The 55,682-nt window shown below is 43.1% G+C and carries 67 protein-coding genes and 5 pseudogenes; 12 read left to right on the plus strand and 60 right to left on the minus strand.

Going from position 1 to position 55,682, the window contains the following annotated elements; all coding sequences use genetic code 11:
• Positions 1–74: 74 nt before the first annotated feature.
• Positions 75–377 (minus strand): annotated as a pseudogene (locus WR49_RS11895) (DUF2913 family protein); the annotation flags it as partial.
• A gap of 64 nt (positions 378–441) precedes the next feature.
• Positions 442–1,868: pseudogene (tnpC, locus tag WR49_RS11900) on the minus strand (IS66 family transposase).
• Positions 1,869–2,345: 477 nt separating this feature from the next.
• Here tnpC and WR49_RS11910 point away from each other — a divergent pair.
• The gene (locus WR49_RS11910; RefSeq protein ID WP_156155670.1) at positions 2,346–3,296 is read left to right on the plus strand and encodes a DNA-binding protein; all 951 of its coding nucleotides are present in this window, start codon (positions 2,346–2,348) and stop codon (positions 3,294–3,296) included.
• A gap of 2 nt (positions 3,297–3,298) precedes the next feature.
• Positions 3,299–3,787, plus strand: coding sequence for a hypothetical protein (locus tag WR49_RS11915; RefSeq protein WP_046224160.1), 489 nt, complete (start codon positions 3,299–3,301; stop codon positions 3,785–3,787).
• On the opposite strand, the gene WR49_RS20810 is transcribed toward WR49_RS11915, so the two are convergent.
• From WR49_RS20810 to WR49_RS11935, 4 genes are all read right to left on the minus strand, one after another.
• Complete coding sequence (locus WR49_RS20810) at positions 3,784–4,572, minus strand: hypothetical protein (RefSeq protein WP_052715026.1); 789 nt, start codon at positions 4,570–4,572, stop codon at positions 3,784–3,786. The genes WR49_RS11915 and WR49_RS20810 overlap by 4 nt on opposite strands.
• Before the next feature lies 1 nt (position 4,573).
• The gene (locus WR49_RS11925) at positions 4,574–5,542 is read right to left on the minus strand and encodes a tyrosine-type recombinase/integrase (RefSeq protein WP_089204968.1); all 969 of its coding nucleotides are present in this window, start codon (positions 5,540–5,542) and stop codon (positions 4,574–4,576) included.
• A gap of 58 nt (positions 5,543–5,600) precedes the next feature.
• Positions 5,601–6,149 (minus strand): dual specificity protein phosphatase family protein, encoded by a 549-nt coding sequence (locus WR49_RS11930; protein ID WP_014386789.1) that lies wholly within the window; start codon positions 6,147–6,149, stop codon positions 5,601–5,603.
• A gap of 141 nt (positions 6,150–6,290) precedes the next feature.
• Complete coding sequence (locus WR49_RS11935) at positions 6,291–6,581, minus strand: hypothetical protein (protein WP_046224161.1); 291 nt, start codon at positions 6,579–6,581, stop codon at positions 6,291–6,293.
• A 571-nt stretch (positions 6,582–7,152) separates the two neighbouring features.
• On the opposite strand from WR49_RS11935, the gene WR49_RS21795 reads away from it, so the two are divergent.
• Positions 7,153–7,398: a helix-turn-helix domain-containing protein gene (locus tag WR49_RS21795; protein WP_443083164.1), complete on the plus strand. Its 246-nt coding sequence runs from the start codon at positions 7,153–7,155 to the stop codon at positions 7,396–7,398.
• 2 nt (positions 7,399–7,400) lie between these two features.
• Here the strand turns inward: WR49_RS21795 and WR49_RS11945 are convergent, their stop codons facing one another.
• Complete coding sequence (locus tag WR49_RS11945; RefSeq protein WP_046224163.1) at positions 7,401–8,855, minus strand: LPD1 domain-containing protein; 1,455 nt, start codon at positions 8,853–8,855, stop codon at positions 7,401–7,403.
• A 140-nt stretch (positions 8,856–8,995) separates the two neighbouring features.
• Here WR49_RS11945 and WR49_RS11950 point away from each other — a divergent pair, with 140 nt between their 5' ends.
• The gene (locus WR49_RS11950) at positions 8,996–10,099 is read left to right on the plus strand and encodes an ISAs1 family transposase (protein ID WP_046224164.1); all 1,104 of its coding nucleotides are present in this window, start codon (positions 8,996–8,998) and stop codon (positions 10,097–10,099) included.
• 160 nt (positions 10,100–10,259) lie between these two features.
• Here WR49_RS11950 and WR49_RS21710 read toward each other — a convergent pair whose 3' ends face one another.
• The 23 genes from WR49_RS21710 to WR49_RS12065 all read right to left on the minus strand — a co-directional run bounded on the left by WR49_RS21710 (position 10,260) and on the right by WR49_RS12065 (position 27,121).
• Positions 10,260–10,385 carry a hypothetical protein gene (locus WR49_RS21710; RefSeq protein WP_017086067.1) on the minus strand — a complete coding sequence of 42 codons (126 nt, stop codon included), beginning with the start codon at positions 10,383–10,385 and terminating at the stop codon, positions 10,260–10,262.
• A 10-nt stretch (positions 10,386–10,395) separates the two neighbouring features.
• Entirely contained in the window at positions 10,396–10,608 is a 213-nt protein-coding gene (locus WR49_RS11955; protein WP_046224165.1) for a hypothetical protein, read from the minus strand.
• An 81-nt stretch (positions 10,609–10,689) separates the two neighbouring features.
• Positions 10,690–10,902 (minus strand): hypothetical protein, encoded by a 213-nt coding sequence (locus WR49_RS11960; protein WP_046224166.1) that lies wholly within the window; start codon positions 10,900–10,902, stop codon positions 10,690–10,692.
• Positions 10,903–10,915: 13 nt separating this feature from the next.
• Positions 10,916–11,329: a hypothetical protein gene (locus tag WR49_RS11965; RefSeq protein ID WP_046224167.1), complete on the minus strand. Its 414-nt coding sequence runs from the start codon at positions 11,327–11,329 to the stop codon at positions 10,916–10,918.
• Between the two features lie 88 nt (positions 11,330–11,417).
• Positions 11,418–11,801, minus strand: a complete 384-nt coding sequence (locus tag WR49_RS11970; RefSeq protein WP_046224168.1) for a hypothetical protein — start codon at positions 11,799–11,801, stop codon at positions 11,418–11,420.
• Between the two features lie 189 nt (positions 11,802–11,990).
• Positions 11,991–12,431, minus strand: coding sequence for a hypothetical protein (locus tag WR49_RS11975; RefSeq protein WP_046224169.1), 441 nt, complete (start codon positions 12,429–12,431; stop codon positions 11,991–11,993).
• Between the two features lie 77 nt (positions 12,432–12,508).
• Positions 12,509–13,060 (minus strand): hypothetical protein, encoded by a 552-nt coding sequence (locus WR49_RS11980; protein WP_046224170.1) that lies wholly within the window; start codon positions 13,058–13,060, stop codon positions 12,509–12,511.
• A 312-nt stretch (positions 13,061–13,372) separates the two neighbouring features.
• Positions 13,373–15,151: a DUF7146 domain-containing protein gene (locus tag WR49_RS11990; RefSeq protein WP_041154738.1), complete on the minus strand. Its 1,779-nt coding sequence runs from the start codon at positions 15,149–15,151 to the stop codon at positions 13,373–13,375.
• A 148-nt stretch (positions 15,152–15,299) separates the two neighbouring features.
• A complete protein-coding gene (locus WR49_RS11995; RefSeq protein ID WP_014386773.1) occupies positions 15,300–15,860 on the minus strand; it encodes a hypothetical protein in 561 nt (186 codons plus the stop codon).
• Between the two features lie 219 nt (positions 15,861–16,079).
• A complete protein-coding gene (locus WR49_RS12000) occupies positions 16,080–16,637 on the minus strand; it encodes a hypothetical protein (protein ID WP_014386772.1) in 558 nt (185 codons plus the stop codon).
• Positions 16,638–16,719: 82 nt separating this feature from the next.
• Positions 16,720–17,625 carry a hypothetical protein gene (locus WR49_RS12005; RefSeq protein ID WP_052715027.1) on the minus strand — a complete coding sequence of 302 codons (906 nt, stop codon included), beginning with the start codon at positions 17,623–17,625 and terminating at the stop codon, positions 16,720–16,722.
• A gap of 85 nt (positions 17,626–17,710) precedes the next feature.
• Positions 17,711–18,097, minus strand: a complete 387-nt coding sequence (locus WR49_RS12010; protein ID WP_014386770.1) for a DUF3846 domain-containing protein — start codon at positions 18,095–18,097, stop codon at positions 17,711–17,713.
• A gap of 83 nt (positions 18,098–18,180) precedes the next feature.
• The gene (locus WR49_RS12015) at positions 18,181–18,414 is read right to left on the minus strand and encodes a hypothetical protein (protein WP_014386769.1); all 234 of its coding nucleotides are present in this window, start codon (positions 18,412–18,414) and stop codon (positions 18,181–18,183) included.
• Positions 18,411–19,250 carry a 5'-deoxynucleotidase gene (gene yfbR, locus WR49_RS12020; protein ID WP_082082767.1) on the minus strand — a complete coding sequence of 280 codons (840 nt, stop codon included), beginning with the start codon at positions 19,248–19,250 and terminating at the stop codon, positions 18,411–18,413. The genes WR49_RS12015 and yfbR overlap by 4 nt, the downstream gene beginning before the upstream one ends.
• Before the next feature lie 329 nt (positions 19,251–19,579).
• Complete coding sequence (locus tag WR49_RS12025; RefSeq protein WP_046224172.1) at positions 19,580–22,072, minus strand: phosphoadenosine phosphosulfate reductase; 2,493 nt, start codon at positions 22,070–22,072, stop codon at positions 19,580–19,582.
• Positions 22,073–22,148: 76 nt separating this feature from the next.
• On the minus strand, positions 22,149–22,397 hold the full coding sequence (locus WR49_RS12030; RefSeq protein ID WP_014386766.1) for a hypothetical protein: 249 nt from the start codon (positions 22,395–22,397) through the stop codon (positions 22,149–22,151).
• 67 nt (positions 22,398–22,464) lie between these two features.
• A complete protein-coding gene (locus WR49_RS12035) occupies positions 22,465–22,896 on the minus strand; it encodes a hypothetical protein (protein ID WP_014386765.1) in 432 nt (143 codons plus the stop codon).
• 189 nt (positions 22,897–23,085) lie between these two features.
• Positions 23,086–23,547: a hypothetical protein gene (locus WR49_RS12040; RefSeq protein WP_046224173.1), complete on the minus strand. Its 462-nt coding sequence runs from the start codon at positions 23,545–23,547 to the stop codon at positions 23,086–23,088.
• 78 nt (positions 23,548–23,625) lie between these two features.
• On the minus strand, positions 23,626–24,039 hold the full coding sequence (locus WR49_RS12045) for a hypothetical protein (RefSeq protein WP_014386763.1): 414 nt from the start codon (positions 24,037–24,039) through the stop codon (positions 23,626–23,628).
• Between the two features lie 11 nt (positions 24,040–24,050).
• Positions 24,051–24,251, minus strand: a complete 201-nt coding sequence (locus WR49_RS12050) for a hypothetical protein (protein WP_046224174.1) — start codon at positions 24,249–24,251, stop codon at positions 24,051–24,053.
• A gap of 76 nt (positions 24,252–24,327) precedes the next feature.
• Positions 24,328–24,621, minus strand: a complete 294-nt coding sequence (locus WR49_RS12055) for a hypothetical protein (protein ID WP_014386761.1) — start codon at positions 24,619–24,621, stop codon at positions 24,328–24,330.
• Between the two features lie 226 nt (positions 24,622–24,847).
• Positions 24,848–25,765: a hypothetical protein gene (locus WR49_RS21485; protein ID WP_197078531.1), complete on the minus strand. Its 918-nt coding sequence runs from the start codon at positions 25,763–25,765 to the stop codon at positions 24,848–24,850.
• Between the two features lie 60 nt (positions 25,766–25,825).
• Positions 25,826–27,121 carry a DNA cytosine methyltransferase gene (locus WR49_RS12065; protein ID WP_231574703.1) on the minus strand — a complete coding sequence of 432 codons (1,296 nt, stop codon included), beginning with the start codon at positions 27,119–27,121 and terminating at the stop codon, positions 25,826–25,828.
• On the opposite strand from WR49_RS12065, the gene WR49_RS21610 reads away from it, so the two are divergent.
• A complete protein-coding gene (locus WR49_RS21610) occupies positions 27,038–27,343 on the plus strand; it encodes a hypothetical protein (protein WP_231574707.1) in 306 nt (101 codons plus the stop codon). The genes WR49_RS12065 and WR49_RS21610 overlap by 84 nt on opposite strands.
• 178 nt (positions 27,344–27,521) lie before the next feature.
• Here WR49_RS21610 and WR49_RS12070 read toward each other — a convergent pair whose 3' ends face one another.
• The 26 genes and pseudogenes from WR49_RS12070 to WR49_RS12185 all read right to left on the minus strand — a co-directional run bounded on the left by WR49_RS12070 (position 27,522) and on the right by WR49_RS12185 (position 46,489).
• Positions 27,522–27,860, minus strand: a complete 339-nt coding sequence (locus WR49_RS12070; protein WP_046224176.1) for a hypothetical protein — start codon at positions 27,858–27,860, stop codon at positions 27,522–27,524.
• A 195-nt stretch (positions 27,861–28,055) separates the two neighbouring features.
• Positions 28,056–28,235, minus strand: coding sequence for a hypothetical protein (locus tag WR49_RS12075; protein ID WP_046224177.1), 180 nt, complete (start codon positions 28,233–28,235; stop codon positions 28,056–28,058).
• Positions 28,236–28,700: 465 nt separating this feature from the next.
• Positions 28,701–28,931, minus strand: coding sequence for a sulfurtransferase TusA (gene tusA, locus WR49_RS12085; protein WP_014386756.1), 231 nt, complete (start codon positions 28,929–28,931; stop codon positions 28,701–28,703).
• 30 nt (positions 28,932–28,961) lie between these two features.
• Entirely contained in the window at positions 28,962–29,348 is a 387-nt protein-coding gene (locus WR49_RS12090) for a hypothetical protein (protein ID WP_017085262.1), read from the minus strand.
• 213 nt (positions 29,349–29,561) lie between these two features.
• Positions 29,562–30,197 carry a hypothetical protein gene (locus tag WR49_RS12095; protein ID WP_014386754.1) on the minus strand — a complete coding sequence of 212 codons (636 nt, stop codon included), beginning with the start codon at positions 30,195–30,197 and terminating at the stop codon, positions 29,562–29,564.
• Positions 30,198–30,252: 55 nt separating this feature from the next.
• Complete coding sequence (locus WR49_RS12100; protein ID WP_052715028.1) at positions 30,253–30,663, minus strand: hypothetical protein; 411 nt, start codon at positions 30,661–30,663, stop codon at positions 30,253–30,255.
• Positions 30,664–30,746: 83 nt separating this feature from the next.
• Positions 30,747–30,938: a hypothetical protein gene (locus WR49_RS12105; RefSeq protein WP_046224178.1), complete on the minus strand. Its 192-nt coding sequence runs from the start codon at positions 30,936–30,938 to the stop codon at positions 30,747–30,749.
• Positions 30,939–30,976: 38 nt separating this feature from the next.
• On the minus strand, positions 30,977–31,243 hold the full coding sequence (locus tag WR49_RS12110) for a hypothetical protein (RefSeq protein ID WP_052715029.1): 267 nt from the start codon (positions 31,241–31,243) through the stop codon (positions 30,977–30,979).
• Entirely contained in the window at positions 31,230–31,847 is a 618-nt protein-coding gene (locus tag WR49_RS21615; protein ID WP_225471976.1) for a hypothetical protein, read from the minus strand. Before WR49_RS21615 ends, WR49_RS12110 begins: the two co-directional genes overlap by 14 nt.
• 61 nt (positions 31,848–31,908) lie before the next feature.
• Positions 31,909–32,382, minus strand: a complete 474-nt coding sequence (gene yfaE, locus WR49_RS21800) for a class I ribonucleotide reductase maintenance protein YfaE (protein WP_337959091.1) — start codon at positions 32,380–32,382, stop codon at positions 31,909–31,911.
• Positions 32,383–32,438: 56 nt separating this feature from the next.
• Positions 32,439–32,981 carry a hypothetical protein gene (locus WR49_RS21620; RefSeq protein ID WP_231574700.1) on the minus strand — a complete coding sequence of 181 codons (543 nt, stop codon included), beginning with the start codon at positions 32,979–32,981 and terminating at the stop codon, positions 32,439–32,441.
• Between the two features lie 44 nt (positions 32,982–33,025).
• Positions 33,026–33,328: a site-specific DNA-methyltransferase gene (locus tag WR49_RS21625; protein WP_231574701.1), complete on the minus strand. Its 303-nt coding sequence runs from the start codon at positions 33,326–33,328 to the stop codon at positions 33,026–33,028.
• Between the two features lie 66 nt (positions 33,329–33,394).
• Complete coding sequence (locus tag WR49_RS12125) at positions 33,395–33,892, minus strand: hypothetical protein (protein ID WP_046224179.1); 498 nt, start codon at positions 33,890–33,892, stop codon at positions 33,395–33,397.
• A 58-nt stretch (positions 33,893–33,950) separates the two neighbouring features.
• Positions 33,951–34,430: a DUF3085 domain-containing protein gene (locus tag WR49_RS12130; RefSeq protein WP_014386746.1), complete on the minus strand. Its 480-nt coding sequence runs from the start codon at positions 34,428–34,430 to the stop codon at positions 33,951–33,953.
• 76 nt (positions 34,431–34,506) lie between these two features.
• Positions 34,507–34,860 (minus strand): hypothetical protein, encoded by a 354-nt coding sequence (locus WR49_RS12135; protein ID WP_046224180.1) that lies wholly within the window; start codon positions 34,858–34,860, stop codon positions 34,507–34,509.
• A 71-nt stretch (positions 34,861–34,931) separates the two neighbouring features.
• Entirely contained in the window at positions 34,932–36,092 is a 1,161-nt protein-coding gene (locus WR49_RS12140) for a hypothetical protein (protein WP_046224181.1), read from the minus strand.
• Between the two features lie 280 nt (positions 36,093–36,372).
• The gene (locus WR49_RS12145) at positions 36,373–36,867 is read right to left on the minus strand and encodes a DUF5983 family protein (protein WP_046224182.1); all 495 of its coding nucleotides are present in this window, start codon (positions 36,865–36,867) and stop codon (positions 36,373–36,375) included.
• Positions 36,868–36,975: 108 nt separating this feature from the next.
• A complete protein-coding gene (locus WR49_RS12150; RefSeq protein WP_046224183.1) occupies positions 36,976–38,736 on the minus strand; it encodes a VWA domain-containing protein in 1,761 nt (586 codons plus the stop codon).
• A gap of 68 nt (positions 38,737–38,804) precedes the next feature.
• Positions 38,805–40,109, minus strand: coding sequence for a DUF3150 domain-containing protein (locus WR49_RS12155; RefSeq protein WP_014386741.1), 1,305 nt, complete (start codon positions 40,107–40,109; stop codon positions 38,805–38,807).
• Positions 40,110–40,554: 445 nt separating this feature from the next.
• Entirely contained in the window at positions 40,555–40,698 is a 144-nt protein-coding gene (locus tag WR49_RS21490) for a hypothetical protein (RefSeq protein ID WP_164496844.1), read from the minus strand.
• Positions 40,699–40,783: 85 nt separating this feature from the next.
• The gene (locus WR49_RS12160; RefSeq protein ID WP_046224184.1) at positions 40,784–41,794 is read right to left on the minus strand and encodes a YqaJ viral recombinase family nuclease; all 1,011 of its coding nucleotides are present in this window, start codon (positions 41,792–41,794) and stop codon (positions 40,784–40,786) included.
• 240 nt (positions 41,795–42,034) lie between these two features.
• Positions 42,035–42,859, minus strand: a pseudogene (gene bet / locus WR49_RS12165) (phage recombination protein Bet); the annotation flags it as partial.
• Between the two features lie 65 nt (positions 42,860–42,924).
• Entirely contained in the window at positions 42,925–43,806 is an 882-nt protein-coding gene (locus tag WR49_RS12170) for a hypothetical protein (protein ID WP_046224186.1), read from the minus strand.
• A gap of 9 nt (positions 43,807–43,815) precedes the next feature.
• A complete protein-coding gene (locus WR49_RS12175) occupies positions 43,816–44,787 on the minus strand; it encodes an AAA family ATPase (protein WP_046224187.1) in 972 nt (323 codons plus the stop codon).
• A gap of 991 nt (positions 44,788–45,778) precedes the next feature.
• Positions 45,779–46,000, minus strand: coding sequence for a hypothetical protein (locus WR49_RS12180; RefSeq protein ID WP_014386733.1), 222 nt, complete (start codon positions 45,998–46,000; stop codon positions 45,779–45,781).
• Positions 46,001–46,165: 165 nt separating this feature from the next.
• Positions 46,166–46,489 (minus strand): hypothetical protein, encoded by a 324-nt coding sequence (locus WR49_RS12185; RefSeq protein ID WP_014386732.1) that lies wholly within the window; start codon positions 46,487–46,489, stop codon positions 46,166–46,168.
• A 296-nt stretch (positions 46,490–46,785) separates the two neighbouring features.
• Here WR49_RS12185 and WR49_RS12190 point away from each other — a divergent pair, with 296 nt between their 5' ends.
• Positions 46,786–47,460 carry a DUF1845 domain-containing protein gene (locus tag WR49_RS12190; RefSeq protein ID WP_014386731.1) on the plus strand — a complete coding sequence of 225 codons (675 nt, stop codon included), beginning with the start codon at positions 46,786–46,788 and terminating at the stop codon, positions 47,458–47,460.
• Between the two features lie 259 nt (positions 47,461–47,719).
• Here the strand turns inward: WR49_RS12190 and WR49_RS12195 are convergent, their stop codons facing one another.
• Complete coding sequence (locus WR49_RS12195; RefSeq protein WP_046224188.1) at positions 47,720–48,187, minus strand: hypothetical protein; 468 nt, start codon at positions 48,185–48,187, stop codon at positions 47,720–47,722.
• 1,193 nt (positions 48,188–49,380) lie between these two features.
• Between WR49_RS12195 and WR49_RS12200 the strand changes: the two genes are divergently transcribed.
• From WR49_RS12200 to WR49_RS12210, 3 genes are all read left to right on the plus strand, one after another.
• A complete protein-coding gene (locus WR49_RS12200; protein ID WP_046224189.1) occupies positions 49,381–50,385 on the plus strand; it encodes a retron St85 family effector protein in 1,005 nt (334 codons plus the stop codon).
• On the plus strand, positions 50,378–51,319 hold the full coding sequence (locus tag WR49_RS12205) for a retron St85 family RNA-directed DNA polymerase (protein ID WP_046224190.1): 942 nt from the start codon (positions 50,378–50,380) through the stop codon (positions 51,317–51,319). The genes WR49_RS12200 and WR49_RS12205 overlap by 8 nt, the downstream gene beginning before the upstream one ends.
• Positions 51,320–51,450: 131 nt before the next feature.
• The gene (locus WR49_RS12210) at positions 51,451–51,927 is read left to right on the plus strand and encodes a hypothetical protein (protein ID WP_046224191.1); all 477 of its coding nucleotides are present in this window, start codon (positions 51,451–51,453) and stop codon (positions 51,925–51,927) included.
• Here the strand turns inward: WR49_RS12210 and WR49_RS12215 are convergent.
• Positions 51,870–52,631 (minus strand): IS5 family transposase, encoded by a 762-nt coding sequence (locus WR49_RS12215; RefSeq protein ID WP_046224192.1) that lies wholly within the window; start codon positions 52,629–52,631, stop codon positions 51,870–51,872. The two genes, WR49_RS12210 and WR49_RS12215, sit on opposite strands and share 58 nt — an antisense overlap.
• Positions 52,632–53,065: 434 nt before the next feature.
• Here WR49_RS12215 and WR49_RS12220 point away from each other — a divergent pair, with 434 nt between their 5' ends.
• Positions 53,066–53,752, plus strand: a complete 687-nt coding sequence (locus WR49_RS12220) for an EAL domain-containing protein (RefSeq protein WP_231574704.1) — start codon at positions 53,066–53,068, stop codon at positions 53,750–53,752.
• A 9-nt stretch (positions 53,753–53,761) separates the two neighbouring features.
• Here WR49_RS12220 and WR49_RS21050 read toward each other — a convergent pair.
• Both WR49_RS21050 and WR49_RS12225 read right to left on the minus strand, forming a co-directional pair.
• Positions 53,762–54,007, minus strand: a pseudogene (locus WR49_RS21050) (helix-turn-helix domain-containing protein); the annotation flags it as partial.
• 32 nt (positions 54,008–54,039) lie between these two features.
• A complete protein-coding gene (locus WR49_RS12225) occupies positions 54,040–54,537 on the minus strand; it encodes an IS66 family transposase (protein WP_331428882.1) in 498 nt (165 codons plus the stop codon).
• A gap of 63 nt (positions 54,538–54,600) precedes the next feature.
• Here WR49_RS12225 and WR49_RS12230 point away from each other — a divergent pair, with 63 nt between their 5' ends.
• Together WR49_RS12230 and WR49_RS21320 are read left to right on the plus strand one after the other, a co-directional pair.
• The gene (locus tag WR49_RS12230; RefSeq protein WP_046224194.1) at positions 54,601–55,521 is read left to right on the plus strand and encodes an IS5 family transposase; all 921 of its coding nucleotides are present in this window, start codon (positions 54,601–54,603) and stop codon (positions 55,519–55,521) included.
• A gap of 62 nt (positions 55,522–55,583) precedes the next feature.
• Positions 55,584–55,682: pseudogene (locus WR49_RS21320) on the plus strand (IS30 family transposase); the annotation flags it as partial.

A 55,682-nucleotide genomic window follows, 5' to 3' on the forward strand; every position in this document is an offset into this window, starting at 1 on the left:
CAGAAGGTTAGCTACAGTTACATGTAACGAACTATTTATAATTATTGTAAAAGTGGCGAACTTTATCGTCAGAGTTACAAACTTTGTTGTCCACCGACATCAGCTAACAAATAAACTCTATTCGAAACGACAGCAGTATTTTCTTTAAATAACTCACTGTAAATAGCTAACGAACTCTCAATTAAGTTGAGGAATCCGTAAAACTTTTCAACATCATTGCCATAATTATTAACAAGAGATTTGAGCCTCCACAATTGCTCTTCCAACTTGTCACCTTTCTGCCCAGCGTAAATAAGAGCTTTAATATCTTTTCTTGTCTCCTTGTATGCTGCTTTTTTGAGTAAGGATTTCAGATAACGCATAACAATCGCATTTCGCTGATGGAGAGTAAGCGTTCACCGAGGTATCTTGACTTACCAGATCTGAAGAAACATATGCAGTTTATAGATCAAAAACGTTTGGGTACGGTCTCTTCGTCACAACAGCCGTGATGATTTCACTCAACACTGACATTGCCGATAAGCCACGCTTTTTACAGGTTTCGATGAGGGTATGTATCCTACTTCGGAATTTATCACCTGCATCCGAGGTCGTTCCGAAGCTAATTTTCCTTTGAATGACAAAACCTCTAATACATCGCTCAGCTTCATTATTGGTTAAGGAGATTGACGTTTTCTTGAGGAAAACCCACAAGCTCTCTCTATGTTTGAGTAGTAACTTGCATCGCCCTCTATACCGCTTGACCATCACACCTGTCCCTTTGCTCAACCAATGATCGAACGATTTTTGTAGCCTGTGCATTCGCCGCAAGTACCGTGAATAATCCAATTCACCTTGCTCATAACGGTGCCGAGTATGGAAAATGGCGTTCGTCAGCAAACAAAGGTGTTTGCCAATATAAGCGGTGTGGCCACCGCCACTATAATCCGCCATTTACTGAAGATTGCGCTTCACATGTGCCCAACATAACTGATGACGATCTGCGGCTATCCAGTTATAGCTTGGGCATTGGTCGCTAACCACAATGCCTGCATAGTCTTCATCGATGACTTTTTTTGCTGAGGAGGTTGAACGTGAATAGAGTATTTGTTCATAGACAAGGTCATCACTGGCCACTAACCAACACCAACGAAGGCTCGTTTCATCATTTCGGTGATGAGAGGTTTCGTCAGCATGAATCAAAGTCGCTTTCTTTAACGCTTGTTTTATCGCCTGATGCAATGGCGTTAGCATTGAAGCGACCTTCGTTTGCGCTTCGCTAATCGCGCCGACCGAAAAGGTTGTGCCAAGCTGTTCTTTAAGTAGAGATTGGATTTTCCGAACACTGAGGTGATATTGCCCGGCAAGAACTCCAATGTAACTTAATAAGTGCGGCCCTATAATCCCTTGCGATGCATCGTCAGGCTTTTGAGCCTTGACGGTTTCTTTACAGTGCCGACATTGACCTGAAAATAAACGGTATTCGGTGATATCGACAGTGGGTTTTGGAATATCGAAGACCTGATGGCGGTAGTAAGGGCCACCTTGAACATCGATATCAGACTGGGCACAGCAAGGGCACACTTCAGGAAAACAATCGATAACTATATCCGTTGCTTTCAGTCGTGAGAGTTTTCGTTGATGCCCTGTGTGGCCTTCTTTAGCTCCTCTCGAATTGCAACCACCAGAGCTTTGATCTTTTTTCGCTCATGCTTGTCCTTAGGGTTATCAGACGAAGGTGGTTTCGATGAATTTTTGGAGTTAGTAGCTTGTTTATCGGTAAGGTGGCGCAACTGTTTCCACAACTCTTCAATCAGTGCGTTTGCTTCGTTAAGGTCAGAGGCTACGGGCGGTTTCTCTTGATATTTAGGGGTTTTCTTTCTGCTCATAACAAACAGGATGAAGCACTGGAATGATCACTCAATAGCCAAGAATGGATCAAGTGCTGAATGTCACACTTTTTCTGTCAATAGGGGCTTGGTGAACACTTACGATGGAGAGGCACAAACCGACGTGTATCGCTACATTCCATATAAAGGTGTAACAATGTATTGATTACTAAGTCATTTACCAATTGTGGATAATCACCACTTTTTCTTCTCATTTATCACAACACCTCGCACTTAAAGAGTTGGTTTAGAACTGGTGTACCGAAAGTACAGTAATCGGTACACCTTACAACCTGTTCATTCTCGATTTAAATCATAGTAATATCCTTAAATATCAGTATGTTATGATTATTTATCTGGATGCAAAACAATCAAACTGTACTGCCATTCAATTCTAACATGTTAAAGGTACACTTGTTTGTAACTGTACCGTATTTGGCATACTATTGACGGTATACTTGATTTTTTTGAAGAGAAATGATTATGGAAAAGCGGCAACAAAGTCCTGCATTGACTTATTCAGACGTAAAAGGGGTCTGTGACCGTCTACATGCTTCCGGAGAAAAGATAAGCGGCAATCGAGTGATCGCAGAACTTGGCAGAGGTTCCAAAGGAACGGCTCTAGGCTTTGTTAGGCAGTGGCGTGAAGAGCTCGAAGCATCCCAGGCTCATTTAATGGAATCAATGGGATTCAGTGATGCATTTGCTGACTCATTTATGAAAGAGATGGGCAGGTTTCAAACTGCTATTGAATCTCGCTTTGAAGAAACGCTACGTGCTGCTAAAAGTTCCGAAGCAGAGGCTCTTTCTGCCTTAGCTGATGCTGAAAGCAAAATAGAGCGCCTTCAATTTGAAGTTCAAAAGAAAGAACAGTTGGCACAGGAACATAGCGAACAACATGCAGCGGCCAAATCATCTTGGACTACTACTGAACAGACACTGCGTGATCAACTAGAAGAAAAGAGTAGGGTGATTGTTGAACATCGAACTCAGATTGACCGATTAACCACAGACTTAGCCAAAGCGGAGATGCGTCTTGAGGACAGCAGTAAGCTGGTAGAAGAGGCTCAATCTAACCGTGAACAACTACGCTCTGAGTTAAAAGATATCCGCGAAAAACTCACCCAAGCAGAAACACAAAACGCGACTATAAGTGCTCAAAATGAAGCACTCCGTGAATCTTTAAAAGCAGAGAAAGAATCGTATCAAACAACTCAGGATAGAATTAACCATCTTCAAGAGCGGCTTATGCAATCAGAGAAAGGGTTGGGGCGACTGGAGACAATTAGCGAAGCTCTCGATACCGAAAAAGCAGCTCACGCGGCCACTTCAAAAGCAAAAAGCAAACTTGAATCTGATTTGAATTCCGAACGCAAAGCTCATATCAGTACAAAGAAAAAATTGTCGCAACTTGAGGTGAAAGATTAGTTATGAGCGAAACTAAATTGTTTGGTGAAGCTTTTAAAATCTATAACAAACACCAGCGTGTTGTAGTTCAGTTCCAGTATACAGAGACCCAAAAGGATGAATATCCTTCGGTCACAATCGAGATTGCGCCACTTCTTGGCACTGATGCAAACTGGCAGGAAAAAATTTCCGTCCAGTTGACAAGGTATGAGCTTACCAGCTTTACTCAGGTACTGTTCGGCCTTGCTCGTTTATCTGAGGGGGCTTATCACGGTTCTAAGCGTAACAAAGGTTTCAAATTACAACATAATGGACCCGAAGGGGTTTCACTATCCTTATCAGAAGCAGGGCAGGTTAAACAGTGTTTGTTTAATCCGCAAGAACGTACTGAATTAGGTTCATTTATCATTCGACGTCTTGCTATGGGATGGAAAATGACGGTTGCTGATGTGTTGGCAATACTCCGCCAAAGTGCTTTGCTTGAGAGAACAGCTAAAAAAACAGAGAGCTAGCGTTTTGAAACCATAGCGATCATCAGCAATATTACCCACCAAGGCATAGAAAATACAATTGTGGCAGACATAATAGATACACTGTAAAGCCAATAACCAACCACCATTTCGGTTAGTGGATAATAAGCCTCGAAAATGAAGACAATCCCCGTTAATAACACTCCTACGGCTATCGCTCCCTTCCATGCGCTCTGCATATCAGCTTTGCTTGGTGTCGAGTGAAACGCCACAACGCTGCTGATCAGCATCCAGAGCCAGAACTGAGGCTCCGAGCTCACGGAAAGAATCGCAATACCAGCACCAGAAATGCCGTACTGCACAGCATAGAAAGCATCTTTGACTGGATCGCCCGTTACTCCCATAGGAATTTCTACTATGCGCCAAGCCAGCGTATCCAATAAGCCTGGAAGCATTAGCTTTGTAGTTAAGTATATGACTGCACCAGCTCCTATCAAAGGAGCAATACCAATAAAGAAAAGCCCGACATTTTGCAACGGTGACAACACGTTCCATTGATGCTCGACGTATCCCAAGCGGCCATGCCCAGCTGTGTATTCAAAAAACTTTATTTTGGTTATTCGGTGCCGAAAAAGGAACGCCGCAATAGCATGACTGAGTTCATGAATAGGCACTCCAATAGCTGCTGTAGCTAAGTACACCCCCCGGCTGGCTTTATTGCGAAGTGCAATAGGGGTTAACAACTTTCCAATAAGGTTTTGAATAATGACCACCAGCACAATGGGCAGCAAACCAACTAAAAACCATGTCAGAAATGATACGAGCATGTTAAATTACCAACCTCTTACTTGCATTTCGCATTTGCTCATCTTTGATGCGAATATACCTTTGAGTGGTAGTAACGCTAGCATGTCCCATCATATCCTTTAAGGTCATGATATCAACGCCAGTTTCCAATAAGTCGTTCGCGTAAGTCCGACGCAAGTCATGAGGAGAGCAATGCTCTAACCCAGCTTCCATTCGTCTAGTTCTCAAGATTTCGTAGATTGCCTGATCTGTCATTCGACTGTCTTGTACATCATCATGTCGTCGAATTCTTGGAAAAAGAGGCCCAGGCTGTTCACCTCGAACATCATTAACCCACAATTTTAATCTTCGAAGCGTTCCGTCGGGCATAAAGGCCAATCGTTCTTTATTACCTTTACCCATAACTGTAATTGCTTGTTCTCGCCAATTTATATGACCTAGATCTAGGGCCACTATTTCACTTCTCCTTAAACCGCAGCCTAAAAGCACCCCAAAAATTGCACTATCTCTAACTCCTTTACATCGTGAGTCTTCATCACACACTTTGAAAAGCTGGGCAACTTCATGACGTTCTAGCGCTCTCCCTTTGGGAATTCTTTCGCCACGCACATTCTTTATTTGCTTGATATGGTGATAACTTTCCATATCAATCTGCTTCATTGTCCATGCTTCAAGAGCGACGCCTTTTAACCCAGCAAGATAGGTGTTAATGGTGTCTGGAGCTCTTCCTGCATCAATCAGCAAGTCAATAATACCCTGGACATGGTGGCGTCTCATTGTCCCCCAGTCACAATGAAACATGCTTTGGTTGCCCGTCATTTTGGCTACATTATTCAGGAAGTAACCCATTTTTTGACGGCTAAGCTTTGAGCGGAGACTAAGTAAATAGGCTGATGCCGCGTTAGTTTTTATACTGCTCTTAATCTGTTCTGCGGTGATCAGCTCTCCTTGTTGTTCCGCAGTTATTATGTTGTTAGCGTGATATTCCATGTTGGTTTCTCTTCTTTTCATGCACGTTGTATCGAGAGTAGGGGGCCACATTCACTAGTTATTTTTTAAGCCCTAAAGCTACCATCAATAAATCTACGAACTTCTGGGATATTGTTGGTTGCTTTTCTTCTTTAGGAGCTTTAGCAGCTTGTTCATATTGCTGGATCAAGGGTTCAAACCGTACTGGATTACATAGCAATTTATATACAGTCATATTTGGGCTCTCAATTGGTTTATTGCTTTCAAAACCAAATTGATCCACCAGGTATTTAGCAACAGCTCCGCTGCGTGAACGACCAAAATAGCAGTGAACGTAGATTTTATTCACTCCAGAGGAGATTAGTTGAGATATGAAATTTTTTAGTTTCTCTGCCTGTTCAGAATCAATATAAGAACAATAGCGCATTCGAAACTCATCTTTATGGATGTGGATAGCGTCTTCACTATAGCCTCCATCAAAAAAAGAATCTCTGTATATCAGCTCCCAGGAACCGAGTTCAGCTAAAGGTTTTCCCGGATCGGTGATAGAAATCATTGCTACTCCGGGCTCTGGGTGAATAGTCTCAGCCTCTCTCTGGCTAACAAAAATAACTTTTCCGTTACACATTGGTTCCTCTTTGAATGTTCTTTTGGGACAATAAAGTGGATTTAGTCTTTGTTTTAGTGGAACAGCTTTGTATCTGGCTGTTTTTTAATTGCTTTTACACTTTGTTCGTATGGTGCATTCTTGGTTTTGCTCATTGTTTCACTAGAACAGTGAATATCTGCTTGCGTCTTTAGGGTGGGAATCTAATAGTTCTTTGGCCTGGCGTTCACCTTCTGCTGTATTAACTGGAAGGGTTGTATAAACACCATAATGGCGCATGTCTACAATATAGTCTCTACAGCATAGAGCTACATTATGAACTTTGCCCTCTGCATCGAGACCACCAAAGGTATGACATGGCTGAGTAAACATTCGCTTGCACTTTGAGCAACGAGCGCTGTTTTTGCTGATCACTCTACTTAGAACTTTTTCAAACTTTGTTTTATTTAGCATATGTTACCTCCAGAACCTAAGCATCTTCCGTGACCGCGTAACAAATAAAATCCATAGCTCCTCGTTAACACCGTGCTCAAGAGTATGTTTTTTCATGTCCTCTTTTAGTTTATAGAACTCCCTTTTAAACAAGACATGCCGTATAAGGGTAACTGCAAAACCAAGAGTTGAAAGTACTGCTGCTACTAGTGCCATTTCAGTTAAATACACGATTTTCCGCCTCCGTACCTTGTTGTGCCGAAATATGAAAATAAAAGTGTATAGGTAAAATAAAGTTTGCCAACATACAACTCTATGTAGAATAGAGTTCGCCAAAATGGATAACGCCACTGCTAAACCACCCGGTATATCATGGTTTTAGAATAGGACGGCTATCGTTCCTTTTATCCACTCAAAAAGGTGCTTATACGTGACTTTATGCCACTCGTGCGCGAAAAGTGAGTCGCAAACTATTCGACCTTTAAATTTTACAAGCTCTACTTTGGAAAAGGTACATTTTCGTAAGTAGAGAATTTAAGGTTAATATTACACCAGTTATTGGTGTTCTGGAACAATAAAGTTTGTCTGTGACCTGCTTAAGGAGCTTCGGAAAAAAAGCAACTTATCTCAGGCTGACGCGGCCAACCATATCGGTGTTAACCAATCTTTCATTTCCAAGTTTGAAAATGGTCATACTGGGATTGACCTATTTGATGCATTAGCTCTCCTTGATTTGTATGGTATCGATCATGTTGATTTTTTCTATATGCTTGATCAGTTTAAAAAAAAGGAGATTAGAAAAGGTGCTCTACTCCACTACTTTTTATCAAGAAGCTAAACCTAATTACTCCAAATCCCTTTCATTAGATTAAACATCGAGTAGTTTAAATTCTTGCGTTCATCGCCTTGCGGGTAAGGATGCTTGTCATGATGTTCTTTAGGCACATCTGAAAGTAAAGTGTCCATAACAAGCCAATCACAACTTATTCCTTTGCTTATAAGTGAGTCCTGGACAAAAGCTTCAAAAGCCCTGGCTAACATCTCGCTTCTTTCTATCCAGTATTTTCGCGCTCCCTTCTGGCCTGCCAGTTTCTGTGATTGATTGAAATACTTAGTACCAGAGCAAAGTTGCTTAGTAATGATATTCCTCATAAGGAGAATGTTTTTCCTGAACTTATCAGGTGCGTTTTCCATGTCTACGCCAGTAATAAACTCACTGATCAATTTACCCTCATATCCTCTAGACCTTGCCAGAAGTGCATCAACTCCGTGGAACCACTCGTGAGAAATTGCACCAGGTCCACTCCGCCGAGTCAAATTGATGATATTTAGGTCTGGCTCATAATGGGCGCTTGCTTTCCCCTGCCCCCTTGCGCCGAAAGCTATGCCAAGTTGTCCTCCAAGCCCTATCCATCCGTCTGGTATCTCTAATATATGAGCTAATACCTTAAATGCATAAAAGCTATTGTTTACAAACAGTTGACGTTCTTTGTCTGGCATAGAGCTCCCAAACTGAACTCCTCTAAAATTGAACGTGTTTATGAATTGTTCTGGTGTAACATCATAGCTGAGCTGTATGTTTCTTATCGTTTCGATTTTCTTTCTGGGGATATAGGGCGATACATCCAAATTCATGTGACAACGTAACGCATTTATAGCATCCGTTTCACTTTTGAATTTGTTAGGGAACTCTTCTGTTTCTTTATATACAAACCGTTTTCCTTGTATCGAGCACAGTCGGTAGAATCCCCCCTCGAAGGCCACCGGAAATAGGTCAACATTGTATGGCTTGATTGTATAAGGCCACCCTAATTTTGGCAGCAAATGAATTAAAGATGATTGTCGTAGCGTCAAGGCAAACGGAGTTTTGTAGGTTCTATTTTCACCTCTACCAACAGCGTACAATGGGTAAACATCTCTAATATGTTGCCTACCAGTTTTCTTAGGGATACCCATCCGACTCTGAAATCGTTCCGGTAGCAACTTTACATCATCATTGTCAGCTACGTTTTCAAACAACTCTTGCAAAACAAGTAGTGATTTTTCGTATGCGTTTGTCCATTGCTCTTGACTGACAGATGGCTGAGCTGGACGGGGGTTATTCCTCCAACCAGAATAGTAAACCGATAAATATGCGCATACTTCAACTGACAGACCATCATCACACAATTCTTGCCAATTAGGTTCCGGCCAAATTGATTTAAGGCTAATGTTTGTGTCGCCGTTATCTTTCCCTAATACCAAATGCTTCTTTGCAAAAGGTAAATACTCTCCGGTGTCGTCTAACTTACCCATATAATAAGACTCTTGGTTCTACTATAGAATAAGGGTGGGATCGAACTTTAACCACTGAAAATAAAAGACTTTATTTTATTGGGAACTTTTCAAGGTAATCACGATCTGATCATGAAGTTAAAAATATGAGAAACTCGTGCATGATTATCATTGAGCAGCTAAAAAAAGTGAAAGATACCCGTTCGCATATCAACCAAGTGTATCCTGTTATGGAAGTGGCTTTCTTGGTCATAACCGCCATGATTTGTGGTCAAAATAAGTGGACTGATATTAAGGATTTCGGCGAAGGAAATATCGAGTGGTTGCGTGAGTATCTCCCCTACGACAATGGTCTCCCCACTCGGCATAATATTGCCGCGATAATGAGAACTGTTGTACCAGAGACGCTCTTGGAAGCGATGGTAGGCTGGGTCAATTTGCACAGAGAAAAGCATGCTCAGCCCATAATCAGCGTTGATGGGAAGGTTCTAAAAGGAGCGAAAGCAAGCAAACAAGAACACCCTCTCTATATGGTTTCGGCATTTGACGTAGATGAAGGTTTGACTCTCACACATCAACCTTGTGACGGTAAAGGTATGGAGCTAATAGCGATAAAAAACATGCTCGACGCTTTGGATGTCAGAGGGTGCTTATTAACTGCTGATGCGCTTCATTGTCAGGTTGAAACACTGAATAAAGTGGTTGATAAAGGGGGTGATTTCTTAGTGCAAGTCAAACTGAATCAGCCAAGTTTGTTAGCAGAGATTGATGCGCAGTTCCAAGACTATTGGGCTTTGCCAGAAGAACAACAGGAATCGTATATCACTGAAGATAAAGGGCATGGAAGAGAAGAGATTCGTGAGGTTTACGTGCTTCCTTCCTCCTTCAGCGAAGAACTCAAAGATAAGTGGAGTGTTGTAAAAAGCATTGTTGCGGTGGTAAGGGATAGAAGCATCAAAGGGAAAGGAAGCTATGAAACATCGTACTACATTTGCACAGACCATTTGTCTTTAGAGTTAGCCTCAAACGCAACAAGGAAACACTGGCACATCGAGAACCAGCAGCACTGGGCTTTGGACGTTATTTTCAAAGAAGATGAGCAGCGAATTTACGCTGGGGACTCGGCATTGAATATGGCTTGTTGTCGCCGATTTGTGCAGAACCTCTTCAGGAAGTCAGAAGGGAGCGTGTCTGTACCAAGGAAGATGAATAAGGCTACGTGGGACAAAGATTATAGAGCAAAAGTTCTCTTTACATCAGCTTAACAAAGTACGTTCGCGCCCTTACTATAGAATTACACTTATACACCAGAGAACACTTAGTTAACTAACGCGGAAATGCCCAATCTCGGCAGATTAATAATGCGTAGAAACGAAAAAACCCCACCAGCAATGATGGGGTTTGTTTGATCTAATAATGACAGTTCTAAGCTGGGGTGTGATTACCCTTTGGGCCCTTGCTATCACCTTCTTTTTGTCCAGCGTACCAAAAGATAACACCGACAGCGGCAATCGTAACGATTAGGCCGCCAAGCCATATCCAGAGTTCCATACGTTGCCTCCTATTCATCTACCGTTGATATTAGCACAATTACAGCCCCTAAGACGATCATAGCGGCACCTACCACACCAAATGCTATGGTTATAGGAAGGTGGTCTATTGCCTCAGCTCTCTTGAGTGCTAAACCTAGCCCTGAAAAAAGCACCAGGGCCAAACCTGCGGTTCTGAGCAAAACGGCAAGATATTTACCGACTGCTTCATATTTCTTTTTCATTTAGCTCCTGAATCTGATACGGAGCCAGCCCTATCAGGGCTTGGCCCCTCAAGGGTTAATAATCTAATCTACACTCGTAGATTACTTGGATAACTCATTGCGAATAGCGATGAGAAGATCCTCAGCTTTCAAGCCATGACCAGACACAGCGCCAATAACCTGTAAGAGATCGTCGGTTTTCTCGTTACTTTGAATGGCTTGAACGACAACCTTAGCCATCGCTGGCAGTAGTTGCTGTTTAGATTCACTTAGCTGCTCTGCAAGCTGTGAAACGACTTCGACATGGTTAGTCATACATTTCTCCAAGTTAGATACCTTTTAATCCTGCCTGGCTAGGATAAACAATACTGGCACGTTTTATCTCTTCTAGAAGAGCATTAAGAGATTCACCCTTTAAGGCAAACCCAACGAATTCAGCGATGTCATCATGGCTATCTCGCCATTGCATTGAGCTTTCAAAATGTTCAAGAACCCCATGCTTTTGCATGATTGGCCGTAACATCTGATCTCTCAACTCACAGCATTCTTTGTATTGCGCATATCTCAATCTGCGTTGATAAGCTTCCTCGGGAAGCTCCTCAATTGGACCAAGGCAGCAATAAGGAGCGGGATAAAGTATTGTCTTTTCACCGTTTGAGTTACTTTTCATATCTCTATGAGTATGCTTCCAGATCAATTGTATTTGCTCTGGTGTTCTAGTTTGAACTCCTGGTTTAGACATGGTTAATCTCCAAATAATAGGGAGGAGATTCACCCCTCAGGGAATGAATCTCCCTGCGGGGTTAAGTTTGAGCTACAACGGTTAATTGTTATAGCGACAGATGAGAGCCCTCTTCATGAGCGAGCATTATTGTGACGTCAGCCATGATCGAATCTGTTTTGATCACAACCTCCGTCGGCTGTAGTAATCCATCTATCGGCATAGGGTAATACAGACGGATGACTCTCCAGTTTTTATTATCAGTGAAAGCTACCTTTGTTTGAGCGACACATAAACGCAAAAACATTAGCAGGTAATCTTCCTCGGTATATTTACCATTCTCCTTGCAGATTGCTTTTGCAAGAGCAGGGGTAACAGCTACGTTGGTTAAAAATCCAGCCTTCTTACCGAGAATTGAGTAATCAACGATAATACCCTTTTCAATTGCTTGTTCGCGTACTTGAGTTGGGTTCAATTGAAGTGCTTGGTTCATATGGTGTACTCCTTTTTAATGGGTACACCAACCCCAAGAGGGTGATGTACCCTCGTGGGTTATAAAAAAGTGAATTAATGCTGTTTATTTTTGGCGACCAGCTATCGCACATCAGCGCTCAAGGCACTTTCCTAAGAAACCTGTTTAGGATGCTTAGGAAAGCGAGGGGTTTCCCCCTGCGCTTTTGAACTATCCCACGTTAACGACAGGGATACTTGCAACATTGACATTGAATACCCTGTCTATAACACTTTTTGCGAACTCAGCTACGGCGTATCCAATTGCCGAGTCCTTCTTATTTACACATATTTCAATTCGGGAAAAAGGAGTCAGGGGCAATGTTTTGCCTTTATGCTCAGAGCTATATTCAACAAGACATTCCCCATTTTCATCAGTACAAACATAAAGTTTATTGTTTTTAATCAAAAACCAGTCTGTAGCAAAACTATCGTGGTAAGTAAGACTACTAGTTTTTGTTACAACGACAGCCTGATAAAACCTTTGAACCTCTCCACCAGAAGCAATGTGTTCAACAACATTAATATAGTGGTATTGATATCCATCAATATTGCTATCGGTATCAATAATCACTTCCTGCCTTAATGAAGTGTTAAAAATATACTTAATCATTGTTATCTCCTTAGTTTTTAAGGAGAGAGCCCCTAGAGGGCACATCTCCCTCCAGGGTTAAACTGAAAAATTAATATTTATTCATTCAAAGTTAAAAACCATCGCTTCATTGGAACATTAACTTCAATCATTCCATTACCACAATAAGCTCCCCAAAAGTTATAAGTAGTCTCAAACATATCGAACTCGAATAGTGTTTGAATATGCTTATCAGTAATGGGGTTAAATGGTCCACCGCAGCCAACATGCATCGCTATGCCATAATCTCGCATATCGAAATCATCTAGGTTTTTTCCACCCACAGAAGCTATCAAATTCTCACCTCTGATTTCACCTTCACGTAAAAGCAAAACTGCTTCTTCGTAACTCGCATATTGTGTCGTTAAATTCACAATATGCCCATGCTTAGGTTTGTGTTGTTCCGATAGTGATTTCAGTAGTTGCTTCACACTCTGAAATCTTGCGTAAAGCCCTGGCGTGAATTGTCCTGCGAAAGTTAAGTTCGGACAGATCAACTCAAGCATGTCGTCAGGTATAGAACTAAGCCCCATTTGCTTTGCAAGCGGCTCAGCTTTTTTCATTGCTTCTTCAACTACCATTGGGTTTCGAAGATGTTGCGGCATATCCATAGTTATTCTCCTTTGGTGAGACGAACAGACCCATCAGGTTTGGTTCCCCTCAGTAATTAGATGGTCCGGTAGCTAAAATGCTACCGGAGTTTATTAACAATCTGAGCTGCCTGTTCTGCAAACGGCCCAGAGTAATGTATGTCCATTTTTTTTGAACACCAGACAGTTCCAATTATTAATTGGTTGAAGTTTCTGTCTTTGTAACGTTGACGCATCAATTCTAGATAGGCGCTCTCATCACCTTCCCACCCCAAAGGAGGTGAGAAGGGACAAGTAGCTTCGTTACCTGGCTCAGTGTTTACTTCTGCTAGGTTATACACGCCCATAAGCACCAGCCCTACGCGCAATAAACTCGCGGAGTGTACTAATCGGCGGGAATCCCATCTGTCCTTGAGTTACCAGGACATCGTTCCAATCTATACCTTTTGCACGAGGTGGAATGGGCAGCTTAGGTAACAGCACATGAACTGTATATCCTTGCTTTTCAAGCTTAGATTTCAGCACATTTGCGGAGCGTTCCCCTGTTAGCGACTTATCCTTATCTGCAAAGATAACGACAGTGTGGATGTCTAACTCGTCTGGAACTTCAAAGTTTTCCAAAAGAGTAGCATTCACTGTGGACCATGTAGGGATGTGAGTAGCACGGAACCCAGACAATGCTGTTTCCAAGCCTTCTGCCAAACCTAATACTCCTTCTGTTGGCATACCTAAGCGAACTGCACCGCCAGTGACACTCAATCCATCAGGAACAGGCATCATCTTTTTAGCGCATTCTACTTTGGCCTTCTTACCACTTTTGGTCAGATATGTACGATGTAAAGTAACCAAGTTTCCTTTCGCGTCTCGGATGGCTTGTACTGCGGCTGGAAATTTTCCAACCTCATTACCATCTTCATCGTAATAGGACATACTTGGGTGGAATCGCAGGCTGTCTGTCTGTTCTACTACATCATGTGCAAACAAAAGTTTGCGATTGACGAAATAGGCACGTAACGGCTCAGCTGCTGCACAGTTAAAGGGCAAACATTCATTCCAGATCTTCTCAATTTTTTCACAAAGGCGAGCATTGTAAACACGTTCGCGTTGAGCTCTCTTTTGCATTTCCTCTTGAAGTTCCATCAACCAAGGCTTTGACTGCTCAGCAAAGAGCGGAACAACCTTGCTTTCTGAATGTTCTTGTTCAACTACGGCTTCTTGGTGATGCTCAACAGGGCTACATGAAGAATGATTATCCTCATGTTGTTCTGTCGGAACATTTGAATCAGCCCATGACTCTTCGTTATAAGAACCAGGAGCAGAGTGAGAGACATAGCTGCTGTTTGAAACCTTTGCCTGCGCTACAGACTCTGGTTTAGCAGTACGAACACTCTTAGTTTTCACTTCAACCAACCACGTATTGCGATGTGTTTGAACTGGTTTCTCACCAATGATCTCTCCAGTGCCTTCTTCAAATACAGGCTGCATTACGGTAACAGCTTCACGTCCCAAATTTGTGAGAGTGACTTCATCACCATATACAGCACCGCATTCTCCGATTGCTCTTTCTAGATCAACGCCCCAAATCTTACGTTCATTGCCCGTTGATAAACGAATGTAAGCAAAATAGCTTGGTTCATTTATCGGGTCGTCCTGGTAAGGAGCTTGACCGTGAGCAATTAAAGTGCCCTGATACTTAGGGCGACGATTTGGATCGTATTTGGTGTTATTCACTTTTGCCGGAGCAGATTGCTGTGCTCGGCGCGGTGAACTTGTATTATTGGAGCTTTGCTGACGCTTGAAATGCTTTGGAGCCATCAACAAGTCACCAACTTGCTGTAGGCATTCAGCAAAATCCCACCCTCTTGCTTGGTTTAATAGCTCAAAGCCATCATGCCAAGAACCGCAAGAACAAATAGCACCACCTGTTTCGTGAGCATCTTTGAACATACGGAAGTCTTTTTTGCCACCATGAAACGGACATGTAACATGGGACTTTCCCGCTTTTTTGAGTGCTGGTTCCAGTTCAGGCATTAAATGCGCCAAAATGAAAAGCCATTGACCCTTAGCGAGGCTACGAACTTCGTCTGCTTTATAGAAATATGAGTTATCCATAGTGTTTCTCCTTAGCTGAAACCCCGACATCGAGGCTTCCCTAAGTCCCCCGTATCAGGGGCTTTAGGGAAACCCCGACACCGGGAAAAAATAGCCAAGGAGGCTCCCCTACCGGAGATGCTCTCCCCGGCTGGGGTTTGATTTTGGGCTATTGACCATTAACTCTGCGTATGGCCTTACCCAAGAAGGATTGCATCAGGTGATTACCTGATGATTTGAAGTAAGTTAGCCAGTCGATCCAATTCCACTTAGCGTAATCATCAAGAGATGGAGGGTTAAAAGCTCCCCAAATCTTACTGTTTACGCCTTCGCGGAGAACGTAAGCTACTTTCTCGATTACTTCTTCTTTACTCATTAGAGTAGAGATTTTGCAAGGAGGCATCATAATGAGGCTCTCTGCTTGTTCATGAGTAATCTTCTCTATGGTGCCAGCGTTGATATCCACGACAAACGCTTTGGTTTCTGGTCCTTGTTCTGACCAGATCCAATACGTTATATGAACGGGATTAACGCCAAGTCCGACCGGAACGATTTGAGTTCCAGAAGGACGCAGTAACCAAACGAATTTACCGCTTGGATTGCTTTTGAAACGTTCGAGCTCTTTACCATCAATCTCCAAATTAGATTTGAAATGGAGAGGTAGTTTTTCCGCATTCGAAATTTCAAGCATACGTTGTTGCAGATGTTGCAGAATTGCAATGTTAGACATAGGTGTACTCCTACAGTTTGCAGGTACACCTGGCCCATGTCGGGTTGGTGTACCCGACTGGGTTATGAAGGGTGAAAGAGAACTTTCACTTAAATTGAATGCTGTTTGTTTTTAGCGACCAGCTATCGCGTCTTCACTCTCAATGAGAGTAGAATTCGTCACTTTCCGTTAGGTGCTCTATAACACCTAAGGGAAAGTGGGGGCTTTCGCCCCTCACTGTTAATCATCGTAGAAATATCCTTGCTTGTCACACGACTCTGATGCCGAATAGGCTTCATATCGCGCATTTTCGTTAAACGAAAATTTCAGAGGATAAGCAATTGAAGGCGGAGTTTGCTTTGTTAAACGTCCATTCCATTCATGCTGTTCCATTGTGCCAGATACTCCATCGACGGTGAACATTTCATCATAACCATTTATCTTTACAATCGGGAAGTCAAACAAGCCAAGAGCTTCTATCACCATCACCTTGTCTGAACAAGCATAAACTTGCTTGTTCTTATCTCGGTAAAAATCAAAGCCACAGCTCAGATAAACCCCTATGATCCGCAAAGTTTCGTCATCCATTCCAGATGCAATGTTCTTATCTAAGTTTGCTTTTGCCAGCCAGACATGGGCGTTGACTCCACCAAATATGCCATAGCCCTCGTAAGCATTTTCCTGTAATGGTTTCTGACCATGAGGTTGTAGTAAGTAAACAGTGCGAACTTGACGTCCAGAATATACATTCGAGATGCTTTCTTTTGAATCACACGTTTTCCAGCTAAAAAATCCCATAGTGTTTCTCCTTCAATTATTTAAATCGAAGGGGGTTGCCCCACAAGGGGAGCAAGCCCCCCTCTAGGGTTAAGTAAAAATGTTAGGCCGCTTTACGAACTAACGATTCCTGCATTTGATGATGTTCTGATATAGCATTGTTGAGCTGTATTTTACGAACTTCTGCTATGGCATTACTGACCAATTCGCGGCGGTAACTTCCATAACTTCTGTCATTAACATCTATAACCAGGCCACCTATAGATTCAGATGCTAGTTCCTCTTCCGTCTCTCGGTCGAGGATCTTAGCTTCCAACCTCAGATAGCGCTGCTTACCATCAACAATATCCTGTATTGTTTGTAATGCTAACTCTTCGTCCCAGCATCCAATATCAAAGTCATGCTCGGGATGCTCTTTAAGCTGGACTGTGTAGTCAGCTGTATTAAACTCCCAGGAAACAACTTCTTCGTATGACGTACCTTCCACCAGCGCATAGCCTTCGGCTTCAAGCTGTTGAGATGTAGATTTGATGTCATGTTCGAGACGACTCACAAAGTCGTTCCAAATGCTTTGCCATCTAGTGATGTGCTCATCAGTCACTTCACCTGTTACCAGACCAGCGGCACGAATCGCTTCAAAATGCTCCTCAGAGAAACTTTCAAAATCGACTTCATGACAAAGATCCATGCAGTTATAGTGGCTGTACCGATGCCCATGAGAGTTTCGCTCAATCGACATTCTGCAACATCCTATATCTGCTTCCCTTAATATTTCCAACATAGATAATGCTTCTTTACGAACCAAAAGGTTTTTTACGCGAAGTACGGCGTTTTCACCTGCTGTATTTGGGTCATAAATTCGCAGCATAAGCTTCTCTAGATCATCCTCATCGAGGTTTCCATAGAAACTCATACCATCACCTTGACAGTAACTAAGGCTGTACTCGATTGTCAGACCTTCTGGGTAGCCAAGTTTTTTCAGTTGGTTATTGAAATGAGTTTTAATCATAGCTATCTCCTTGTTTTTTTGAGGAGACACCTCCCCCTAAGGGATTGGTGCCCCCTTAGGGTTTTAATGATTTCGGATTTAATAGTTAAGCACAGATGTCCAAAAGACCTTTCCGAGCGATCAACTGATGCTCTTCAAAGTCTTCCGGTGCAGAAGTGTCATAACCTTCACCATCGCTGTAATCTGGAGTACCCAGCACGATGATGTTGCCTACAACAGGTGAATCTGCACCATGTAATATACAACCGAGCTTGATACCGCTACTGAACAGTCCTTCTTCATCAAGATAAAGACTGACTGTTTTTCCATTCGATAGCTCCCAATCAAAGCTCTGGACCATGCTACAGCCGATTAGCTTATACATAGTTTGTAATCCGTCTTCTTTTGGAATATCGACTGGAGTGCAGCCTTCTGCGGTTATTAAATAGCCTTTGTTAGTGGCCTTAGACATTGCTTCATCACAAATTGACATGGAATCCTCCAAATATGTCATTGAGGGACACCAAGGCCCCAAAGGGGCTTTGATGCCCCGTTAGGGTTTAAAGATTGGTTTACTTATACGGTCACAGCGTCGATATCTAGGTATTGGCGGCAACCTGTTTTAGGGTGACAGCGGTGGCGAAAATTGTGCTTACCACCTTGCGTACCCATGTATTGCCAACACTCTCCAGTAACTGACTCTTCACAAACCGCGTCGCCATTATTTAATGGATGTTGGGCCAATTCGTTCCACATTTTGTCCCATTCATCTGTATTTCTTTGTACTAGTTTGAAGTCATTATTATTCATACTTCGGTACTCCCAACCCACTGCTTTCCAAGGTATGCCTCAACTCCCATACGGGCCCATTCCGAAGAGATGGTTAACATGGAAAGTGTTTCATGAGTCCAAGGTGCAGTTGGCTTGATTCGTTTGAGCTCTTTGCCTTCGAGATCTGTCAGAATAAGATCTGATTGTTCATTTCCAGCAAGAATATCTGGCTCTCCCGGACGCTGATCAGTAACAAATTTGATGTAGCAACCTTCGTCATCGCTACATGACAGCAATTTATCTACTGACAAGTTAAGTCCAGCACCGAACCATTGATCTATTGCTTCTATCTCAGGGAAATCAGATTTCAACTGAGATACAACGCCAATCATCTTGTCGAGAGCATCTTGGAACTCCAGCGCATTGCCAGCTGCCACTTCAAGTTTGCACTTGATATATGCAGCGTAGGTATCGCAGGCTTTCACCAGTTGCTGTTCATAGCCACCTGGTGAAAATGCTTCCGCGACTGCACCTTGAAGCTCCAAAGGTAGCGTGTGAATTAACTGCTCCTCAGCAGCTTTTTCAAGTCGCTCGAACTCCCTCGCCAAAGTGTCATTAGCCTTTTTTACTGGCGTCACAACATCCTGACAGAGAACTTCGGCTACATCATGTAGTGCTGCGTGGGAAAGCATTTTGGCAAGATCGACCTTGTTCCCCTTTTGGTTTGCGACATGACCAGCGAGAAGAGCAAGCAACGTAACGGTAGCACTATGCTCCAAGACTGATTCAGGCTGTACTGAATGCATCAGTGACCAGCGTTTTATCAATCGTTGACGCAAAGCAAGTGCTAGGAATCCATAGTTTGAATTTGACATAGTATCCTCCAATGAAGTTTGAAGGGTACACAGTTACCACATAGGTCCCGTGTACCCATGTGGGTTAAGTTGTGAGAGTCCTTGTGGACTGTTCTTGAGGTGTATTTTCGGCCTGACACCGAAATATTTAATCAGATTTCTGATGGAATGTATTCCATTCAGAATGTAGTTGCTGCTTGTAGGCCAGCTACCTTTCAACGTCAGCAAAGCCGACATTTTTTTTAGTCTATCGCCAATCCAAATGGTTCACGAAACGTCTATTTGCCCTTTTAGGGCGTTTGGTTCTCATAAGTAAAAAACCCCAGCAAAAATGCCGGGGTTTTTGTTTACTAAGCCACTAATGGAAGAGCCAATTGAGTTTCATCTTTCAGAGCATCTTGTTCCTTTCTGCTAAGGATTACGCGGTTCATACGAACTATCAATAGCGAAATGTGTCGTAACAAACGTTCTGGTTGTCTTTTGGACAGTTGGTGGACCCAATGCGGATAGTCATCGAATGTTAATGATGAACCATCTTCAAGACACTGTTTTGCTGCCTCAAATTCACTTTTTATAGCCACCATGATTTCACTCAACCATTCTTGCCCAATGGCACTATGAGCAGAGGCAACCAAGTCAATTGCCTTGCTCTTCGTTGCTTGGTAATAGCGGTATATCTCTGGTCGAGACTTACTTTCTTTCTCTACTTCTAAGAACATAGAAAATGCGTTGCTAGCTAACCAAAACTGATCACGAAGTGAGTTGTACCACTGACTTCTTGTTTCACGTTGCTGGGCATCTTCTTCGGCTCTTAGTTGATCTTCAATCCATTGCCCAGTGAATGTTTTATTCACTAAATGAACACGAATCGTTAGATCCAGATTCAACCACCATCTTACTTTTGCAATTCTTGCTTTAATCTTTCGAGCCACCAGCGCCTTGTACTTTTTATCGGTTAGTACTTTCAGATCAGGGCGAGAGGAAACACCTTCCATCGTTTGATAACCGGACAGTCTCATTTGATGATAAGTTTGTCCTCTTTGCATCATTTTATGATACATAGACCCTTTTCCTTTAGCGAAGCTGATCGCACCAAATCGCAAGTAAAATTGCGCGGCATATCCTGGTGTGTACATCCCAGATAATACCTTCTCTCTTAATCGAGGATATTCTTCCCATAGAATAAAATTGGCTGCATCTGCTTCTACTACAACCTCTTTTTCTTCTGCGAAGCTTACCACTCGTCTGACACCATCGTTAGTGTTGATAACCCTAGCTGCGCGTGGGTCATCGCCACCATCAAAGTATGTCATTTCCGCAAGCGGATCTGATAGACCATCAAAAAGACTACCATCCCCCCACCTATCAACCTTTACCCATAACGGTTTCGGTATCGGTGTTCTCGGGACTTCTTGTTGGTGTACTTCATCTTCCAGAAGATCAAGTTCTCCCATAGTCCAAACTCGATGATAAATTTCAAGAGCATGGAACGGCTTGTCATTGAAATGATGGTAAGACCACATAAAGTCGATATGGCAGATCGCAGACTCAGAAACAATTCGAAACTGCGGTTCGGCCATACGTCGATTCCATGCTGTGTCTTCAATTAAGCCAAGGTTTAACTTCTCAGCTACTTCCATAGCTCGCTTAGCCTCGACATAATCCATTGATACGCAAACATGCAACAAGCGCTCTAGAAATTTCGGGCTATACACATCAGGTTGGAGTTTAATGTACCCCCCCTCGTATATTGTCCGACCGATGGGATGTCGGTCTTCCCAGGCATACCTCCGCTTTGCTAGATATCTCTGAATACGATTGAGTCCGGCCATATAACCAAACTTATCTTCATCAGAAGACAGCATGTTTTGCATACTCTTATCGAGCCCGACAGCTTGGCAAGCCCAACAACCGAAACGGGCTCCGCAAGCTTCACTCTTACGCTTCTCCGCAGCTCCAATAACACACTCGCCCGTTGCTTCTTTGTAAAGCTGTGCAGTAGTGTTATTACTCGCTAGATAACTTGGTAAGGGGTATTTAGCATCGGCTCCCGAGCTTAATAAAAAATCCCACACATCAGACATCAGCCAGTGTTTGATCACATACAGTTCTCCACCGTGCTTAGTGTTCACTACTTTTGCTGCTGAACCGCCAAATTTGGCAATATTTGCAGCGCGAGTAGAGCTTTCAGAATCACGGCTTCCTAACATCAAGCAAACCTTATTTTGAACCTCCTTAGGAAGGTCTTTAACGTAGGCAGCTTTAGCTCTTCTTGCTGATGTGATTTTCAGTTCCTGTGAACACTGACGCGCTGAACTATTGGAAAACGTAGGCAGTCCACGTCCAGTAAGCACCCTTCCAGTCCAACTCTGTGTAATACCTGGATTAGCGATCACGATATTAAGAGGAATCGCTTCTTTCTTAATAAACCGTTCTAACGCTTCAAGTTTCACATCAGCAAGCCAGCGAACTTCTGGGTTCTCTATCCCGGTATCAGTGTGTAGGATAAAATGATGTTGGCTAATACGTTCTCCATTTCTAACTGCCCTTACCAGAGCCATCAAAAATAGGTGCAGTACTGTCTCAGAGTCCTTGCCAGATGAGTAACCAAGCATCATGGTCCACCCGTCTAGCAAAGCTGCGTAGATTGCCTGTACTGAACTTTCAATCAGCTCAGACAAACAAGTATTTCTAGTGGCATCTCGGAAGTTTAGTTCTTCATCTTCCTTGAGTGTTTGCCAAACTTGATCCCATTTATCCCCTTTTGCAATCAATGAAGACGCATGAATAACGGGTGTTTCATCAGCACAAACTGACGCAAGCATGTCAAGTTGATGTTGCATAGTATCCTCCGTACAAAGTATGGAGGGCGCACGCCCCCACAGGGACATACACCCCCGTGGGTTTGATATTGAAATATTAAGGAATGATCGGCAGCCAATTATAAATGCGATATGCAATGTATAAACAAGGCACTCCAAATACGAGCCCCCAGAACTGCGCTACTGCATATTGTTTTGCATTCTCAAACCATGCGGCCATATCGGTAAGTAACGGGGGCCAGTCAAACGAAATGGCGACCAAAAGCGGCACCAAAACACACAAACTACCCACAACAGTCAAAACCGATACAATAATATTTCGTTTTTTATGATCGTATTGATACATAAGCTTATTTCCTTCTAGAGTGGGCTCAGAAGCACCCTTCTGGAGCTTCTGAGCTTTTGGATAGGCGTTAGCCTAAAATGATGGGAGTGATCCCAGTGAAAAAACCAAGAATGCCGAGTAATGCGCCTACCACTCCAAGACGGATTGATAAGCGAATAGAGAAGTCAGGGTGGAACCAGAACCACTGGTAAATTTCCCACCAGCGAGCTCTCCGCATTTCCAGTGAAACCTCTTCTTTAAATTTCACTCCAAGAGCATCAACGGCATCGTAATCAAGACCAACAGCATTTTTGGTAATCGACATTGTTCCTGGGTTGCCCATTACATATCGAATTACTTTTGTGCCGTTATCGGGGTTATAGATCACTACTGGCTCACGTCGAAAGAAACGATTAGGATCTTTTCTCTTTGAGTCTACGTTTCGGTTATTTAACCGGACGATATTGTGACCTAAACCTGAATCTTCCATTGGAAGACGAACTACAGATTCAATTTTCATAATTGTCATCTCCATGTTGAATGGAGATAGCCCCCGGCAGGGACTATCCCCACGCGGGTTACAATAAGTACTGTTTGTTTTTGGCGACCAGCTATCGCACATAAGCGCCAAAGGCACTTCCCGAAGAATCCTGCTCTAGGATGCTTGGGAAAGTGCGGGGATATTCCCACACTTACCGCTCATTGAGCATTACTCCTGACGCATCTCATTCTTTGCTCCTTGTAAGGAGATCACATGCGTCGGATCTTCTTTATTTATATCAGCCCAAACCCGCAATTGGAGATTTCCAGCGTTGTTTTCTATCAACAATGGAAATCCAACGTTATCCTCAGAGTTGCAATCTGAGTAGCCTTTAGCACTTAGCAAAAGCTCACCACCGATATTGCCTATCTCAACCGAGGCCGAGACTTTATCACCTAACCCATCGACCAGATCGGTTATATCAGTTTGCAAGGTTGGTTTGTCAAGCGAGTACATCTTTTCGCATAGCGTGTCGATCTCTTCTCCGCTCAACGGCTTTTCGTCAGTAAAATGAGTAAGTCTTGCAAAGAAATCAGACAATTCCTTTGGGTTCGATTGCTCCATCGTCTCCTGCATCCAACGTAACGCGGCCAAAGCCATATTTAGTTCTTGGCTGGTTAATGCTTTCATTTTCCTTCACCTTTTAGTTGTGGGAAAACAAGTACCCAGAGGGCGCTTGTTCCCCCTGGGGTTAATTTACATGCCAGATCAAAGGTACTTGAGCCCGGCTGTTTTGGGATATGTAATGTCAGCAGCTTTGACGTCCGTCAGCAGAGCTTCCAGAGCTTCACCCTGTAGAGTAAATCCAGCAAACACCGCTACGTCGTCGAGCTCGTCACGCCATTGCATTGTGCTATCGAAGTGCTCGATGACACCATGCTCCACCATGATTGGCCGCAGCTTCTCATCTCGTTTCTCACAGCATTCCTTGTACCGGGCATAGCGTAGCTTGTCCTGGTACGCATCCTCAGGCAGGTCTTCGACCGTTCCGAGACAGCTATAAGGAGCTGGGTAGACGATGGTTTTCACACCATTTGAGACGCCTTTCATATCTTTATGAGTGTGCTTCCAGATCAGTTCAATTTGCTCTGGAGTACGCTCTGTTTTATTCACTTCTGTCATGACACTACTCCCTACTTGCGTGAATCTTTACTGGTGAACTGTTCAAACGTTATAGACTCAATCTTTTGAATCTGTTGGCGTAAGGATGCTAAGCAATCGTGCTTAGCTCGCTCAAAAGCATCAGTCTTGTTGCGCTCGTGTGGGCGAGGCAGATAGTATCCGTCGATCTTCTCTACCGCGCTTCGTAGTGCATATCGGTTTAATTTAGTCATTTCTCTCTCCAGAGTTAGAGAGGGAGCTGTGCCGCACAGGGCGTCAGTTCCCCCTGTGGGTTTGTGTTAATAGGTATCAGACAATTGACATGCCGACTTGTAGTTCACCTTTATAGTCTTTGGGAAGATCTGCAAGCTCCCAAGACATACAAGGCGTTGATACTGGCGTGGTGATCATACAAACATTGTTGCGAACGATGTAATTATAAACACCCCACTCGGCATACTCAGGTTCTCCTTCTTTTGATAAAGCCCATTCGTTACCGAACTGGTCTTCACACAAGTAAACATCGAATTCTGAGTCATGCTCATCAGCTTGTTTAACAACTGTCAGTTTGTGTACGGTTGCAATTTGATCGAATTTTGACATATCTATATCTCCATAAGTTTTTGGAGATAGCCTCCTGCCGGAGAGCTATCCCCGGTAGGGTTATTAGTAATGCTGTTTGTTTTTGGCGACCAGCTATCGCACATAAGCGCACAAGGCACTTTCCAAAAACGTCTCTAACAAACGCCTTTAGAAAATGTCAAGAATGACACCAAGAGGTAAGGATGCAGAGCTATCAAGCTCCGCATCCACCTTAGAGTAAGTTAATTCATAAAGAACAATGAATTAAAATACCATTTTCACTTTTCGCTGCTTCAACTCGCTTGTTTAAACGAAAATCGAAGCAAGCATCCAGAATTTGTCTTTGAAGATACTTAACAAGCTCTCCTGCACTTCGAACTGTTTCTCGTGAACCATTTAATGGCTCAACAAAACAATCATCGTACCAAGAACACGCATCTGGATTATCATGGACATACTTTTTCAACATGCACCAATCTAATGGAGATATAGTTTCTCCCTGCTTAATATTTCCGACGATGCCTTCTATACGTGAATGAATCACCCCGGCTTCGTTATAGCCACTGGGTTCTTGCATTTCGTCATATGGCCCATCATCAATATCGCCACAACCAGCCGGACAGCAATTTGCATCTATGCCGTGGGAGCAATAATGAACGTCATCATTCCAATGCTCTTCATGGCTTTCAGTTTGCTGCTCCGCTGTAATGACTTCGTAACCGTAATTTTCAGCAAGCTTGATAACCTGTTCTTTAACTCCTTTAGGTAAGTCGAGAACAAGGTTATCAATCGCATCTATATACCGGTTTGCGAAGAGTTCATAAATCAGTCCACATCCTTTGTGAGCATCTTGAGCAAGCTTTTCAACCTTCTCAGGGTAATTATCACAAGGCCACTGGTTTACCTTTTCAAAGTGGTCAATTAACTCATCCAACTCCCAAAAGATATTGTTTATGACAGTACCGAAGACCAAATCGTCTCGGCCAGCTGCGTTACAAACAGTTTGTATGACAGAATACATATCACTTAAATATGTCACTCTACCAGCTGGACCATCTACAAATTCAGGTTCAAGCTCATCCCCTGTTGAGTGGTAAACAGCTGCACATTTTAGAGCTTCCGTATACGAACCGTGTTCAGCACGATAAATAGATAATTTACACATAGATTTCTCCTGGTAAGGCTGAGGAACCCCTTCTGGGAATCACCTCAGCTATTGGTAGTGTTAAGCGGCCATAACGCGAATTTCATCTCCAGCCATTTGGATTGGAATTGATTTTGCTGGTTGATTTCCGCAACTTGTGTCCGGACCATCCGCCACAGCGAAATAGACCGAATTGTTCATTACATTGATAGGCATACCCAAGGCTTCACCTGCTGGTGCGAGCTTGAGCATTCCTGATCGTTCGATTAAAGCCGGAGCCCAGTGGAAGTCTTCGCCGCCGATATAAGGCTGCTCGGTATCCACCACTTCGACTAGTACCGGAGTCTTGTCCACCAGCTGCCAGCAGCTTCGGCCTAATTCGTAGGCCAGAGCTTCAAACGCAGGGAAGACAATAGACTGCCCCAGGATCTGATGCGCTACCGTGTCAGATTCCCCCTCAATCAATTCTGACGGGATGCCTTTCACTCGGCAGTGCTCCAGTGGAGTAAGGATTCGAGACAGTTCAGGTTGTTCTGGATGAACAATGAACGGCTCGGTCGAACGGCATTTCGCGTAATCTTTCCCAATTGTCCCTAGGTATGACTCTTCACCTGTCAGCAATTGACGGCTAAAGCCTTTACCAGCAGCCTTGTCACGTTTTTCTTTCTCAGCCAGATAGTCGAATGACTTCCAACGCTGTGAATCAAGCTCAACAGGCTCCAGGATGTCTTGGATACACGCTTCTTTCTGGCGCAGCGGCTTAACCTCTCGAATATCGAACGTGTCGATACCAACAGATGTGCCAACCACACACAGACGTTTGCGACGTTCAAGAACTCCAAACTCATTGCCATCCAGGATACGCTCCTGAATGTTGTACCCCAGAGAGGTCAGCACTGACCGGATTACTTCCATGCTCGCAGTCTTCTGGTAGGTATCAACGTTCTCAATTACCACCATTGCTGGATTGAGAGCTTCGACAAACTGCAAAAAGTTGAAAAACAGTGCGCCAGCTGACTCATGCGATTCAGCGTGACCTCCGATTTCACCACCCCATAGTTTGTTCTTCGAGCGCCCTGCCCGGCTGGCACCAGTGCATGGGATACCTCCTACCAGCAAGTCAACCTGCGGTGGCTTGCGGCTGAGATTTACCGACTGAATAGGCGACTCAATCACAATGGATTTGTCGTCCCACAATTCGGTGTTATTGCGAAGGGAAGCATCCAGGTATTTACCTTCCATCTCGACCGCAACAGCAATTGAGCTGTTGATCCCCGACCGTTCCAGACCAGAGTGGATAGCTTTATCCAAAACGCCGCCACCATGAAACAGGCTGCAAACGCTCAGAGGCTCTCCATTCTCCAGTTTGGTGAACAAGCGCTCTACCCGCTCAACAACACGTTCATGCTGATGGTGGGCAGAAATAACGATTGTCCCTTGGCGAATAAAGACGCGAAGCATCTCAACGCCATCGAACAGTTCCGCCAGCTCCTGAGAGCTCACGTCAATGATGGGCATAGTCCGACCATTGCGAGTACGTTTACTCACGGTGAACTTTCCCGTATCGCATACCCGGATAACAACCTGAGAGTCCTTTAACACCAGATCATACTTTTGGCCTGGTTCATAGCCTTCACGAGCTAACTTAGCTCCTTCTAGCCATACTCTTTTCTTACCGCGATGCTCTCCGAGTTTTGTATTTACGATGGTAGCCATATTCATTTCTCCTGAAATTCAAGGGCCACCAGAACCCCTTAGGGTCTGGAGCCCCAAAGGGTTAATTGGTTATTGCGTTGTTTTTGATTTCAACGACAACAGTTGCATCTTTTGGGATTGGAGCTCGCCAGCAAGTTACGCGCAATGGAGTGAAAACGTCTTTAAAATCGACTTCCACATGAACATCGGGTAAATCTGCTGTAGGGTTATCCATATCATCTGCATCAATGAGGACAGCGCCTTTTGATGACAGTTTATTTGCTGCATTCAATATTTCGATGAGCCACGTAACCTCTCTTTGAGAAGGCATCTCATCAGGAAGTTGAAGAACATGAAGACTGTTCTTCCAGAACGGAGCATTGATTTCATTGTAACTAGGCATCAGTGTATCCTCTTGCATAGAAGGTACACCTTTCCCAACCGGGAATGATGTACCCGGTTGGGTGAATAGATGCTATTTATTTTCGGCGTCTAGCTAACGCACTCAGTACACAACGGCACTTTCCTATAAGTTCTACACTCCACTTTCACATGTGAAAGCTAAAACCTTTAGGAAAGCGCCGGATGAACCGACGCTTTTAGGCTTACTTATCAGTTAAATCACTTCACCAGACAAGCCTCGCACAGCTCTGTGATAAAGAACCTTGTGAGGTGTGAATGTCGTGTTAAACCATATCGCCTTTCCACTGAAAGCTGAAAAAATCCAGCCCCCCGCTTTAGCTCGATGATTTATCGCTTCTTTTTGTGAATCAAACTCAATAAATTTAGCGGCCATAGGTGTCTCCTTAGATAAAGAGCACACCTGTACCCTACGGGCACAAGTGCGCCCGTGGGCTAGTGTTTGAAATGAACTACCTCATAGGTTTAGGCAGATTCTTGAAGTTTAAGGTTGTCGAGGCAAATTGCATGATATAAGCGATGTCTCTGATCTAGGAGGAAATCCTGATCTGGCCGCCATGTGCTGCGATTGTATTCCTCAGTAAAACCGTTATAAGCGTTTACTTCTGCTGGGGACAATTTCTTACCTGTGTACACACAGGAAAGCCGTCCTACCTCGACAATAGACTGTTTGGGTAGTGGGGTATTAGCCTCTTCAACAGTGTATGAGCGCTTTGTTCGATGGTCGATAATCTTGGACTTTAATTGCTCGTGATTTAGACCTCGTAACGATATATACATGCCTTTCTCCTAAATTAAAGGAGCGGAACTATCCCATAGGACGTTTCCGCCCCTATGGGGTTTATATTTGTTTCTTGATTATGTATTTGTATGGGGGAGAGGTTACTTCGCTTTCCACAAGTTGATGATCCATGTGGCGACAAAAGTCAGGTATATCTCTCGTGGTAGCTGGGTCATCAGCTTTCACTTCGAGTGTTTCTCCTGGCCCCATACGACGAATTGCACGACGAACCACCATTAATGGCTCAGGGCATCGCAATCCCATCACGTCAATAAACTGATCTACATTCATTGGTTATCACCCTTGCCTATAGCAGTCTAATCACGCGACAGAAGACTTACTGTTTTCTTCGTAGCGCATTTTCGCTTGTTCGTTTAAATCAAGTTCACCGTCTTCTAGCTTTAGAATATTTTCTAGAAGATTGGCTTTGTGCATTAAAAGTTCAGCAACAGCCTCATCAATATCCTCGATTATCTGTTTCTGTTTTTTGATGGTGTAGCTATTCAGTTCTTCAACCAGAGGCCACGCTACACTCGAATGAGTATTTAGTGTGGGATATTCTGCTTCAACCTCACAGACAACGCCATTGGCACCTTCTCGATAGTGTGGATAGCCTATACGTAGACCAACACATCGGTCTAGTTTGGGATAAACACAGAACTCCAAAGGGGTGCGATTAGTAAAAATATCGTTAGTGTTTTTAGACATGATCTTCTCCATGCAATTATTGGTTATTGACGGAGAGCTCCCGACGGGAGGCTCTCCCGTCAGGGTTGATATATTGCTGTTTATTTGCGACGTCCAGCTAACGTACTCAAGCACCAAAGGCACTTTCCAAAAAAGTCTCTATGTACGTACAAACTGCTTTGGAAAGCGAGGGGGCATTTCCCCCTGCGCTTGTTATTTCTACCTTATAGTTTCCTACAAGGCTACATCGTGTGATTCACATTGTTCGATATTCGGCCAATAATAGATTGTACCTTTGCCCATTTGATCTTGACGTGGTGTACCTAGAAATTTGAATAAATTTCCCATGCAACTTGCCACTGCTGAAAGATCTTTTCCTGGGGGGACATCTATCCCAAGACAAGTACGACCATACATAAACCGTCCAGAATATGAACGAACATGGAATTTAGTTTGCTCACTCTCAGGTTCATCTCGATTTACCTTATCTACAGCAAGTACTACCGCTTTGTTTAGAACGATAGTTTGACACGCCTTATCAAGCTCACCGAAGCGTTCAACGTCGATACCACAGAACTTATCAAGTCCCGAGGCAGCATCATGAACAATCAGTTGCTTGGTGTCAGCCAATTCATTTTCCATCGGCTTCCAAATGTTTTCAGCCTCTTTATCAATGAATTGCACTACCTCATGCCATGACCAAAACTCAACATCATCTCTGATGGCACAATGTTCAGGTTCTCGATCTTGCTGCATACATTCCAGCAAAAGCAAATAGCCGTCATACCATGTTCCTTTATATTCATTATTGAATTTAAGGACTTGTGCAGCGGCCAATCCAATTGCTTTCTGTTTCAGTGAAGTAGTCATTGTAATCTCCTCGAACTTGGAGGAGTCCACCAGCAGGTGATCCCCCTCCTGGTGGCTACTTATTTCTTTTAGCTAACTGTCTGAGTGTGTATTGGCAAAGGTTACGCACTTCATCAGGGTCGTAACCAGATAACACACAACAGGTAACAAATGAAAATGGATGAACTTCATCAGAGTTCAACCATTCATAAGCTTCATCTTTTGCTTTTTTACCAGAGCGTCCGTCAGCAAGGACATTTAAGCTATACCGCAAAAATGCCTCTCTTAGCTCTTTAATCTGCCCATCAGTCCAAGTTTCGATTTCAGTTTCAAACTCTTGCTCGACTGTACGTTCAGAACATGATGCTACGATTGTTAAGGGAGTAACCTTTTCAATCGGCTCTTCATCATTTTCTAATAGCAGAACATCAAAAATGAAGGGGAGTTGTAATTGTGCATCGTAGGTTAATACGCTTGCAGTATTCATGGGTTGCTCCTAAAAATTTAATTGAGAGGCAACCCACTCCCAAAAGGGCATAGGTATGCCCCTTTGGGGTTAAGTTTCATATGTTAAAATCCAACAATCTGAGAGTTAATTTGCTCTTCCAGCCAAAGCTCCAATGATTCGAGCTCTTTTCTTTCCGACGATGAATTTGCTTTTAAAGCATTACATCTAACGGCCAGCTGCATCGAGCGAACTTCCTCTACAGTTTCCACGTTGTTTCCAGCAAACATAACTAGTTGCGAATTTGGCATGGTCATAACTCACCTCCCTGAGTTTATAAGCCAGTATCTAATGCCTAGGCGTTAAACCAATCTGCGGGACATTCAATCACCGCATGGGTTACGACATCTCGCTCTGAGTAACCTTGAACCAAAGCATCGGTACACTTCTCAGGAGAAGTACCTTGAGGGACCAACAATTCAAGATGAATTCCATCCGAACCAACTAAATCATCCCCGTAAGGGAAGCCATTGATCGTTTGGTTGTGTCGCTTACACCATTTAATGATATTGGCAATACGACCATGCTCATCTTGACTAGCTATTCGTTTATTCAGCTTCATTGGACACCTCCTGACATGCACCTAGTTCTACCATGCTTTGCATACATAGCTGGTTCATATCCATTGTGAGTGTGTCATTTATGGCCGAATAAACGATCCCCTCTTTCGCAAGTTTTAACACCTGTTTCAACAGAGAAAGAATAGATTGAGCCTCATCGTCTATACGATCTGCTATATCTTTCCATTCCCAATGTTCAAATGGTTGCCATGCAGTTAAATCGGGCTCTTCACCTTTCTCAACGCATTCTATTAGGTACTCGTAAGCCATGAACCAATTGTCAGCACTTCCTAATTCTGACAGGTACTGAGCAGTTGCTTGGGCGTATGCGAGTTCTTCTAATTTTGGCTTGGTGGTTAAGGACATTCTTAAACGCTCTAGAGCTTCTTCTGCATCATTACGAGTTAAGAAGAAGTGTTCTACAGACGAACGGCAACGTTTGCCTTCCGCATAGTAAAGAATGCTTTCCTGTGTACAATCTGGAGTGGCTAAACCGTACTCCTCAATTGTTACAGGCTTGATGGTTAATGACTCTTCACACAATTCATAAACAACAACAGGGAAAGTGCTATTGCGGTAAAAATCGTGATGGTATTGATTGGTCATACATATTTACTCTTTGTAAAGAGGAGCCCAACCCGTAGGTTAAAGCTCCTCAGGGTTGGGGTTAGATATCGACAGTTACATCTGACGTTGCTGTAGCACAGCAAGGCAAAATTTCACCATCATTAAGATATGCTATAGGTTCAGCACGGTAAGAAATGTTCCCTCTTACCAGCTTGCACCGACATGCTCCGCAATACCCATTTCTGCATTGCGACTCAATAGCGATACCTTTTCTTTCTAGTTGAACCAGTAACGTACTTGTACTGGCTGGTAAGTTGACATGCATTGTCATACTCCTTATTTGAGAAGCATGACTCCCAGCGGGAGAACATGCCCCGCCAGGGTGGTTAATAGATGAGATTTTGCTGTTTATTTGCGACGTCCAGCTAACGTACTCAAGCACCAAAGGCACTTTCCAAAATAGTCTCTTTGTAAGTTCAGACTGCTTTGGAAAGCGAGGGGGAGATCCCCCAGCGCTTATTACCCTTAAACGGTACGTACTCCGATCTCTCGGTGTACTAGAGTATTTCGACATAAATTCGAGAATTTTTCTAATGTGGAACTGCCCATTCTAGGTGTCAACATTAGCTTTCACTCTGTTAGGGTATAACCCCCAGAATCCACTCGAACAAAATATCGTTCATCTTGCAGCACTTGACGAACCTTGGCTTGCCAGTGTTCGTTTTGTCGGTGTTTCGCGTAAGGTGCAATTTGTTGGTAAATGGCATCTAACGATAAGGTTTTACCTTGTAACACTCGACGCAACACTGCTTTCCATGTAACTCCAACCATATTGGCCGCACGTTTATCTGCTACTGGGATAAGCGAAAGCGATGATGATGCATTTTGCTTTTTGAATACCAGTAACTTTTCATGGGCGATACGAACCAGCTTACTGTTATTGCTGTAGTTGGTCCGGTCAGAGACACAGTTGTGTTGTACCTTGATGATCTCATCAACGAGTTTACCTGGAGCCAAACGCTCAACCAGACTGGACAAGTTATAATACTCGCCTTTACGTCGAAGGTTTCCCATCAAAATACCGTAGTGACCTCCCGGTTCACAGGCATCATGTATATTCATAATGGCTAATTCTAGAGCTTCCACGAACTCTGGCAACGATAGACGGCTCATATCCCATTTATTGGGTTCGCCATACATGTTTCCAGAATATTGAATCATATCGGCATAGGGGGGTGCCACCAAATAAGGTGGGCTGGCTCCCCAAGAAATGCAGACAGATCATCTCGCAGCAAATTAAACCCCTGATGCAAGTCTGTACCAATAAAACGAACTTTGAGTTCATTTGCCACATCAGTACTGGTTCCTCCCCCAATACTAGGGTCAACAACTAAGCCATTAGGTTTCATCATATATGACTCAATAAAGTCTTTAATGATGTGTCCGGTGCAATTACCTCGATACTTGTTGTCGCCATAATGACCACGATTCGGGTAAGAGCAAACAGATGTAGTAAACATGGTGTGTCCTCCTTGTGGTGGGCACACCATGCTCCCTTTAGGGGCAATGGGTGCCCCTGTTTAGGGTTAAAGGTTGTCGGTGTACCATGCATCAAGGCTTTCGTAATCCTTACGATATATCTCCTCATTGGGAGCTGTCATAAAGACCACATCACCTTCACAGTAGGTACACAATTTGAGCTCACGCTCGTTATACCAGAACGCACTATATGACGAGTCTTGATGAGCAATTCTCCAAGAGTCGTTCAGGTAGCAATTCCAAAAGGTTAGTGTATCTCCTAGTGGAAAGTGACTACGTTCGATAATCGAACCATGCTCTGTTTGTTCTGGTTTAACTCGTCCTGTTTTAAGTCGCTTCTTAATGATGCGTTTGGCACGATTCAGCAGTGCAAATAAGCGAGCATTGTCACTGCTATACCACTGTGGATTACGCTTATTCCAGTAGAATTTTGCGTGAATCTCACCAGATAAGCGCTCCATTTCATTACGGTTTAAAGTATCTAAGAAACGACGCATTGCCATGTCGTGATTAAGCGTTGATTCTAAGGATGCGAGTGTAGTCATTGTGATTCTCCAGTTAATAGAGACCACTGCCCATTCAGGGCAAGTGGCCCCGAAAGGGTTATTTAAGGACAAGTGAAATTTGTGTTGGCGCAACGTTTAACTTGAAATAACGCTTATTAGCTTTATACGCTAAGTCAAACCAACCTACCGGAATGGATACGCTGCCATCATCACCACCAAATATCATTCGAGCAGTTTCGTAAAAGTCGTCATCTTTGTCAGGATTACATCCGTGAGCATAGACAACAGCACCTCTTGAGCGAGGACTTTCTTTTACATCTGCGTTGTTCAGAAGATACAAACCTTGATCTTTTACCAATAGCAACTGCGGTTCGACTAAAGACTTGTCTATCTGGCTGGAGTCCGGCCATCCAAAATCTTTGTGTTCCTCATCGTTTCCATTGGAATCAACAACTTTGCCTGTTTTGTATAGAGCAGGCTTAAAGAGGTCATCCATTGTTGGTGAATAACTTTTCGTCTTATTAAGCTCATCCACCAGCAGTTGTACTTCTTTCATGTTAAATTTTACGATTGCCATAATGGCCTCCATTAAAAATTGAGAGGCCAGCAATGCCCTAGAGGCTTTGATGGCCCCTTAGGGTTTAGGATTTAATTTATTCTACAAATATATTTAGAGCGCGTTTGATATCTAACTCAAACTCATCCAAGCATGGCATTGATGCATCCATCTCGTCATACCCTTCTCGCTCTATAATTCCCCAAAAACAATCTGAAAGATTATCAACCAAATCAAATAGTTCACTTTCTTTCCACTTATTTGGGGCTCTTTCTATTTCGTCAACACATCTATAGATGAGGTTTGAATATGAATAAAGATCTACAACAAAGTTATCTTCACCATAGCCAAAACAATCTCCGATATTGATGTGGTTGTCCTCTGCATGTTTCAGTACAGCGGTAGTGAAATAGAAATGGTATTTTGCTTTATGTGCGTTTTTTGTGCTCATGGCTGTCTCCATAAAATTGAAGAGGCAACCAACGCCTACCAGGGCGCGATTGCCCCGTTAGGGTTAATGTATTAGATTCGGGCTTCCATAATCTGGAACTGCCCTTTTGTCTCTGAGCATAACTCTTTGAGAGAGCTATACAGTTGCTCTGCCGACAACATTGGTTTACCCAAAGCTTTCATTGCCTCAAGTGCATTTTCAGCTCCATGCTCCCCTGTTGCGTCAAAGACGTTGTAGTGGACTTCACCTATTGAAAGAATGTTTCCGCTCGCCTTCACACCAACCTGCATTTTTTCAACAGTTAATGTGAGTCGCTCACTTAAAGAACCTGAATGAACACTTATTGTCGTATCATCATGGAATACGCCGTTATAGATTTCATCAAAGTTGATCATGATACTTTGGCTGTATTTTTCGCCAAAATAGAGTGTTAAGCAAACTTCCTCTAGTTCCGTATCTGTCACTAATGCACCATTAGCTTTAATCAGATACGGTCCGTCGATTACAGCCTTCATATCGTCATGAATTGCGTCGTATACATCACCTGCCGTCAAAGTACCATTTGGTTCTTTTTGGACAGATTTAATACGTGTAAGCACTTTTTCATCCGACAATTCAGAACTGTTATCTGTGAAGTAGTCAGGTCTCAAGTCTTCTTCTTGGATTTGATAGTATCCTTCCGGAACCACCCACTCCTTCCAACCTTCAACCCAATCTGTTTCAGTGTAATCACTCCAATCAGGACTTCTATCTCGGTTAATAACATCGAGAACCCCATCAGTAGTCCAACCATAAACTTTTTGGGTTTCTAGGTCGGTAACGGGAATACGACGCTCCAACGGAGTTTCAATGGACATCAAACTAAGTTTAGTTTCATGGATTCTGAACACATCCCCATCTAATTCAATGAGGCTTTCTGGGTCCGTTAACAAGCTGTGTTTGCCTTGTGCAAGATCCAGAAAATATTCCACCCCTAGACTGATAGTGCTAACCAGATAGTCAACACTATCGACAAGCTCTGCGCAGGTCTTGAGATGAGATGGTAACAGTCGGCCAGAAAGGCTAATTCCCATATCAGAAATTTTCTTCTCTGGATTTTTGATTGCTACGTTTGCGGCCACACGATATGCCTCATAGGCATCTTGTGCAGTAGGATAATCAAAACCCTCTGTCAAAACGCAAAGGAAAGCTGATTGTATTTTCAAGTCAGTATCAGTGTGAGCGATAGTCATGGTTGTTCTCCATAAAAATTGGACACACCTATGCCGTCGAGCAAGATGTGCCCGAGGGCTGTGATAAAAAGTGAATTAATGCTGTTTATTTTTGGCGACCAGCTATCGCACATCAGCGCACAAGGCACTTTCCTTGAATCTCTCGACTTTCACATGTGAAAGTGAAAGGCTCAAGGAAAGCGCCGGGAAACCCGACGCCTATTTCTGGTAGTTGGCCCACCAGGTTCAAAATGTGTGTGAAGTAAAAGCCCAGATAAGAGACTGGGCGTATTAAATGTTATTAAAATATTGGGAACTGGTCATGAACTTGAGCATCAGCATCAATTTCAATCATGCGATACCCAGCTTTAACTGCCGAAACTAAGATATTGTGAAATTCTTCCCCCATACCGTTATATCCAAGATTGTTCTCAGGTTCATCGTACAGTTTGATGAGCCAGCCAGTATTTCGACCCATTATCATATTGCAGTCTGGAGCATAGGATAGCTCATTTAGTGCTTCATGCTCATCTAATGGAATATGACAAATGCTAACACCAAGCGTCTTATACTGATCGTTAGCCGCAGTAAGTGACCATTCAAAAAATGGATACTCAATGTCACCCTCGAATACAGCAATCATTCTAAAGTCGCGTTCAGGTCTGGTTTTTTGCAGTATTTTAAGCTCTTTAATGGCACTTTGCTCACTTAGAACCGTGCAGGGGTTGTCAGCGCGGTCAATGTTGTCATGCCAATTACGACCATGCTTATCTTCAATTTGATACCCAATAATCATGATTAAATACTCCCTAATAATATACAACGCTATCCCCCTATCAGGGAGTTAGACGCCTAAAATGAATAGGCCCCGTCCCTGACGGGATAGGGCCAATACATGGACTGATTAAGCAGCAAAAGCGGTCAACGATCGCTCCATTAACTTAAACAGTGTTTTTTGTAGATCCGCAGCATCTTCGATGACAATGTTCGTATTGAACAGTCGATTAACGGCTGTAGTTTCAATACCGATACCAATCATTTCTATGTCACTGGCTTCACACAGTCCGATAACTTTGTGACAGGCCAGTGCATTGTTCGGCGCACCATCTGTCACAACTATCATCATTTTACGTTCCTCTCTGGTTTTGGTTAGCTCAAATGCGCTATACCAAATTCCCTCAGCCATCGGTGTACCACCGCGTGAATTGAAGACAAATTTACCAGTTTGGTTTTGTACTTTTTGACCATGCTTTACAACGCTGTACACAGGAACATTGGAGTTGTTACCGAAAAACGTTACTGCTGGATTAACCCCTGGAATGCTTTCTAAAGCTAATGCAATAGCTAAAGAGGCTTCCCTTGCAATATCTTCCCTGCGCTTACCGTTTCCGGCAGGGCTATCCATTGAGGAGCTCATATCGACCAAAATGTGAACCGCTGTATTAGGGCGCTTCTTAGCTTCTGGTCTCTGGAAAATACGAGTATCTCCAATGACAACTTTATGTAGTTGACGAGTGTCTACACGCTTTCCACTTCTTTGGTTCCTATGAGCAGTTCTTTGGCTGGCTTGCACCAATCCATAAAGCTGCTGTCGGATTTTTGAAGTTGTACTTTTCACATCTCCATTGAGACGCTGCCCAGCTTCTTTGTGATCATGGATATCCATTGCTGACCGTACTGCTTGGTAACGATCATCACCTTCTTGCTGGGCTACCAGATTCAGCTCTTGCTTCAAAGCGTCTTGCGCATTTTTAGGCAAATCACTGTTTCCAGCGCTTAGTACTTGTTGTAGCAATTGAGAAGCATTAGGAGGAGAACTGTTAACGCTCGCGTTCTCTTCACTATTATTACCTTGAACTTCGGGGCTATTTTCATTTTGCTCACTTTGCGCTCCACTACTGCCACCCTGTTGTTCTTGGCTATTTTCATCATTGCCATTAGATGACGACTGTTCCTGCCCATTTGGACTTTGAGAGTCGTCACTACTTTTATCCTTCTGCTCAGGTGATTGCTCACGTTGAGATTTCGGATTTTGCTGCTCTTCATTATCTTTCTCTTCTTCGATCATCTTAATGATGTCATCAGCAAGAGATGCAGCGTTTGCAGTTGATTTGGCGTCCACACATTTACGTAGCAAGGCATTAAGCCTTACAACAACACCTTGAGGGAAAACTCTTTCAAACACAGCTTTTGCGCCATCTAAACGCTCTTGCAATGCAGTTTGACCTACACCAACTGTTTGCAACCAATACAAGCAGTATGCAGACAGGATGGATGCAGGGTGGTCTTCATCTCTCACGGGTTCATAATGGCCTGCTTGAAGCATGTATCGAGCCATCTCGTGCAGTGTCAAAGCTGTTCCTGGATAGACCCCAGGCATTGCTCTTTCAATACGACAATCTTCAATGACGTTTGTTAGGTGAGCGTGCAAGCCGCGTCGCATTTCTACATTGAAGTCCGTAAACCGAACGTGTGCAGCTTCATGTGCCAAGTAGCCCCAAACAGCATCCATATTTGGATAGTCATCTGGAACATTTGGAATAACGATAGTTTGACCATCAGTGCTTGCGGTATCTGACCCCAAGGCAACTTTCACACCAAACTTCTCGCCATAAGCAGCAGCTACGATGGGTAAAGCATTATAAACAGTACGTTTTTTAGACATATTTCTTCTCCAATTTGGACAGAAGAAACAAACCACCCTCGGAAAGGTGGTTGTCCCTTCCGAGGGGGTTAAAAATAACAATCCTGATCATCAAGCTCAGTTGGTTGCTGTTCAGGTTGACTTACAACATGATCATTAGAGTGAGATTGACCAAAGTCCTTGCCAACATAATCTGCTGGGTCTTGGCTATAGTCTTCCACTGGAATGTCATCACAATTTAGGTCTGCATCCCACAGAGTCTGAGAAGAGACATCGCTTTTGTCTTCCAAAGCATCATCTTCCTCGTCATCTTGGTTTGCACTGGATGTGCGGTTGGCTAAAAACGCTTCGAAGTCATCCAAAATAGTTTCAGGTTCTAAGTTATTAACTTGTTCACCATCTTCTTGGTTAACTTCTTGGCTTTGCGTTTGAACGTATGGTTGTTCCAGTGCCTCATCACTCTCAACACCTTCACTTTCATCTTCTTGATCAGAAGCTCCAGACTCTAATGAGCTGAGTTCATCTCTGGTCAAGGTTTTGGCTACATCATCAACACTAAGCGAACCACCAGCGTATTCTTGAATACGTTTGCGATCACACATGATTAATACAGCGGCCATAATTTGAAAGACGAACATACCTTCAATATTACGCTTTCCAGCTCCGTGCTTTTCGTACCCTGCTAGTGTTTGATCGAGCAGGCTAACGAGCGGAGTGAATGCGCTGTTCAAAAATGACAGTCCATCCACTTTATCACGTAGGTTTTTTAGCGTTGCGCCTGTAGCTGTTGCTACATGCATCTTCCCAGCTAAACGTTTGTTGTAAAAATCATTGGCATCATTTACCACCTCAGCAATGAGATCATCGCCCAACTCCTCAACCTTACGATTAAGTCTGTGTGCGCTTTGCTCATCTTGAGTAGGTTGAACCATAAACACCTGATATTCAAAACCAATTCGTTTTTCTACTTCTTCACGAGGAAGAGCTCCAGCACGAATAGCAGTCTCGTATTCAGGGTTTTCTCGACACCATTCATCAACGGCATTGTTGTAGCCAGTAACGAACTCGTGTTTTAACTGTTGAACTTCGACGTCAATCTTGTCCAACTTGGCGCAAATCTCATCAGTTTTTGCTACGGGTACAGCATAGCCATTCATGAATGGCATACCATAGCTAAGCAAAAAACGTCGAGTTTCTGTTTTCAAGCGATGAAAGCCTTTCAGCTTCGCTGGATCACAGATTTTTTTCGACCCTAATTGAGCTACTTTCTCTGGTGGAATTTCACCACCAGCACCCAATTTAAAGTCAGATGCAGACAAACGAGTTTGCCCACTCCAGATATCAAAATCAGCATTAATAACGCATAGATTTTCGAGATGTTTAACTTTTGACATGGTTTATTCTCCAGCAAAGTGAAAGCACACCATGTCCCGAACCGGGCATGATGTGCCCGGTTGGGCTATAAAGTTAAAGTGAGTTACGCAGGAATAATCATCCAGGTAAAGGTGGATGGAAATGAATTTCCAACACGTTGAACATTGTCGTACAAGGTGTCATTAAATACTCGGGTCATCCAGTTCGGAGAACCTTTCTTTTTATAACATAGCTTGTAGTTTTTCATGGTTGCCTCCTAGTGCAATAGACAGGAGGCTAACTCCGAACAGGAGAAGCTCCCCTGTTGGGTTAAATTGAAATGAGTTTGATGCTGTTTGTTTTTAGCGACCAGCTATCGCGTCTTCACTCTCGATGAGAGTAGAATTCGTCCTTTTCCGTTGAAGACCGAAAAAGCAATCTTCAATGGAAAAGGGGGGAATACATTCCCCCTTTCATGTCTACATTTCACATAGGCTCAATGTACCAGGTAACACTTTTTGGGAAAGAGTTTGCCACTCTTTGTACATTGGCATAAATCGTATCTTTGTAGATACGTTCTAGCCAGCGGCCACCATGTAGGTACATGAGCTTGAAGTTCTGTGTTTTCATTGTAGATGCCCTTTGTTGCTTGTTTCTAAAACACACTGACGCGATATGCTTTAGAAACAAGCCCCAAAGGGCTTGTTATTTATGCCTAAAAATAGGCTGACTCTACTTCTAGAGACACATCGTTTAAAGGGGCTAAAACCTCTTCATCTTGAATGTACCTCGGGTTAACAGAGCCTGTAACCGTTACTCGGTAACGTTCTGAGGTCTCCTCTCTATACGAGTTAAGATCCTCAGGCTTAATATTCGAACCTTTTTCTTCAAGTAGCTTTTGGTAATTTACCCGACCAGCGGCTTTGTACTTAGTGATCATTACACCGCAATAATCCGCATGGAAATATTCACCCATCAAAGATTTCATTTTATCAAGGTGAGGTTGCCGCTTATCTTTCAACGCTTGCAACCTATCTTCCAACTGCTTAATTTCTGCGTCATAAAGTCGGTACTGCTCCGCTTCGTAAATCCACTCGTTCACTTCCTTACCTTGCGGTATAAAAAGATCTCGCTTGGGGTCTTTCTCAGGCTCTTTACGCTCAGTGACTCGTTTCCAGAAGATTGTGCCCTTAGCCACAATTTCTTTTATCATAGGCTCATCTCGGGTGATAACAAACTCCTTGAGTTGCCCATTTCGGTAGAAAACTAGCCACCCTTGCTTTGCACCAGTAACTAACAACTGATGTTGAACTTGAGGGTAATATAACTGATAAGCCTTGCTGTTTTTTAGTTCAGAACAAACATCGTTCCAGACCGTTTCGCTAGGACATTTCAGTTCAGCAGGTTCACCATTGCCTCGTAGACCATCGAGCGATGCTCTAAACAATGGATATTGAACTGACTCGACACAAACAGGTAAGAGAATATCATTGTGCTTCTCCTCAAATGCACGTCTTGCTTTATCTTCGTTTTCAACCCCTTGGCGCACCAGAGGGTTTAGACTTAGATCGACTTCACGAGCATAGCCTGTTTTTTCAGCCCAGAGTCGCCATTCCGTTTTATAAGGAGAACGATTTAGTAGGATGCAGGCGTCAGTAGCAGTAATACCACCTTTACGCCATTCCAACCATTGTTCGCTCCTTTGAGATAGATTGACGATTTTCATAGCTCTCTCCTGTATTTAACAGGAGGAGTCCCCATCGCGGGGGAACTCCCCCGCAAGGGGTTAAAAGTAGTTGCCGTCACCACCCTCTTCCAGTTCAGGATCAGGTTCGTGCAAACCTTCTTCTAGAGGATCAGGATCATGCTGAATCGGCTCATCTGGTAACTCAGATTGAACATCGTCAACATTTCCCTTTTCCTGGATAGAAGCTTTTTGGGTTACTGCTGGTTCCATGCTATCAATCTCTGCATCACGCAAATATTGAACCGCATACTCCAACTCGGCACCAGAGAACCGACTTTCAACATACTCGTGAGTTGCTGACCACGCATTTTGCGCAATAGCTCTATCTGCAAGTTGTTTTAAAAGTGGGTCCATTTTCTTTTTATGCTCCAAGGCCAATGGACTTGAGGCTTCAATGACAGCTGGTTGTTTTGTGGTTTGTTCTGACGATACAACATGCGCTTCACCTTCAATTATGCGTTCAGCTTCATCTTGATCGTAAATTCCAGAAAACCCCAAACCGATACGCATACCTTGGATAAAGCCTTTGTGTCGTAACTGTCGTTTCGTGTGAGTCTGCCAAGGGCCAATAACAGTGTAAGGACCGTACTGACCCGTTGCTTCGACTGGTGGACGATAGACTTCATCAAGATATTCTCGAATACGTATAGACCGTGTACGGTCCTTTCTGTAAACGATACACTCCACCCATTCTGGACATTTCACCTTTGCTCCGGGCATTTCAATAAGATTTTCAGAGTATTCAAACTCCACCCCATCAAATTGCTTGTGCTCGTTGGCAATCCGGCTCCAGCCATCAACACCAACAACAGGTACTATGCCGCCGCTTTTATCAGGGAAAGCGTATATTTCTCGCGTAAACGGATTCAGATTGTACTGCTCCGCTACGATGAGTAATGCCATCATCTGCTCATCAGTTGGTGCGCTTCCGTCTCGCTGCTTAAAGGCTGTTAGCTTTAAAGTTTCAAAAAACTTCTTAGCATCAACCCCAAACCGCTGAGCCATTCTTTCAACTAATGATTTCGTTTCTGGTTTTGTAGACATGGTGTTCTCTCCGTTGAGATGGAAGGGACACCATGACCCCTTAGGGCACAGTGCCCCTCTAGGGGTTAAAAATAGGAATCTTCGGTTTCGCAATCAATGTTATCCAATCGAAATAGTTCGGCGACTAAACCAAGACGTTCTGCCGCTTCTCTAACTTCGTTGTAATTCCATCCGAACTCAAAAAATATTCCTTCCAAAGAATCAAATCCGTCATAAATAAACAGATCACCATCTTCTCCACAGATTTTAACCAAGCGTTTTTCATCATCTTTAAAAAACTCCTGCTCAAATCTGCGTTGTAAATAAATGAACATCAGCAAAGGCTCATAGCCATCCGAAGCAGTTAGCGTCCCAGCACCTTCCAACATCGTTGGACAGATGGTGTTTTCGCTAGCGCCGCTTTTTACAGTTAGCTCATACCCTTTATTGGTTCTCATTAAAACATCAGGTAATTGAGATTGAGATCCTTTCTCTCTGGCAACATCGAAGCCAAGCTTTGATGCACCATCAGTAAAGACCCCGACAATAAACCCTCGGAGTAGAGCATGATTTGAAGCATCAACAGGTGATGACAACAACCAGCTCAGTGAGTAACCACCTTTTGATTCTGTTTCGGCTTCAAGAGAAGACACAGCTTTTGTTGTGGCGTTTACCTGCACTTCATCGAGGAAGGAGTACCCCTCTTTAAGCAGATCATCAACATGCTGATTTTCTTTCTCTTTCACGGTGACAGGAATCGTATCTAAGCTGGTGGCTCTGATTATCTGCCCATCGAGCAAGATAGTCTCTTTCCACCCGTTTAACTCAAAGAACTCTACCAATTGGTATTCAGTTGGCCCATCAGGATCGATGGACCATTGAACTGGCTTGTAACCAAGCATTACCTTGTCGATAGTCGTTCCACGTTCACGGATGTAACGTTTGCAAATCATGTTTTGCGTATCCATGAGATCCCCCTATCGCCACTGCTCACCGAAAACGTCTTTCGCTATGCGAATGACAGCTTCTTTCTCCTCACTTGAGGCTCGGATTAGCAATGATTGTTGTAAGGCATACTCAATGGCATTTGGCGCACCACGAAATTGCAACGTTAGTTTTGCCCAGCGCACAAGTGTCCGCGTAGACATTGTGATGCTGATTTGTCCATCATCCCCGTTTTCACCCATAAATAGTTTACGAATTTCATTAGCAATTCGAACCATACCATTACGAATGATGTCAGGAAGACGAGGAACTACTCGCTCCAGAACGCCGCGTTCATCTTGCTCTGCCATATATGGCACAACAGAGAAACGATAACGATCCATTGCGGCCAAGTTCTGCATCATTACGCCTTGGTATAATCCTGATGGATCACCTGAGCCTGTACTGTTACCAGTGACAATAACGCGGAACATTGGATGTGGTTTGATGATTTCTCCACCATTCTGAGCGATAACCAGTGGACGACCTTCAAGAATGTCGTTTAAACCGGAAAGCTCTGCTGGGTCAACCAAATCAACCTCGTTAATGAGGAGGACATGGCCTTCACGCATAGCGATTGCTAAAGGGCCATACATGAATTGCATGACGGGAGTTTCTCCAGGCTTTGGTGAAATCAAGGCATGATGTCCAACTAAATCTGTGAACTCTAAACGACCATTAGCCGTAATTTGTTGCACAGGCCAGTTGAGACGCCCTGTAATTTCTGTAATGCCAGAAGTTTTACCAGAACCTGTTGGTCCGGTGACATAGTACGCATCACCGCAGGGATCATTCAAAAATGCTAAGCATTCTCTCAAGAACTCCTTTCGGAAAACGTAATCGGCGTGAGTTTGTGGAATAAAAGGATTGCTGCTATCGGCATAGCCTTTAGCGAGAATCTTTTCCGGAATATCCGGCATACCAAAAACATCACGTACTTTGAAGTTTGCATATTGTTGAGACATAGGTGCGCTCCTAATTGGTTGTGGGCACACCTAGACCCGTACCGAGCTAAGTGTGCCCGGTTGGGCTATTTCAATTAACGTTAATTGCTGTTTGTTTTTAGCGACCAGCTATCGCATCTTCACTCTCAGATGAGAGCAAAAATCTTTTTAGGCATAATTGTCGTATGCCTAAAAAGACTTGGTAAGTTCGGCCCTAAACTGGGCCGAATTTGATTATGAACACGCGGATATAGTGTCATTTTGACCAATAATACCTAAACGCTTAGCCCAGTCAGTAATAACCTCTTGAGCTTCAATAACACTACAAAATTGTCGTGGATTGATAGATATCGTTCGGCCACTGGCTAAATACAACACACCCGCGCAATCATCATAACAAGTGAACTCTCATACTATCTTATCCCCAATGCAATATTTCTCCTGACCCAATTTGCTTTGAATGAACATTTCCATAATGGAAAACGAAACACACGCTACTCAGAGACAGTGAACTATTGCTGTATAAAAAGGGACGTAATTTGTATTGGATTTTACTTGGCATGAACTGTCCTCCTTAGCCTGTGTCCTTCATTGTGTAACAAAGAGCCAGGTTATGGAGGCTTTGAATTTGAAACGCCAAATACCTGAGTACCGCTAAAAGCAATACCTGATACTGCCATGTTTTTTACCATACATGACTCCTATGACGCTTGTTTTCAAAACACGTACCACTACATGCTTTGAAAACAAGCCCCATTGGAGCTTGTTTATTTTGGCTATACCTATCCCTTCTGGGGTAGGTCCCCCGCCAGGGTTAAATTACTGATCACGATTACCGTGCTTTTTGTTTAACTTTTTTTCTACAATCCTCTTGGTTATCAACCCAATAACAATGATAGCTATCAGGCCCCCCAAGATGAGCGAAAAATATAACAGGCTTCCTGTTGTCATTGTTCTGTCCTCAAAGTGTCATTCAGATCCTAACGAAAATTAAGCTCAAAATTGAGCCTATTTATCCACTGTCACTAAATGCTACCAGAATGATAGAACCAACAACGTAAGCTGCCATGAAAACTAATCCCATAACAACAGCAGCGACATTAGCTCCGAGCACAGCTGCGGGATGTACACCACCAGTCATAAGACCAATACCACCAGTAATAACAGCACCAGTACCTAAGCCCAGCACTACATTCAAGATGGCTTTCCAGAAAGTAAATGTAATTTTGTTCATGATTTGTCTCCTTTTTGAACGTTTTTAAACGACAGAGACAAACTCACCCCTACGGGGTAGTTGCCCCCGTCAGGGTTTTTATTTTTAGAGATGAAAGATGAGATGTACGTGTTGTACATCTCATCAGTCAAGTCTTTTGGTTGAGCTATACCCTTAAAGATCTACTTACCAAACCAGCGTTTTTCCTTTACGGATATACGTTGGAATTTCTAGATAAGCATATTCATCGACAGGTTTAGCCGGAGTCGGTTGTTCTTGAGCAGGCTCAGGAACAACCGCAGTCTGAACAGCTTTCGCTTTTTGTTCAGCTTTTTCTTTGATAACGGCCTGTACAGACCGCGCTTTGTTACTCGCTTTGTTCCAAAAGAACAAACCTAAGTTCTGGAACTGCAACGCAAGAAAAGTAAATGCTTTCGCAAATACCATTGCTCCTACGTACAATGCGCCAAGACTAGCTACGATAACAAAAACGAAAGTGATGATGTGCATGGTGTTACTCCTTATAAAACTAAGGGGAGCAACACCCTTGGTCGGGGTATTGTTCCCCCGATTGGGTTTTGAAATGCCATACGGCATATGATTAATGCTGATTGTTTGTGGAGACCAGCTATCTCACATAAAGCCGCAGAGCGACTAAAGAGTCTTTACTATAGCACTTCTCGTAAAATGTAATAAATCGTTCTATCTGCCCGTTCTGGGCACATTTGTAGCTAAGGATTCGTCAATAGACCTTTTATCCTGTATCTGCGTTTATCTGTATCTGTATTCAATTGAAGGAGAAAGAAATGACAGACTTAGCAGAAACCTCTTTGGAACAACAACCAACCAAAAAAGAGCGCAACAATGCGGACCTTTCTCGCCCTGTATTCAAACGAGTGCTGAAAGTGAACAGTCTGCAAGCTCAACGTGTAGTCGAACGCAGCTTTCAGCGCGTTTCCGATTCACTGTTTTCGATTGATGTTATTTTGCGAATCATTGGTGAACAAGATGAAATTGACCAAGTAGAAAGCATCATCCAGGAGCACATCGAGAAAGTATCCGTTGATCTTGATACCGCCACTAATCAGCTACAAAAACTGATGGAAGACAACGGAATTGAAGGCGCTCCAGAATATACAAGCCCAAACCAGTACGATATCGAGATCAACTCACCACAAGTAGCTCAATTTGCTCACCTAGTGCGCAAGTTAGATAACTTGATGTTGTTAGTCGATACTCTATGGCTAAATAGTATCCTCACAAGCAAACAGCGCAAAGACGCCACTTATCAATGGCAACAACGCTTAATCAAACTTGCTGGCCGAATTATTGGTATTGAGAAGCGAGCTCGCATCTCAGCGCACTCCAAAGGCAAGAAAGATGAAGTTGAAGCAGCTGCTCCAACTCAAGAAACTACTGATGAAGAAATTGCATCCGAAGCCGACAATGCTGAATCTGGGGAAGATGAAAAGGCAGCTTAACGCTTTATGTCGGTTATCTATTGAGAGCCCTTCACATCGGAAGGGCTTTTTTGTGTGTCTCACTTTCACATGTGAAAGTCAAAAATGTCATCATTAACTTTAACTATTCGCTATTAGCCACGAGTCATCTGGAATGTGACCATTGCGCACTGCGATTTTATAAAAATCGGTAATCGTTGTTACTCCACGTTGCAAGGTATACTCAAGATAGTCACCCGATTGTCTACTTGGAACATATTTGCTCATTTGTTCTGGAGTTTTAATGTAGTGACTCAACTTGTAATCGACCCAGCCAGTCTCTGCGTTCTGCGTTCTGCGTCAATGTCACTGTAACTACCGTGGACATACCTTTTAATCGGAAAGCATAACCTGATTGAATGGGCTCATAGTGTTCTATCGCTTCATTTTCAAACACACCATCAATTGTCCAGCCTCGCTGGTTGTTGCTACCCTTTTCTCCCGCAATCATCTTTAAAATTTCCGATGAGTATTTCAATGTACTGTTGAAGCCATTACCACGACTATCAATTCGTGACGATTCATCATTCATCAATCGTTTGTTAGGGTTTAGCAATGCGTACAACAGATTTTTATCTTCTTCACTGTTCAGATCTCCGTACAAATTTTCAAGTGTGTATTCAGGATGACTCTGCGTGTGGAAAGTAATAAATCTATGATCTTTCAATCTCTCAGAGATATGAGTACGGCCAACGAGATTGAATTGCAATATTTTCCTAATATCGATTTTGAGTAATAAATATTGTCAATTTGAGGCTTTGAATGTTGTGAGTGTTATCCGAATTAATGGAATGCATCACTTCAGATGCTAGCAGAACAATAAGTCATTCATTTTTCTATTTAGCCGAGTAAGCAGCTATGTTATCCGTTCAATCTGACGTCTTCACCTAGCCCGTCTCACGAATGAATATTCACTTAATCGTCAGGTGCAACTACTGATTCAGTCACAGAATTCAGATGGAGAGCGAAACTGCCAGCCAAAACAGTTATGCCCCAAGATGTGTTTAGAGCGCAAGAAACCATCATGAGATTTATTTGTGAAACAAGCTGTTTCCCAATTGTCCAACAGGTTGTTTCGTAAATCACCTCTGCTCCAACCCGATTCTGATCTCGTCGCTTCGGCAATAGAACTAACTAATGTGCAAAATATGCACATTGCTTATCAAGCAACTATCGAGGATTCCTCGGTAGTTGAACTGTTGCAATTTTTGCAATAGTTGCCCGAGCAACGAGAAAGCTCAGTGATTGCAGATTCTGCAACAACTCATATCTGCCCCAAAATCGTTCAGAGCTAATACTCTACACATTTTTGGGGCGTGTATTTCCCCTACCAAAACTAATTCGATGGTATGTAACTTAAAACGCAATCTAGGCCTAAGTGAAATGGTGTAATGAGTTTGGCTTTAGCTTTACCAAGTTTCTAATTTTCAATTCATATAAAAATCATCAAAATAACTCGATTAATTCTTTATTAATCTGTGGTTTCTTCGCAACTTCGCTGCGGCTTACCACTACGACCTTGAAAAAAAACGCAAAAATCTGATTTAATTCTAATAATGAACAGTTAATTCAATACATGCCCAAGTTGGTTTAGCACAACTGAATTCGTTGCTTCCACTCAGCATTTAGCAATGCCTATAGAATCATCTTGATACTTAGAAAGTACGAATGTATATTCTGAACAATCCTTTACGCGTTGGTTTTGTTACAAACAGAACTTGTCGGGCGCATCGCCAGACAGTAATTTATTGTGGACATTTAGGGTTGCGCTTCAGCACTTTCCGCACGATCCTTCGTTCCTCAGGAGCGCACGAAAAGTCTTCAGCGCATCCTTTAGGTAAAGGCACTTATAAGGCAACCATTGGTTGCCTTATCTTTAATTAGCAATAGCTTATGTAGAAAATGGCAGAAAACACATACAGCAGCGTTACAGAAACTATCTTTAGTGATCTCAATCATTCAAACTTTTCTGTCAACTTCAGTACCCCTCCTATTATTTTTGTCTGTGGCGGACCTATGACTCAGGTTGCTGCAAGTGTGAGAGAAAGAGTTTTTACTTACTTCGCAAAAGACACTACAAGCAACATCACAGATCACCTAATTGCAGCAGAAGACTTTAAAGACTATTTTAAAGATGGTGCCTATGATGACCTTATGGAGTTTGAAGATGATATCGCTAGCATATCAACTCTTGTCGTAATATTTCTTGAGAGCGCCGGTTCACTTGTTGAGCTAGGGCTGTTTTGCAATCGAATTGAGCTCAAAGATAGATTGATAGTTTTTGTGCCAGCTGAAGAGCTTGAAGCTAAAGAAGATAATGAACCAGCGTACTCTTCGTTCATTTACCTAGGTGCTATTAAGAGTCTTAAACGACGCAATGATACGTCCGTCATGATTTATCCGTGGGCAAATACCGAATCTATAAAATATGATGAGCTTGATTTTGTAGTAAGTGATATCAAGGATAAGTTGGGAAAAGTTAAAAAGACAGATAAGTTCGACGTGAAAAACTCAGGACACATGTCTTATCTTATTCACGACATAATTCGTCTATGTGAGCCCATAAAACTAAGCGAAATAGAAATGGCTTTAATTTGCCTGGAAATCGATTATCCCACAAGAAATGTCACTAAGTGCTTATATTTACTGGAAAAATTCAAGCTTGCTTCTCCCTATGAGTACAGTGGTTCTAAGTACTATTACGTCAATGACGAATCACTATCCAAAATAAAATTTGGTAAATCTAGAAAAGGAAAAGTACTCGATGCACCTAACTTGAAAATGGAAATCAGGAGTTCATTTAATCCTGTTTTTATGAAAACAGAAGATGAAAAAGAAATAGAAATTGCAAAGAAAAGATTTAATGCTCTAAAACGTATAGTTCAAATAAGGAAAGCCAATGACTAATCTATTTGAAACATTACAAGAGCAACTATCCCTTTCGGATGACGAACTGTTATCTTACCTTCATACAGTGCCTCTCCGCTACAAACGCTACTACATTGACAAGCGTAATAGCACTGAAAAAAGGCTAATAGCTCAACCTTCCAGAACAGTAAAGATACTCCAAAAGTATGTTGCTTCCGAGTTGGAAGAAGTTATCCCTGTTCATCAATCAGCTATGGCCTACTGTAAAGGCAGGGGAATAAAAGAGAATGCTAAGAAGCACACACACTCTCGCTATCTGTTAAAAATGGACTTAAAGCGCTTCTTTGACTCCATTACTCCGACTATTCTTTCTGATGTAATAATGAAGCACGGTATCGAATTGAGTGAAAAAGACTACATTCTCGTTAGTCAATTATTTTTTTGGAAACTAAGAAGAAACAGTCCACTGCGCTTGAGTATTGGAGCACCTAGCTCTCCTTTTGTCTCAAACGCAATCATGTACTTCTTTGATGAAGAAATATCAAAACACTGTGAAGAGCTTAATATCGTTTACACTCGTTATGCCGACGATATGACATTCAGCACCAATAAGAAAAATGTTTTATTTGAATTAGAACGCACTGTAGTCAAATTACTTAGATTGAACTTTGGAAAAGACATCAAGGTTAACAAGGAAAAAACCGTACATTCATCTAAAGCTCATAATCGACACGTTACTGGAGTCACGCTGTCAAACACGGGAAAACTATCTATAGGTAGAGAAAATAAGAGGAATATTAGGGTAAGTATCCATAGGTTCATTAACGGAAAAACTAATGATAGGGATGTGCAAACTCTAAAAGGAAATTTAGGGTTTGCAAAACATATTGAACCTGAATTTGTAAAGAGCCTCGAAGATAGATACGGTGTAGAAACCATCAAAAAAATCCAGACATTTGATATTTTGCCATAGGATCTCATTGTGCCAGACCTATAACCGTAGACTGTTTTTGTAGTGGATAAGTGAGTTTGGCCACTTACTCAGAGTTTTTGCAATACCTAAGGTAATCCGCCAAATGCTATTTTAGTGAGGCATATAAAACGTTGTTGTCCAGAGACGTCTCACGACGCCTAGCTTGGGGACAGAAGCTAGACAAGACAGCTCAAGACCACTTGAAAGCTATAGCGGTGCAAAACTCTATTGAACGTGAAGCTAACCAGAATAGGAAGTATGAACATAACGCGCATCGAGCTGAACAGGCTTATAACTTAATGCCTGATGCCACACCAGAACAAGGTTATTTGGCTGCGAAAGGGGTTAAACCTTTCCCTGGTGCAAAAATGGATAAGCAAGGACGGTTAGTTTTACCGTTAAGAAATGAAAATGGTGATGTTAGAACGTTACAACGTATCAGTGAATCCGGTTTTAAATCTTTGAAAAAGAACGGCCAGAAGACCGGGAATTATCACGTTGTTGGTGAACAAGAACTAGGGCGTGTTGATCTTTGCTGTACATTTCGTGATCAACAATACATCGGTAACCACATCAACATGAATGCCAGCGATAACATGCTGGCATAATTCCTTTCTAGCTTGTCATATCTACTTGAAATAGCTCGATAATGCTTAATTCTCGCAAAGGCATTTTTGACCAAGTGACGATACTTGTATAGACACCAATCCATACTGTCTTTGTCTATATCTTGACCGTAATTGCGTTTAGCAATTACCGTTTTTCCGCCACGTTCCTTAACAAAAGTACGGAAAGGTTCGCTGTCATATCCTTTATCACAAACGATGGTATTAACTTCATCGAGTTGATCTATTAAGCTTTCGGCATGCACTATATCGTGGCGTTGTCCTTCTGATAAATCAAAGCAAATCGGCAGGCCGCCACTATCTACGGCTAAGTGAATTTTGGTTGAGTTGCCCCCGCGACTTTTTCCTATTTGCTCTGAGCTTTCAGTCGCTGCTCCTGTACTATGCTGATGCGCTCGAACTATAGAGCCATCAAGAAAGACCCATTCAAAATCAGCCATGCTAGATAAGCTTTTGAAAAGATTATCTAAAACCCCTTTCTTTGACCAAAGATTAAATCGTCTGTAAACGGTATTCCACTCTCCGAACTCAGAGGGCAGATCCCGCCAAGGAATACCTGTTCTCATTCGATAAAGTATTCCTTCAAATGTCATTCGATGTTCAGTTTTATCGTAAACACGACCTGTACTTTTCATAACTTGGAGTAGCAGTGTCCAGCGAATATCAGTTAGTATTGTTCTTGGCATGGTATTGGTTATGGTTTTACTTTTTGACGAAGCAAATTATAACTCTTTACCATGCTGTTTAAAAAACACTCACGAAAGATCAACACGCCCTAATGACCAACTGCTCAGGTAATATCGCCCGACACCGTTTCATCAGGCCTGTACTTTTCGCCATATTTTGAAGGGTGTCAGCATTAAAGAATTGCTTAAATTGGTTTTGTAAGGAGATAATCGTCATCGGCTTCACGGTTTATGTAGGTTTTTTGTTTGGCGACGATTATCTGATCATAAATGAAGCCCCTTTCTATCTAAATGAACTACTTAGCTCTTAAGATCCTGTCTATGATACGTTGTTGAGGATATGTATGAATACCCATCACTCTCAAGAAGTAGAGCCTGCTGGCACTCGATGTGACCATTGTGAGTGTCAAAAGCGTTCCTTTGAGGCTTTTACCATGGCTTTTCAGCCCATCTGGAACTGTCGCACTCAGTCGGTATTTGGTTATGAAGCCTTGGTGAGGGGGCTCAACAATGAGCCTGCTTACCAAATACTTTCGCAAGTCAATCAAGAGAATAAATACGCGTTTGACCAGCAGTGCCGTGCAAAAGCGATAAAATTAGCGGCCAAATTAGGTATGAAGGAGATGTTGAGTATCAACTTCCTTCCTAATGCTGTCTATGAGCCGGAACGGTGCTTGGCCACAACCTTGAAGCTTGCCAACAAATATGACTTTCCTACCTCGCAGATCATGTTTGAGTTTACCGAAGTCGAGCGCATTGAAGATACTGAACACGTACGCAACATTGTGGAGTATTACCATCGCCTCGGTTTTAAAACGGCGATTGATGACTTTGGTGCGGGTTATTCCGGCCTTAATCTGTTGGCCGATTTTCAGACCAACATCGCTAAGTTGGATATGGAACTGATTCGCGGGATAGATCAATCACACAGTCGACAGACGATCGTGAGGAATATGGTCGTGATGCTCAATGAGCTCCAGATCACTCCATTGGCGGAAGGAGTGGAAACTCTGCAAGAGTATCAGTTTTTACACTCGATAGGCGTGGAACTGATTCAAGGCTATTTGATTGCCAAACCAGGATTTGAGTCGTTGCCTGAGGTGACGATTCCGCCGCTCTAACTCATCAGATTATGCATTTTGTGCTTTCTGAAATTTCTCCCTATACTGCTGAGGCGACACGCCGACTAGAGGACGGAAGTGATGGCGCAGCGTGACGGCGCTGTCGAAACCCGATTGTTGAGCAAGTTGCTCAATGCTTAGCGGCTCGGTTTCCAATAACCCTTTGGCGCGTTCAATGCGCTGCTTGATAAGCCAGGCTTTAGGGGAGAGGTTGAAGCTTGAGCGAAATTTTCTATCAAACGTGCGCCGTGACAGTAACTATTCACCCGTGAGCTATTGACGGTGGTTTACGATAGGAATGCTGGCACCTGATAATTCACTTTGAGCATATGGTGTTCGACGATTTCACGTAACCATTTATAGGCTGAGATCTGCTGAAGCTTGGCAGTCTCTATAAGTGAGAACATACGTTCACGGAACAGATCGCCTCTATATGAGCGAGTCACGTAGCAGCACTTTCTCATCAATATATAATTACGCAGGACACGCTCTGCGGCATTGTTCGTTAACGGGCAGTCTCGATCATCCATAAAGCGCCACACCATAGCATCATCAGACATGAGATTTCGGCACCGACCTCGATAACGTTTCGAACATTGATAACTGCCCAGTTTGAGCCAATGAAGCCAACTTTTTCTTAACCGCCTGAGCCGGCGATAGTATTGGGTTTTGGTGAGCTTATCTTCGATATATCGGTGATGGCACTTGAACACACTGTGGGCGATCAACGCGAGTTTTTCCCCGATTTTTTGATTTTCAGGACAAACACGGCTTTGTTGCGTAATTCGATGGAACTAAATCAAGAAGCTACGATCTGAGCGGTTACGCCCATCAATCGTCGTAGCCTCATGCCTAAACCTCGTTACAAAACAACTAACTGGAAGCAGTACAATAAAGCCTTAATCAACCGTGGTTCTCTGACCTTTTGGATTGATGAGGAAGCGATAGCTGAGTGGAAGCAAAACAAACAAGGCAAGCGTGGTAGACCTCGCCGATTCAGCGACTTAGCCATTACTACCGCACTGATGGTGAAACGCGTTTTCTCTATGCCATTGAGAGCGCTGCAAGGTTTTCTAGACTCCGTATTTAAGCTGGCTAACATCCCGCTTGTTTGCCCGCACTACACCTGTATAAGCCGCCGAGCTAAGGAAGTTGAAGTTTCATTTAAAACCGAAACCAGAGGAGCGATACAACACCTGGCAATTGATGCCACTGGCCTCAAGGTTTATGGCGAAGGTGAATGGAAGGTCAAGAAGCATGGAACTGATAGGAAGCGCAGAGTCTGGCGTAAGCTGCATATCGCAGTAGATACACGCACCCACGAAATAGTCGCAGCAGAGCTGAGCTTATCTAACGTCACTGATGCCGAAGTGCTCCCCAACTTACTCAAGCAGACACGTCGTAAAATCATTGAGATATCAGGCGATGGCACTTATGACACAAGGAATTGCCATGATGCCATACGGATCAAGCGAGCGGTTCCGCTCATCCCGCCAAGAGAAGGAGCAGCCTTCTGGGAACAAGGGCATCCTCGTAACTTAGCGGTAGGTTGCCAGAAGCTTTACGGCTCCAACAAGAAGTGGAAAAAGAGGTATGGCTATCATAAGCGCTCTCTGTCAGAGACCGCAATGTACCGAGTAAAACAGTTGCTAGGTGGGAAATTAAGTCTAAGAAATTACAATACTCAGGTTGGCGAGACTTACGCTATGATCAAAGCGCTGAACAAGCTTACAGGGTTTGGTATGCCTGAAACTCGGTATGTTGTTTAAGAAGTGATCAGCATGGGGCTACCATATCTTCTCACCGAATTAAGCAACAAAGCCACAGCGATATTGAATTCGCTCTATTGCGGATAAATTATCGACCGAGAAAATGTTTAGACTTCAAGCAGCCAGCAATTGTATTTAAAGAAATGGTATTGGCTGCTTGA

Origin of the sequence: Vibrio sp. ECSMB14106 (assembly GCF_000972265.1) — a bacterium.
Taxonomy (GTDB): domain Bacteria; phylum Pseudomonadota; class Gammaproteobacteria; order Enterobacterales; family Vibrionaceae; genus Vibrio; species Vibrio kanaloae.

What these genes read in the sequence shown, in the direction of transcription:
- WR49_RS12035 (WP_014386765.1), bottom strand. Translation starts at nt 22,896, where the DNA reads ATGAAAATTGAATCTGTAGTTCGTCTTCCAATGGAAGATTCAGGTTTA.
- WR49_RS11955 (WP_046224165.1), bottom strand. Translation starts at nt 10,608, where the DNA reads ATGAAAAAGAAATATGAAGCAGTCGGTAAATATCTTGCCGTTTTGCTC.
- WR49_RS12110 (WP_052715029.1), bottom strand. Translation starts at nt 31,243, where the DNA reads ATGAAGCTGAATAAACGAATAGCTAGTCAAGATGAGCATGGTCGTATT.
- WR49_RS12170 (WP_046224186.1), bottom strand. Translation starts at nt 43,806, where the DNA reads ATGGATACGCAAAACATGATTTGCAAACGTTACATCCGTGAACGTGGA.
- WR49_RS12030 (WP_014386766.1), bottom strand. Translation starts at nt 22,397, where the DNA reads ATGTATCAATACGATCATAAAAAACGAAATATTATTGTATCGGTTTTG.
- WR49_RS12040 (WP_046224173.1), bottom strand. Translation starts at nt 23,547, where the DNA reads ATGAAAGCATTAACCAGCCAAGAACTAAATATGGCTTTGGCCGCGTTA.
- tusA (WP_014386756.1), bottom strand. Translation starts at nt 28,931, where the DNA reads ATGAATGTAGATCAGTTTATTGACGTGATGGGATTGCGATGCCCTGAG.
- yfbR (WP_082082767.1), bottom strand. Translation starts at nt 19,250, where the DNA reads ATGTCAAATTCAAACTATGGATTCCTAGCACTTGCTTTGCGTCAACGA.
- WR49_RS12005 (WP_052715027.1), bottom strand. Translation starts at nt 17,625, where the DNA reads ATGATTAAAACTCATTTCAATAACCAACTGAAAAAACTTGGCTACCCA.
- WR49_RS12130 (WP_014386746.1), bottom strand. Translation starts at nt 34,430, where the DNA reads ATGGCAATCGTAAAATTTAACATGAAAGAAGTACAACTGCTGGTGGAT.
- WR49_RS11910 (WP_156155670.1), top strand. Translation starts at nt 2,346, where the DNA reads ATGATTATGGAAAAGCGGCAACAAAGTCCTGCATTGACTTATTCAGAC.
- WR49_RS21625 (WP_231574701.1), bottom strand. Translation starts at nt 33,328, where the DNA reads ATGTTTACTACATCTGTTTGCTCTTACCCGAATCGTGGTCATTATGGC.
- WR49_RS11970 (WP_046224168.1), bottom strand. Translation starts at nt 11,801, where the DNA reads ATGAACCAAGCACTTCAATTGAACCCAACTCAAGTACGCGAACAAGCA.
- WR49_RS12155 (WP_014386741.1), bottom strand. Translation starts at nt 40,109, where the DNA reads ATGTCAAAAGTTAAACATCTCGAAAATCTATGCGTTATTAATGCTGAT.
- WR49_RS11930 (WP_014386789.1), bottom strand. Translation starts at nt 6,149, where the DNA reads ATGTGTAACGGAAAAGTTATTTTTGTTAGCCAGAGAGAGGCTGAGACT.
- WR49_RS11960 (WP_046224166.1), bottom strand. Translation starts at nt 10,902, where the DNA reads ATGACTAACCATGTCGAAGTCGTTTCACAGCTTGCAGAGCAGCTAAGT.
- WR49_RS11945 (WP_046224163.1), bottom strand. Translation starts at nt 8,855, where the DNA reads ATGGGTAAGTTAGACGACACCGGAGAGTATTTACCTTTTGCAAAGAAG.
- WR49_RS11925 (WP_089204968.1), bottom strand. Translation starts at nt 5,542, where the DNA reads ATGGAATATCACGCTAACAACATAATAACTGCGGAACAACAAGGAGAG.
- WR49_RS12200 (WP_046224189.1), top strand. Translation starts at nt 49,381, where the DNA reads ATGGCAGAAAACACATACAGCAGCGTTACAGAAACTATCTTTAGTGAT.
- WR49_RS12000 (WP_014386772.1), bottom strand. Translation starts at nt 16,637, where the DNA reads ATGGGATTTTTTAGCTGGAAAACGTGTGATTCAAAAGAAAGCATCTCG.
- WR49_RS12135 (WP_046224180.1), bottom strand. Translation starts at nt 34,860, where the DNA reads ATGAGCACAAAAAACGCACATAAAGCAAAATACCATTTCTATTTCACT.
- WR49_RS12230 (WP_046224194.1), top strand. Translation starts at nt 54,601, where the DNA reads ATGCCTAAACCTCGTTACAAAACAACTAACTGGAAGCAGTACAATAAA.
- WR49_RS12220 (WP_231574704.1), top strand. Translation starts at nt 53,066, where the DNA reads ATGGCTTTTCAGCCCATCTGGAACTGTCGCACTCAGTCGGTATTTGGT.
- WR49_RS12125 (WP_046224179.1), bottom strand. Translation starts at nt 33,892, where the DNA reads ATGACTACACTCGCATCCTTAGAATCAACGCTTAATCACGACATGGCA.
- WR49_RS21485 (WP_197078531.1), bottom strand. Translation starts at nt 25,765, where the DNA reads ATGTGTAAATTATCTATTTATCGTGCTGAACACGGTTCGTATACGGAA.
- WR49_RS12045 (WP_014386763.1), bottom strand. Translation starts at nt 24,039, where the DNA reads ATGACAGAAGTGAATAAAACAGAGCGTACTCCAGAGCAAATTGAACTG.
- WR49_RS12070 (WP_046224176.1), bottom strand. Translation starts at nt 27,860, where the DNA reads ATGCAAGAGGATACACTGATGCCTAGTTACAATGAAATCAATGCTCCG.
- WR49_RS12140 (WP_046224181.1), bottom strand. Translation starts at nt 36,092, where the DNA reads ATGACTATCGCTCACACTGATACTGACTTGAAAATACAATCAGCTTTC.
- WR49_RS12050 (WP_046224174.1), bottom strand. Translation starts at nt 24,251, where the DNA reads ATGACTAAATTAAACCGATATGCACTACGAAGCGCGGTAGAGAAGATC.
- WR49_RS12010 (WP_014386770.1), bottom strand. Translation starts at nt 18,097, where the DNA reads ATGTCAATTTGTGATGAAGCAATGTCTAAGGCCACTAACAAAGGCTAT.
- WR49_RS12100 (WP_052715028.1), bottom strand. Translation starts at nt 30,663, where the DNA reads ATGAATACTGCAAGCGTATTAACCTACGATGCACAATTACAACTCCCC.
- WR49_RS12025 (WP_046224172.1), bottom strand. Translation starts at nt 22,072, where the DNA reads ATGCAACATCAACTTGACATGCTTGCGTCAGTTTGTGCTGATGAAACA.
- WR49_RS21620 (WP_231574700.1), bottom strand. Translation starts at nt 32,981, where the DNA reads ATGAGCCGTCTATCGTTGCCAGAGTTCGTGGAAGCTCTAGAATTAGCC.
- WR49_RS11965 (WP_046224167.1), bottom strand. Translation starts at nt 11,329, where the DNA reads ATGTCTAAACCAGGAGTTCAAACTAGAACACCAGAGCAAATACAATTG.
- WR49_RS12145 (WP_046224182.1), bottom strand. Translation starts at nt 36,867, where the DNA reads ATGATTATTGGGTATCAAATTGAAGATAAGCATGGTCGTAATTGGCAT.
- WR49_RS21490 (WP_164496844.1), bottom strand. Translation starts at nt 40,698, where the DNA reads ATGAAAACACAGAACTTCAAGCTCATGTACCTACATGGTGGCCGCTGG.
- WR49_RS20810 (WP_052715026.1), bottom strand. Translation starts at nt 4,572, where the DNA reads ATGCTCGTATCATTTCTGACATGGTTTTTAGTTGGTTTGCTGCCCATT.
- WR49_RS21710 (WP_017086067.1), bottom strand. Translation starts at nt 10,385, where the DNA reads ATGGAACTCTGGATATGGCTTGGCGGCCTAATCGTTACGATTGCCGCT.
- WR49_RS11915 (WP_046224160.1), top strand. Translation starts at nt 3,299, where the DNA reads ATGAGCGAAACTAAATTGTTTGGTGAAGCTTTTAAAATCTATAACAAA.
- WR49_RS11935 (WP_046224161.1), bottom strand. Translation starts at nt 6,581, where the DNA reads ATGCTAAATAAAACAAAGTTTGAAAAAGTTCTAAGTAGAGTGATCAGC.
- WR49_RS11980 (WP_046224170.1), bottom strand. Translation starts at nt 13,060, where the DNA reads ATGGATATGCCGCAACATCTTCGAAACCCAATGGTAGTTGAAGAAGCA.
- WR49_RS11990 (WP_041154738.1), bottom strand. Translation starts at nt 15,151, where the DNA reads ATGGATAACTCATATTTCTATAAAGCAGACGAAGTTCGTAGCCTCGCT.
- WR49_RS12055 (WP_014386761.1), bottom strand. Translation starts at nt 24,621, where the DNA reads ATGTCAAAATTCGATCAAATTGCAACCGTACACAAACTGACAGTTGTT.
- WR49_RS12150 (WP_046224183.1), bottom strand. Translation starts at nt 38,736, where the DNA reads ATGTCTAAAAAACGTACTGTTTATAATGCTTTACCCATCGTAGCTGCT.
- WR49_RS11950 (WP_046224164.1), top strand. Translation starts at nt 8,996, where the DNA reads ATGATTATCATTGAGCAGCTAAAAAAAGTGAAAGATACCCGTTCGCAT.
- WR49_RS11975 (WP_046224169.1), bottom strand. Translation starts at nt 12,431, where the DNA reads ATGATTAAGTATATTTTTAACACTTCATTAAGGCAGGAAGTGATTATT.
- WR49_RS12090 (WP_017085262.1), bottom strand. Translation starts at nt 29,348, where the DNA reads ATGTCTAAAAACACTAACGATATTTTTACTAATCGCACCCCTTTGGAG.
- WR49_RS12105 (WP_046224178.1), bottom strand. Translation starts at nt 30,938, where the DNA reads ATGACCATGCCAAATTCGCAACTAGTTATGTTTGCTGGAAACAACGTG.
- yfaE (WP_337959091.1), bottom strand. Translation starts at nt 32,382, where the DNA reads ATGTCGAAATACTCTAGTACACCGAGAGATCGGAGTACGTACCGTTTA.
- WR49_RS12190 (WP_014386731.1), top strand. Translation starts at nt 46,786, where the DNA reads ATGACAGACTTAGCAGAAACCTCTTTGGAACAACAACCAACCAAAAAA.
- WR49_RS12185 (WP_014386732.1), bottom strand. Translation starts at nt 46,489, where the DNA reads ATGCACATCATCACTTTCGTTTTTGTTATCGTAGCTAGTCTTGGCGCA.
- WR49_RS12215 (WP_046224192.1), bottom strand. Translation starts at nt 52,631, where the DNA reads ATGCCAAGAACAATACTAACTGATATTCGCTGGACACTGCTACTCCAA.
- WR49_RS12180 (WP_014386733.1), bottom strand. Translation starts at nt 46,000, where the DNA reads ATGAACAAAATTACATTTACTTTCTGGAAAGCCATCTTGAATGTAGTG.
- WR49_RS12015 (WP_014386769.1), bottom strand. Translation starts at nt 18,414, where the DNA reads ATGAATAATAATGACTTCAAACTAGTACAAAGAAATACAGATGAATGG.
- WR49_RS12075 (WP_046224177.1), bottom strand. Translation starts at nt 28,235, where the DNA reads ATGGCCGCTAAATTTATTGAGTTTGATTCACAAAAAGAAGCGATAAAT.
- WR49_RS12205 (WP_046224190.1), top strand. Translation starts at nt 50,378, where the DNA reads ATGACTAATCTATTTGAAACATTACAAGAGCAACTATCCCTTTCGGAT.
- WR49_RS11995 (WP_014386773.1), bottom strand. Translation starts at nt 15,860, where the DNA reads ATGTCTAACATTGCAATTCTGCAACATCTGCAACAACGTATGCTTGAA.
- WR49_RS12160 (WP_046224184.1), bottom strand. Translation starts at nt 41,794, where the DNA reads ATGAAAATCGTCAATCTATCTCAAAGGAGCGAACAATGGTTGGAATGG.
- WR49_RS12175 (WP_046224187.1), bottom strand. Translation starts at nt 44,787, where the DNA reads ATGTCTCAACAATATGCAAACTTCAAAGTACGTGATGTTTTTGGTATG.
- WR49_RS12095 (WP_014386754.1), bottom strand. Translation starts at nt 30,197, where the DNA reads ATGACTACTTCACTGAAACAGAAAGCAATTGGATTGGCCGCTGCACAA.
- WR49_RS21615 (WP_225471976.1), bottom strand. Translation starts at nt 31,847, where the DNA reads ATGACCAATCAATACCATCACGATTTTTACCGCAATAGCACTTTCCCT.